Consider the following 56,676-nt stretch of genomic DNA (forward strand, 5'->3'; position numbering starts at 1 on the left):
TGGGCTGGCGCTAAGTCGGGAGCGATGGGGGTGATCCGGTCGGGGCGACAGGGTTTCGGTCGATAGCGGCCAGTGGGGATGGTGCCGTGCGCGTGCGCGGTTAGAGTCGCGATGCGCCGTGCCATGCGGTGAGTGAGCGGGGGAGCGCCCGGTCTGCGTGTGGCCACAGACCCTAAGGAACCCACGCATGAGCCATCCGTATTCGCCCGCCGAACCACCCGCCCAGCCCGTGAACCCGGCGAGTGCGCAGCTCGCATTTGGTTCCGGGCCCGGTGAGCCCACCCGTCCGCCGGCCAAGCCCGGTCGACGCTCGCTGATCATCATCCTGGCCTCGGCCGGGCTCGCGCTGATCCTGGCGGCCGTGGGTGGTGTGTGGGGTGGTCAGGCGCTGGGGGTTGCCGGCGCACAGCGTGCGGATGCGGCCCGGGTTGAACGCGTGGTGGCCGAATTTGATGGCAAGCGGGAATCCCAGTTGTACAGCGTCAACCGCTCCGATGATGAGGTCGGCGAGGCGGTCCTGCGCCGTGCGCTGCGTCAGACCGGCGTATCGGGCGACATTATCGACTACTACTACGAGCGTGGGGCGCTGGTTTCGGCGGAACTGACCCTGGATGCCGGACAGTTGAACGAGGCCGAGTGCCGCACACTCGCCGGGACCGTTTTGTATCTGATGGCCGTGCGGGATCACCCGGTGGGTGCCGTCGAGCTGGTGTCATACGACGGGCGCATTCGCTGCAGCTCACGCACGCCGCTTGATGTGACGTCGATCCCGTAGCCCACCCCACACCGAAAGCACACAGTCATGACCAGTAATGATCCCACTCAGCCTCAGTTCGATCCGCCGTTTGCTCCGCCGGCGCAGCCGACCCCGCCCATGCCGCCCTATGGTGGGGGCTACCCACCCGTTCCGCCGGGGCCGACGGTGCCCGCCACGGCGCAGGGACCGGGGTGGTTTGCTCGGCATCGCAACCTGATCCTGATCATCGCATCGGCGTGCGTGATCCTGCTGGTTGGCGGGGTCAGCCTGCTCGTCGGCAACGTCATTGGAGCCCGCTCTCAGCGTGAGGCGGTGAACCAGCACATCGCGGATCAGATTCAGGTGTTTCGGGATCGGGCGGCGGGAACCCTGCAGGACGAGGACGAGGACGAGGACAACGGATTTGATGACGGCGAGGATGACGATGCGGGCACCGGCGAGGACTCGGCCGCCGGAGACTCTCCCTATCGTGACTCGCCCTACTCGATGTTCCTGAAGGGGGTTGCCCCCGAGGATGACACCCTCACCAAGGTGACCAAGGTGAGTGAAACCGTGCTGAGCTCGGTCTCGACGCTGTGTGGCGGGGAGAGCTGTGTTCAGGATGTGACCGAAACCAGCCCCGGCGTGTTTGCGGTAACCCTCTCTAACCAGATGAACGACTCGGGTGTGAGCACCATTTCGACCCTGTTGAAGAGCATGAACAGGGTCGCGATGAGTTCGCTGCTCGCCACGGGAACGGCCGACATTACCTCGCTGACCTTCGCCACCGCGGACGGGGAACAGAGCGCCACCGCCACGTCCGATTCGACGGCCGGTTAGTTCGTTGGCCTGGATCGCACGTCATCGAACCCTGCTCTCCCTCCTCCTTGTGGTGTTTGTGGTGCTGCTCGCGGGTGGGGTAACCGTGGTGGCGGGGGCGCTCACGGACGCCCGGGCCCGGCCGGGTGGCGTGAGCGCGCCGCGCGACTCACCCGCCGCGGGCGGCACCGACGGCGACCGGGGCTCGGGCGGCACCGACGATGATCGGGACGCGGGTGGTGCCGATGGGACCGATCCCTTCCGACGCCTGATCACCGGGGTCACCCCGCAGGACACTACCGCCGAACGGATCACCAAGATCACCGGCAATCTGCTCGATTTCGACGGCAAACTGTGCGGAGAGGAGGGGTGTGTGCGTGCGGTGGAGGAGTGGGAGACGGGCCACTTTGTGGTGACCCTGGACACGCGTCCCGGAATCCGGGGCACCATCGAACGCCGCGACGCCATGCTCCGGGCCGCCACGATCATTGCCCGGGTTACCTGGAGCTCGGGCGGACGTGATCTGCACAGCCTCACCCTGACCACCGCCGAGGGGGATATGGGGGTCACCTTCGACCTCGCGGAGGATCTGAGCGTCCACAGCTAGCCGCGCGCGACGCGCGGGAGTTCGGCGCACACGCGGATCCTGCTAAGATAACAAGAGCGCCTTCGTATGAGGGCGACTACGCGTGCTCGGATCATGCACAACCCCCATCGGTCACCCTTTGAAAGAAGGGTCTGCGGGGCTGTGCCGGGCACCAGGCCGAACGCCGTCGGTGTTCGGATCAACCGAGAAACTATATAAGGAGTACGACCATGGCCGTCGTTACTATCCGCCAGCTGCTCGACAGCGGCGTGCACTTCGGGCACCAGACCCGCCGTTGGAACCCGAAGATGAAGCGCTTCATTTTCACCGAGCGTTCGGGTATCTACATCATCGACCTGCAGCAGTCGCTGGGTTACATCGACAAGGCTTACGACTTCGTCAAGGAGACCGTCGCTCACGGTGGCACCATCCTCTTCGTGGGTACCAAGAAGCAGGCTCAGGAGTCCATCGCCGAGCAGGCAACCCGCGTGGGCCAGCCCTACGTGAACCAGCGCTGGCTGGGTGGTCTGCTGACCAACTTCAACACCGTGTCGAAGCGCCTCGCTCGCATGAAGGAGCTCGAGGAGCTGGACTTCGAGGACACCTCGAAGTCGGGCTTCACCAAGAAGGAACTCCTCATCAAGAAGCGCGAGCTGGACAAGCTCCACAAGTCGCTCGGTGGTATCCGCAACCTCACCAAGACTCCGTCTGCGCTGTGGGTTGTTGACACCAAGAAGGAGCACCTGGCAATCGACGAGGCCAAGAAGCTGGGTATCCCGGTTATCGGTATCCTCGACACCAACTGTGACCCGGACGAGGTTTCCTACCCGATCCCGGGTAACGACGACGCCATCCGCTCCGTCAGCCTGCTGACCCGCGTGATCGCCGACGCCGCTGCCGAGGGTCTGATCCAGCGTCACCAGAAGCCCGCCGAGGGCGAGACCGCCGCAGAGCCGCTGGCCGAGTGGGAGCAGGAGCTCCTCGCCGGTGCCGAGGCAACCGAGGCTCCGGCCGAGGCTGCTGCTGAGGTCACCGAGGTTGCTGTCGAAGCAGCCGACGCAGAGTCCAAGTAACAACCGAACCACGAGGGGTTAATACCATGGCTAATTTCAGCATCGCAGACCTGAAGGCCCTCCGCGAGGCCCTGGGCACCGGTATGGTCGACACCAAGAAGGCGCTTGAGGAGGCCGGCGGAGACGTCGAGAAGGCCACCGAGATCCTGCGTCTGAAGGGTGCAAAGGGTAACGCGAAGCGTGCCGACCGCTCCACCAGCGAGGGCCTTGTTGCCACCACTGAGAAGGACGGCGTCACCTACCTGCTCGAGCTCGCTTGCGAGACCGACTTCGTTGCCAAGAACGAGCGCTTCGGCAAGCTTGCCGATGACGTACTGGCCGCGGTTGCCGCTGCCGGTGCCGACTCGGTTGAGTCCGCCCTGGCCGCTCCGGCCGGCGAGAAGACCGTTGCCGACCTCATCAGCGATGAGGCCGCCATCATCGGCGAGAAGGTTGAACTGCGTCGCGTCGGTGCCCTGAAGGGTGACGCGTTCGAGGTTTACCTGCACCGCACCAACAAGGACCTGCCGCCCCAGCTGGGCGTGGTTGTGGCCTACACCGGTTCGGACGCCGAGACCGCTCGCTCGATCGCGCAGCACATCTCCTTCGCAAACCCGTCGGTTCTGACTCGTGAGGACGTCCCCGCGGACGCCGTCGAGAAGGAGCGCGAGATTGTGACCGAGATCAGCCGCAGCGAGGGCAAGCCCGAGGCAGCCCTGCCGAAGATCATCGAGGGTCGTCTGACCTCCTACTTCAAGCAGGTTGCCCTGCTCGAGCAGGACTACGCCAAGGACAACAAGATCAACGTTGCCAAGGTGCTCGAGGACGCAGGCCTGACCGTTACCGGATTCCTCCGGTTCAAGGTCGGCGCCTAGTCTCACCCGATAGGAGTCCGGATTGCATTTGCGATCCGGACTCCTTTTCGCTGTCGCCAGCCAGGGGCGAAGCACTAGCCTGGACATTACAAACGAAACACCGAAAGGGAAATACACCATGGCCTCGAGCGAAAAACGACGCGTCCTTCTGAAACTCTCGGGTGAGGCCTTCGGTGGCGGATCCCTCGGTGTGAACCCCGACGTGGTGAGCGCCATCGCCAAGGAGATCGCCGAAGCGGCCAAGACCGTGGAGATCGCCATCGTGGTTGGCGGCGGAAACTTCTTCCGCGGAGCCGAGCTCTCCACCCGCGGCATGGACCGCGGCCGCGCCGACTACATGGGCATGCTGGGCACCGTCATGAACGCCCTCGCCCTGCAGGACTTCCTCGAGCAGGCCGGTGCCACCACGCGTGTGCAGTCCGCCATCGAGATGACCCAGGTTGCCGAGCAGTACATCCCGCGCCGCGCCGAGCGTCACATGGAAAAGGGCCGCGTGGTCATCTTCGGTGCCGGCGCCGGTCTGCCCTACTTCTCCACCGACACCGTGGCCGCCCAGCGCGCCCTGGAAATCGAGGCCGACGTGGTCCTGGTGGCCAAGAACGGTGTGGATGGTGTCTACACCGCCGACCCGCGTATCGACTCCACCGCGACCCGGATCGAGGAGATCACCTACCAGGAGGCGCTGCAGCGTGGCCTCAAGGTTGTGGACTCGACCTCGTTCAGCCTGTGCATGGACAACGGCATGCCGATGCGCGTGTTTGGGATGGAACCCGCAGGAAACGTCACCAAGGCCATTCTGGGTGCCGAAATCGGAACCCTCGTTCGCAACTAGTTCCACCCCAACCTGCTCGGGTATCACGCCGTTCCCGGTAGAATGAACCGAGCCCCTAAGAAAGTTGAAGGAGTCCCCGTGATTGCGGAAGTACTGACCGACACCGGCGAGCGTATGGCCAAGGCCGTCGAAGTTGCCAAGGAAGATTTTGCCGGTGTGCGTACCGGTCGCGCTAACCCTCAGATGTTCCAGAAGGTAATCGTGAGCTACTACGGCACCCCGACCCCGCTCTCGCAGCTGGCCGGACTGCAGAACATCGAGGCTCGCACCATCCTGGTGAGCCCGTATGACAAGGGTGCACTGCGCGACATCGAGAACGCGATCCGCGACATCCCGAACCTGGGTGCTAACCCCTCGAACGACGGATCCGTCATCCGCGTGACCCTGCCCGAGCTCACCGAGGAGCGTCGCAAGGAGTTCGTCAAGCTGGTTCGTACCAAGGGCGAGGACGCCAAGGTTGCCGTGCGCAACATCCGTCGTAAGGCCAAGGAAGAGCTCGACGCCCTCAAGAGCGAGGTCGGCGAGGACGACGTGACCCGTGGCGAGAAGGAGCTTGAGGTTCTCACCAAGTCGCACACCGATGCGATCGACGAGGCCCTGAAGCGTAAAGAAGCCGAGCTGCTCGAGATCTGATCTTGGTCATCATCTCGATCATCGATTCGCTCGGAGGCGCTCGTGGCTAAGGTCACGGGTGCCCCGGGCGATCCCGAGCCCGGCACCACGGGGGAGTCGCACTCCTCTCGTGAGGTGCTGCACGCTCAGTTGAAGGCTACCCGCGCCGATATCGAACGCAAGGTTCAGGAGACGCGCGCGCAGGTTGACCAGGTCAACGAGCGCATCGCCGCCCGCACCGGTCGCAACCTGGTGCTGGCGATCCTGATCGGTCTGGGTCTTGGCGGCGTGCTGCTGGTGAGCCTGATCGTGATCAAGGATCTGTTTGCGATCCTGGCGCTGGCCTTTGTGGTGTTCACCACGCTGGAGCTGGTCAACGCGTTGCGCCTGACGCCGCGCAAGGTAGACCCGATCCCCAATGTTTTGGCCGGTGCCGCCATGGTGGTGGCCTCCTACATTGCCGACCCGGTTCTGATCTGGAGCACCCTGCTCGGTGGAATCGCCGTCGTGGTGGTGTGGCGATTGATCGCCCAGATGATCGAGGCCGATGAACGTACGGCCCCGGAGATCCTGCGGGATGTTTTGGTGGTCTTCCTGGTTCAGGTCTACGTCCCGCTGATGGCCTCCTTCGCGGTGCTGCTCACCCGGCAGGAGCACGGCGAATGGTGGACCCTGGCCTTCCTCATCGTGGTGGTCAGTGTGGATGTGGGTGCGTATGCGAGCGGTTTGAGCTTCGGCAAGCACCCCATGGCCCCGAAGATTAGCCCGAAGAAGACCTGGGAGGGTCTGGCCGGCGCGGCGATTGCCGCGCAGATTGCCGGAATCCTGCTGGCCATTTTCATGCTCGAGGTGCCCTTCTGGGTGGGAATGATTCTGGGAGCACTGCTCACCGTTTCGGCCACCTTCGGCGACCTGGGCGAGTCCCTGATCAAGCGCGACATCGGGATCAAGGACATGTCGTCCTGGCTGCCGGGTCATGGCGGATTCCTGGACCGCATCGACTCGATGTTGCCCTCCGCCCCGCTTGCCTTTGCCCTGTTTATGATCTTTAGTCCGCTCTCTAGCGCGGTTCACTAGGCTCTGCCTACTCACCCCAGGAGGTCCCTCGTGCCTACGACTTTTCCCGAGAACAAGCGCGGTGTGCGCGGGTATCGTCCCGCGGATGTTGACGGTTTCCTCGAGCGCGCCCGTACCGCTTACGATGCCGCACCCGGTGATAAGGATGCGCTGACCAGCGCCCAGATCCGTGAGACCTCCTTCAAGTTGGTAAAGAAGGGGTACTCGACCGGACATGTGGATGCGGCCCTGGAGCGCCTGGAGGACGCGTTTGCCTCGCGCGAGCGTGAGATTGCGCTGGCCCAGTCCGGACAGGATGCCTGGCTGAGCCAGGTGCGCGAGACCGCACAGGTTCTCCTCAACCGTCTGGCCCGCCCCAGTCGCGAGCGTTTCCGTCGCGTGGGCCGCTTTACCCAGGGGTACTCGGTGGAGGATGTGGACACATTCGCCATCGAACTGCGTGGTTATTTCCAGGAGGGGACCCCGCTCTCGGTGGATCGCGTGCGTACGGTGACCTTCGGGGCTGAGCGTGGGGGATACTCCGAGGAGCAGGTGGATCTGGTGCTGGACGAGGTCATCAACGTCATGCTCTCGGTGCGCTAAGTACGTGGCGCTTTTGACATCGTTGGGCTAGGCTAGGGAAATCGTGGGCAAACACCGAGCTAATTCTCAGGCGCAGCAGCGCGTTCCCAATCGACCGTCGCGGAATGCGCGTCCCAGGGGACGGCGGGCGGTGGCGGGGGTCTCCTTTGCCGCGGTGTCCGGCTTCCTGATGGTGAGCATTATCGACCCCTATTCGGGAGCGACCGCATCGCCCTATTATCAGCTCGCCACCGTCGGCGAGGCGCGCACGGTGGATCCGGGTCAAACCCTGGTCAGTACCGCCGACTACGACAACTCCTTCTCTCGTCACGGCTATGAGATCGCGATGATTGAGCGGGCCCCCGAGCCCGATCCGGTCGATGATAAGACCGGCGCTAATGCAGACAAAACTCCTGGTCGAGCCGTAGTTGCCGATCCGGGTGGCGCACGCTCGGTTGCGCTTTCGATGGTGCGTGAGCGTGGTTGGGAAGATGAGCAGTACCTCTGCCTGGAGAAGCTCTGGCAGAAGGAATCCAACTGGCGGGTCAACGCCGCTAACCGCTCCAGCGGAGCCTATGGCATCCCGCAGGCGCTGCCGGGGCGCAAGATGGCCTCGGCCGGCGCGGACTGGGAGTCAAACCCCGCGACTCAGATTAAGTGGGGCCTGGGCTATATCTCGGGCCGCTATGGTTCGCCCTGCGGTGCGTGGTCGCATTCGCAGGCCGTGAACTGGTACTAGCCAGACACCTGAACCAATCTTTTTGCCCCAAACGGGGGGTCGCTGCTGGCCAGATCACGAATCGCCGCGTATGCTTTATCAAATCGTGACAAAACATCTAGCTCCCGCACCCGCCGCACCCGCGCGCCGCATTCGTAATCGGCGCCCGGTGCCCGTACGTCCCTTCTCCCGGGGTCGGGTCTTTCTTGGTTGCATCGCCTTTGCGGCATCCGCAGGCTTTGTGCTGACGACCGTGATTGATCCCTCCGGTGGAGCCGTTGCGTCCCCCTACCGTACTTCGCCCTTTGCGCCGGTCTCCGCAGACGTTCTGACGTCCGCGACCCAGGCGCTGGAGGCATCCGGGGAGTACTCAAACGACTTCTCTCGTGACGGCTTTGACGTCGCACTGATCCCCAAGGCTCCGCCCGTGACTCCGCCCCCCGCGGACGACACCGCGGATACCTCGGGAAAGACCGGCACCACGAAGACCACCAAGACGACCGGAAGCAACGCCCCCGCGGGTAACGCTTCGGCGCCGCCCGCCGGTCCGCCGAACGCGGGCTCCGCTCAGGCGATCGCCTTCGATATCGTGATGGGTCGCGGATGGGGTCAGGATCAGTACGCCTGCCTCGTCGCGCTCTGGAACAAGGAGTCCGGCTGGCGCTACAACGCGGCCAACCCCAGCGGTGCCTACGGCATCCCGCAGGCTCTGCCCGGCAGCAAGATGGCGTCGGCTGGTGCCGACTGGGCCACCAACCCGGCTACCCAGATCAACTGGGGACTGGGCTACATCACCGGCCGCTACGGCTCGCCGTGTGGTGCCTGGGCACACTCCCAGGCGCTGAACTGGTACTAATCGTTCGGCGATGATGAGGGGCCAAACGCCACGTGCGTTTGGCCCCTCGTCGTTTCCCCTTCCCGGTGCTGGCCTCATAGAATGGTCTGTATGCCTCGGAGTAATCGGCCGCGGGGACGTAAACCTCCCGCTCATGACCATGACGGCCTGCAGCACCTGGTTGCCGGCCTCAAACGCTCCGAGACGCGCCGCGGCATCGAGTATGCGGTGCAGCCGGTGTCCCCGCGCAGCGCGGTGAAGCCCTATGTCTGCCCGGGTTGTAATCTGTCCATCGAGATCGGCACCGCCCACGTGGTGGTGTGGCGCACCGATGGCGTGATGGGCGAGCGTGCGGGCCTGGAGGCTCGTCGTCACTGGCACAACCACTGCTGGCTGATCGCCTAGGCGAGCCAGGGAAAGCGAGAATCTGCGTGTCGTTAGTTGAGGTGCGTGCGGGTGTCATGCTGCCCGCCATCCGTGAGGACATCACCCTGCACACCGAGGACGGATTGGATCTGGTGGGGGAGCTTGCGCTGCCCGCCGAGCATCCGCCGGTGGCCACCCTGGTGACCCTGCATCCGCTGCCCACCGCCCAGGGGTTCATGGACTCCCATATCCTGCGGAAGGCCGCTGCACGCTTGCCGGCGCTTGCGGATCTGGCCGTGCTGCGCTTCAACACCCGCGGTACCTCCTCCCCGCGCGGTACCAGTGATGGTCACTTTGAGGAGGGGCTGGGTGAACGCCTGGACGTCGCCGCGGCGATGGCGTTTGTGGCCGAGCGCAACCTGCCCAACCCGTGGCTTGTGGGCTGGTCGTTTGGGACCGAGCTTGCCCTCAAATATGGACGAGAGCATGCGATTCGTGGCGCCATCCTGCTGAGTCCGCCGCTGCACCGGGCAAGCGCCGCCGAGGTGGCCGCGTGGCACGGCGACCCCCGTGAACTGACCGCGCTCATCCCCGAGCACGATGACTACCTCCAGCCGCCCGAGGCCGCCGAGAGCTTCGCCTCGGTGCCGGAGATGCGGGTGTTGCCAATCGAGGGCGCAAAGCACCTCTGGGTGGGGGAGAAGTACGTCAAGATCGTGCTGGATGAGATCGTCCGGGTGACCAACCCCGACGCGCTTCCGCTGCCCACCGAGTGGGACGAAGCCGAGTAGCGACAAATAAGAAGGGAGCGGGGCCGAAATTTCGGCCCCGCTCCCTCTTATTTCCGGTTCTGCCTGGGTATCAGGACCTGTTTGACGATCATCTGGATCGCGGCCGCGGTGGGAATGGCGATCAAGGCGCCCAGCAGCCCCAGCAGGGCCCCGCCACTCAGCGCGGCAATCACGACCACGGCACCGGGCACCGCCACCGCGCGGCTCATGATGCGCGGGGAAATGACATACGCCTCGATCTGCATGTAGATGAGGTAGTAGATGGCCGCGGCCAGGGCGATTCCGGGGGATCCCAACCCGGGGATCAGGCAGATCAGCGAGATGACCACCGCGGCGCTCAGCGTACCCACCAGCGGGATCAGGGAGAAGAAGAACGCGATCGAGGCCAGCACCTGGGGGAAGGGGGCCCCGATGATCGATAGGAAGATAAAGGAGAGGATGCCGTTACAGGAGGCTGTCGCGATCTGACCGATCACATAGCGTCCCACCGAGTCGGTAATCTGCTCGGACAGTTCGGCAAAGCGCACCCGCTTGCTCGCGGGCACCAGCAGGTACATGCCACGCTTCATCGCCGGCATCGAGGCGGTGAAGTAGATGGTCAGGATCGTCACCACGAGCGCACCAAACAGGAACGTTCCAAACCCGAAGGCGATCTGAATGGCCTGGCTACCGATATTCGAAATATTTGCGAGCAGGAAATTGGACACCTGATCCAGCAGCTGCGGAATGTTCAGCGCCGGGAACTGGGTTTCCAGATAGTCCACGATGTCGGTGTTGGTGAGCTGGCGCTGAATGTCGGGTGCCATCGCGATCAACCGGCTGATCTGCTCCACCACGATCGGGACCACCATGCCGGCCAGTCCGGCCAGGACGCCCAGCGCGGCGAGCACCACCGTGAGTACGGCGGTCCAGCGGGGGAAACGTTTCTTTTCCAGCCAGCCCACGATCGGGTCCAGGCCGAGAGCCAGGAAGAGGGCCGCGCCCACGTAGACGAGGATGGTTTGGAGGGAAACCACCGACATCAGGATGAGAATTCCCAGCCCCACCCCGAGCGTTCCCACCAGGCCAAGGCGGAACGCGTTTTTGATCTGCACCGAGTGGCTCCCTTCAGCCATCATTACTGCCCCGAGCTTAGCCCGAACGGGGGACCCGAGGCTGCCAAAATGGCGGCGAGCCAACGCTGGACGCTGAGAATTTCCGGATCAATCTGGGCACCCGTGTGCCAAGTCGGTTATCCTGAAGAGTCTGTGTGTGTGACCGCGTACCGAAAAGATGATGACCTGGTAGCCCGATTTGCGGTGACACAGAAGGAGAAAATCCGTGCGTTTTGTTTTGGCCATTGCCTCACTCGTGCTTGCCGCCGTCCTGATTGTGCTCGGGATCGCCCAGCGAACCGTGTTCCTGGGCCCGGATAAGGTGGAGCTGGAAACCAAGGTTTCCTCCTCCGAGCCCTACACCGTGATTGGTGGATCCGTGCTGACCTCACACGAGGGTACCCAGTCGGTGTCGGTGACCGGCGATGACGGCGAGAAGGTCTTTGTGGCCTACGGTCGCACGAGCAACGTCGAGGCGTGGCTCGGCCAGTCCAAGTACAACCAGCTCGCCCTGAACAAGGACGGCACGCAGCTCGTGGATCGGGTCAAGACCCCCGAGGTGAGCTCCACCATTCCGGCCAGCACCGCGCCCGAGGGCGTGAGCCCGGCAACCTGGGATAACCCCGCCGGATCGGACATGTGGCTGTGGGAGACCTCCGAGGACACCGCGGTGATCGCCCCGATCTCGGTTCCCGAAGACGTTTCGGTCATCATCGCCTCGGACGGTACCAAGCCGGCCCCCAAGAACATCACCGTCAGCTGGCCCCTGGATAACAGCACCCCCTGGGCGGGTCCGCTGATCGTGGCCGGCCTGGCCTTCCTGCTGCTGGGCATCATCCTGTACCTGCTGGGTGTGCGTCACATGCGTAAGTCGCGTGGACCGCGTCGAAAGAGCCTGGCACCGCTGCCCGAGGAGGGATCCAAGGTGAAGCTGCCGCGCGCACGCAAGTATCGTCCCGAGGGTGGGGCCACCGGTCCGCGCTTTGGGAAGCGGAGCCTGGTCGTGGTTCCGCTGGGACTGGCCACCGTGCTGGCCCTCTCCGGCTGTTCGGCCGCCTACTGGCCCGGCGGCGCAACCCAGAGCCCCGAGGGCACCGCGGCCTCGGTCGCCCCGCTGAACCCGACGGACCCCTCGGCCAGCCCGAGCGCCACCTCCGACGCCGATGCGCTGCCCAACCCGGTTGTCACCGAGCCCCAGGCTAAGCGCATCATTCAGCGCATTTCGGTGACCACCCATGAGGCCGATCAGGCGAAGAACCTCGACCTTGCCAAGACCCGTTTTGCCGGTCCGGCGCTGACCGAGCGCGAAATCGGCTACAAGATTCAGGGAGTTAATGCCGAGTTGGCTCCGCTGACCCCGGTCCCCGGATCTCCGCTGCGGCTGACCCTGCCCCAGGCCACCGACGGCTGGCCGCGCACGCTGCTGACCGTGGTCGCCGATAAGGATGACCCCACCCTGGCTCCGACCGCGCTGATGCTTGTCCAGGACAGCCCGCGCGCCAACTACGTGGTGCACTATGCAACCCGCCTTGAGCCCAAGGTCACGATTCCCGATGTGGCCTCGGTCACCGTGGGTGCCGCCTCGGTGCCGGCGGACTCCGCATTCCTGGCCATGGCTCCGGATCAGCTGGCCGCCGCCTACGGTGACATCCTCACCAACGGCGAGCAGAGCGAAAGCTATGGCAAGTTTGCCGCCGATGGCGACTCGCTGCGTACCCAGATTAAGAAGTTCCGTGACGATGTGACCGCGAGCCTGGCCGATAAGGCCGCAACCGCGGAATTCCGCACCGAACCCGGAACCGGTAAGCCGCTGGCGCTGGCTACCAATGACTCCGGTGCGATCGTCTCGGTGAGTCTGCACGATATTGTGAAGGTGTCGCCCACCAGCGCCGACGCCAAGGTGAAGCCCAGTGGTGAGGCCGTGGCGGCCCTGCTGGGGGCCGCGGAAACCACCAAACCGCTGCAGACCACCTACGAAGAGCAGCTACTGTTTTATGTGCCGGCGAAGGATAGCAACCAGAAGATCACCCTTCTGGGCTTCAGCCAGGCCCTGATTAAAGCCGAGGAAGTACAGTGACCGTAAACGAGTCCATCCCCGCAGGACTGCGCGGAGCCGCAGACCTGTCCAGCCTGGGCCGTCCGGCCCCGGCCGCCCCCAGCCAGAGCGCGTTTGGTGTGCCCGGCGAGCAGGCTTCGGCCTCGGTTCCCGCGGGCACCGAGGTGGTCCAGGTGGCCAGCCTGGTTCTGACCGCGACCGACGCGACCGTGAGCGTTGTGGCCGAACTGTCGGCCAAGGTACCCGTCGCCCTGCTGATTTGGTCCCCGCGCAGCCCCGAGAGTGACGCGATGCGCGTCCGTCTGGGCACGCTGGTGGAGGCCTTTGGTGGACGTCTGGTCCTGGCGACCGTGGATGGCGACGCCAACCCGCAGCTGGTGGGCGCCTTCCAGGCGCAGGCCGTGCCCACCGTGGCCGGTCTGATCGGCGGCCGTCCGGTCCCGATGTTTGAGGGCGACCAGCCCGATGCGCAGATCCAGGCGGTTTTTGCCCAGCTGATCGAACTGGCCGGCCAGAACGGCGTCACCGGTATCGCCCAGGCTAGCGGCGAAGCCATCGAGCCCGAGCCCGAACCGCTGACCCCGCAGCAGCAGACAGCCTTTGATGCGATCGAGGCGGGCGACTTCCCCGCGGCGATCGTGGCATACTCGGAGGCACTCGAACTGAACCCGCGCGATGAGCTTTCCCGTGCCGGCCTGTCGCAGGTGCGCCTGCTGGAGCGCCTGAGCCACGGCACCCTGGACGAGATCCGCCGCGCCGCGGCCGAGGGCCCCACCGATGTGACCGCGCAGCTCGCGGTTGCCGACCTGGACCTCTCCGGTGGCCACATCGAGGATGCCTTCGCGCGTCTGCTTGAGCTGTTCCCGGCGGCCTCCGCCGAGGACCGTGGACGCCTGCGCGAGCGCCTGGTGGAATACTTCGACGTGGTGGGGGCCGAGGACCCGCGTGTGCGCACCGCACGTCGCGCACTCTCCGACCTGCTCTTCTAAGCTCCGGGTTCGATGTCGATTTATCTCGATCACGCGGCCACCACCCCGATGCGCCCCGAGGCGCTGGAGGCGCTGGTGGCCGCGCATGCGCGGGTGGGTAATCCCGCCTCGATTCATGGCCCCGGGCAGGCAGCCCGCGCGGTTTTGGAAGAGGCGCGGGAGCGCGTCGCGCGCACCGTGGGGGCCGATCCGATCGAGGTGGTATTCACCTCCGGTGGAACCGAGTCGATCAACCTGGCGCTCAAGGGTCTGTACTGGCAGCGCAATACCGGCGCGGCTCGCCCGGTGATCCTGGTGCCCGACGGGGAACACCACGCGACCATCGACACGGCCGAGTGGTTGGCGACCCATGAGCGCGCCACAATCGTGGCGATTCCCCTGGATGCGACCGGTCGGATCCGCACCGACGCGTTTGCCGCGGCCCTGGCCGAGTACGGTGACGCGGTGGCGTGTGCCACCGCGATCTGGGCGAACAACGAGGTCGGGACGATCCAGCCGGTGGCCGAGCTGTCCCGGCTTGCCGCCGAGGCCGGGGTGCCGCTGCACCTGGATGCGGTTGCGGCCTATGGGCACGCCGACATTGACCTCCATGCGCTTCGCACCGAATCCGGATCCGGTGGAAATGCCGGACCGGTTGCGATCAGCGTCTCGGCACATAAGATCGGCGGTCCGATCGGCATCGGTGCGCTGGTGCTGGCCCGGAGCGCGGCGATCGAACCGCTGCTGCACGGGGGTGGCCAGCAGCGCCAGGTGCGTTCGGGTACCCAGGATGTGCCCGCGGCCGTGGCTTTCGCGGCGGCCGCGACGGTCTCCGAGGCGACCCGTGCCGAGGAACACGCCAGACTGATCACGCTTCGGGACCGGCTGATTTCCGGGATCCTCGCAGCCAATCCCGCCGCCACCCTGTCCGGTCTCGCCGGGGAGGAGCGCCTGGATAACAACGTGCACGTGGCCTTCCCCGGCGCGCAGGGCGACTCGCTGCTCTTCCTGCTGGACATGGCGGGCCTCGCGGTGTCCACCGGGTCTGCCTGCCAGGCGGGCATTCCCGAGCCCTCCCACGTGCTGCTGGCGATGGGCCGAGATGAGGACGCGGCACGCAGCGTGCTGCGTTTCACCCTCGGGCACACCAGCACCGAGGCCGAGGTGGACGCGTGCATCGCCGCGCTTCCGGCCGCCTATGCGTCGGCCGCACGCGCGGGGCTCTCCAGCCGATCCGTCTAACGACGCAGCCCGGACGAACAGGCGTGCACGGCGGGTTTGAGCGATCCCGCCGCGCCGCCGCGGGATGGGTTTCTTGCTCGAATGTGGGGATTTCCCTTCGGCGCGTAGACTTGTGGGATGAAGGTTCTTGCAGCAATGAGCGGTGGAGTGGACTCCGCCGTCGCCGCGGCCCGGGCGGTTGAAGCCGGGCATGAGGTCGTGGGGGTGCACCTGGCGCTCAGCCGGATGCCCGGTACCCTCCGCACGGGCAGCCGAGGCTGCTGCACCATCGAGGATTCGATGGATGCCCAGCGTGCGGCAAACATCATCGGCATTCCCTACTACGTGTGGGACTTCTCCGAACGCTTCAAACTCGACGTGGTGGACGACTTCATCGCCGAGTACTCGGCCGGCCGTACCCCGAACCCGTGCATGCGCTGCAACGAGAAGATCAAGTTCGCCGCGCTGCTGGAAAAGGCCCTGGACCTCGGCTTCGATGCCGTGTGTACGGGCCACTACGCGGGCATCGTCACCGATGCCGAGGGCAACATCGAGCTGCACCGGGCCAGTGCCTGGGCCAAGGACCAGTCCTATGTGCTGGGTGTGCTGACCGCCGAGCAGCTCAAGCACTGCTACTTCCCGCTGGCCGACACCCCGACCAAGGCGCTGGTTCGTGCCGAGGCCGAGGAGCGCGGACTGAGCGTGGCTAATAAGCCCGACAGCCACGACATCTGCTTCATCCCCGACGGTGACACCCGCGGCTGGCTGGCCGACCGCGTGGGCACCCAGACCGGCGAGATCGTCGACCGCGCCGGCAACGTCGTGGGCAGCCACGAGGGTGCCCACGCCTACACCGTGGGCCAGCGTCGCGGCCTGCACCTGGGTACCCCGGCGCCGGATGGCCGCCCGCGGTTCGTGCTCGAGGTGCGCCCGAAGACCAACGAGGTGATCGTCGGTCCGAAGGAGGCCTTGGCCACCGCCGAGATCGCCGGATCCCGCTACACCTGGGCGGGGCTTGCCCCCGAAAACCCCACCGAGACCTTCGACTGTGAGGTGCAGATTCGCGCCCACGCCGATCCGGTGCCGGCGGTTGCCCGCGTGGCGGAGACCGAGGACGGCACCGAGCTGCACATTATCCCCGAGACCCCGCTGGATGGCGTCGCCCCCGGTCAGACCGCGGTGATCTACGTGGGCACCCGGGTGCTCGGTCAGTGCACGATCGATCGCACCGTGTCGGCCGTGCCCGCGGGTGCGCTGGGCTAAATCCCGAAAAACCCAAAAAGGCGGCGACCGGAATTCCGGTCGCCGCCTTTTGTGTGGGAGCGTTAGTCCTTCTTCGCCACGTTCTTGCGAGTGAAGAGGGTCTCCGCCTGCTCGAGGCTCAGTCCATTGGTTTCGGGAATCTTGAACCAGACAAACACCAGCGAGGCGAACGCAAACAGCGCGTACATGCCGTAGGTCAGCGGGAGCGAGGCCGCGGCCATAACCGGGAAGCTCACGGTGATCAGGAAGTTGGCGATCCACTGGGCCATCGCGGCCACACCGAGCGCCTTACCGCGGATACGACCGGGGAAGATCTCGCCCAGCAGCACCCAGACCAGCGGGCCCCAGCTGGCCGCGAAGCAGACCACAAACAGGTTGGCGGCGATCAGCGCGACGGTTCCCCAGGCACCGGGCAGGTGCGGTTCGCCGTTGACCACGGTGGCGTTGGCGAAGGAGATCGCCATCGCGGCCAGGGAGACACCCATGCCGAGCGAACCGGTCAGCAGGATCGGACGACGGCCGATTCGGTCCACCAGGGCGATCGCCACCAGGGTTGCGACCACGTTGATCACCGAGGTGATCACACCGATCAGCAGCGAGTTGCTCTCGTCGAACCCGACGGCCTTCCACAGGGTGGTGGAGTAATAGAAGATCACGTTGATGCCCACGAACTGCTGGAACACCGACAGGATGATACCGATCCAGACGATCGGCAGCAGGCGACGGCCCTCAAACAGCGAGGCCTTCTTGGTTGTCTTATCCTCCTCGATGGCGCGGTTGGCCTCGCCCACGGCGGCCTCAATGTCCTCGGCCTTCCACATGGTGGCGAAGATCTTGCGGGCCTCGGGCTCGCGACCGTGCATCAGCAGGTAGCGCGGAGACTCGGGCAGGCGCAGGGCCAGGATGCCGTAGACAACGGCCGGGACGGCACAGGCGAGGAACATCCAGCGCCAGGCCTCGATACCAAACCAGAACTCCGATTCGGCCGATCCCGCGGCACCGGCGAAGGAGGCGTCGGAGAGCAGTGCGGCAAAGATACCCAGGGTGATCGCCAGCTGCTGCAGCGAGGCCAGACGGCCACGCTCATACTTGGGAGCAACCTCGGCGATATACGCCGGAGCGACCACCGAGGCGATACCGATTCCCAGGCCTCCCACGACGCGCCAGATGATCAGGTCCCAGGGTGCAAACGCGAAGGCCGCACCGAAGGAGGAGACCAGGAAGAGGGCGGAGCCCAGCAGCATGGTGAAGATTCGGCCGCGGCTATCCGCGATCCGACCGGCAAAATAGGCACCGATCGCACAGCCCAGCAGCGCGGAGGCAACCGCGAAGCCGATCAGTGCGTCGGAGAGTGCGAAGTGCTTCTGCATCGCATCGACGGCACCGTTAACAACGGAGGAGTCGAAGCCGAAAAGAAATCCTCCGACTGCTGCGGCCGCGGCAACCCCCACCACGCGCCGATGTAGCTTTTTCTGTTCCGCAGTAGAGTGCGGCCCCCTAGATTCGGACACGAATTCTCTTTTCTCGTTCGGGGAACTTACCCGCGTCCGGTCACTCGTGGCGTCCGGGCTCGGCCTACGGTTGCCCCCGGAGCAGCCGTAGATCGAATTAGTACGTCTCACACCATAAGCACGTTTGTGCAAAACACGGAAACCGAGACCGTTATGTATCCAAAATTCACGGTCAATATACGACAAATGTGTGTTGGCGGGGCGGATAGCCGTTGTCGGGGGTCCCTTCGTACAATGGATCTGTGACTAACAACGCAGGTTCCGACGCTCCCCAGTCCGCTTTGTCCGCGCCCGCAGCGGTGCCGGCGGATCCCGCTGTGCCGGAAGCCGCTGTGCCCGAGGCCGCCGAGCCGGAGCGCCAGGCCGCGGCAGCCGAGGTGGCCGAGCTGACCGAGCGCATCCTCTCCCTGCGTGATGCCTACTATGGGGGCGATGCCGCCCCGGTCACCGACGCGGAATACGATGCGCTCCAGCATCGCCTGGCCGAGCTCGAACGACTCTTCCCCGAATTACAGTCCCAGGACAGCCCCACCCTGACGGTCGGCGCGGCAAAGAACACGCTCTTCTCCGAGGTCACCCATGCCGAGCGCATGCTGAGCCTCGACAACGTGTTTAGCCTGGACGAGCTGCGGGAGTGGGCCGAGAAGGCGCGTGCCCTGGCCGGTCGTGAGGTGAGGTTCCTGACCGAGCTCAAGATCGACGGTCTGGCCATCAACCTGCGCTACCGGGACGGGGTCCTGGTGAGCGCCGCCACCCGTGGCGACGGCGTGGTGGGGGAGGACGTGACCGAGAACGTCGCGCTGATTCCCGGCATCCCGGACCGTCTGCACGGCGATAACCTGCCCACGCTGGTTGAGGTGCGCGGGGAGATCTTCTTCCCGGTGGAGAATTTCGATGAGATCAATCGCACCCAGCAGGAGGTGGGGGAGAAGGTCTTCGCGAACCCGCGCAACGCGGCCAGCGGATCGCTGCGGCAAAAGCCGGACCGGAAGACCTCCGCCCAGCTTGCGGCGATGAAGCTGCGACTGAGCAAGCTGGCGATGTATGTGCACGGCATCGGTGCCTGGGAAAACCCGCCGGTTTCGGCGCAGTCCGAGGTCTACGATCTGCTGGCCGGATGGGGACTGCCCACCTCGCCAAATTCGCAGGTGTACACCTCGATCGATGAGGTGGCCGAGCGGATCGAATTTGTCGGAGCCCACCGCGGGTCCTTTACCCACGAGATTGACGGCATCGTGGTCAAGGTGGACGAGTTGGCCCTGCACGCCGAAATGGGTGCCACCAGCCGTGCGCCGCGCTGGGCGACTGCCTATAAGTATCCGCCCGAGGAGGTGCACACCCGACTGCTCGATATCGTGGTGAGCGTGGGGCGGACCGGTCGGGCAACCCCGTACGCGGTAATGGAAAAGGTGCGTGTGGCCGGCAGCGAGGTTGCCCAGGCCACGCTGCACAACCGCGACGTGGTCAAGGCCAAGGGTGTCCTGATCGGTGACATGGTTGTGCTGCGCAAGGCCGGAGATGTGATCCCCGAGGTGCTGGGGCCGGTTGTGGACCTGCGAGATGGTTCCGAACGCGAGTTTGTCATGCCCGTCGGGTGCCCCGAGTGTGGGACCGAGCTGCGGGCCATGAAGGAGGGTGATATCGACCTCCGCTGCCCCAACGCCCGCTCCTGCCCCGCCCAGGTGCGCGGCCGGGTCGAGCACATCGGTTCGCGTGGGGGCCTCGATATCGAGGCGCTCGGTGAGGTGGCCGCGGCCGCACTGACCCAGCCGGTGTTCCCCGAGGTTCCGCCGCTGGTGACCGAGGCGGGGCTGTTTGCGTTGCGCCTGGAAGACATCTTCCCGATCGTGGTCGAGGTGCGTGACGGCGAAACCGGCGAGCCGCGCATCGATGAAAAGACCGGCGAGCCCAAGCGGCTTAACCCGTTCCGTCGAAAGCGCAGCAAGCGCGATCCCGAGTTTGACCCCGAGGGCGAGTTCTTCGGGGACGCCGACTGGGTGCCCTCCAAGAACGCCGAGGAGCTGCTGCGCAACCTGGAGATCGCCAAGACCAAGCCGCTGTGGCGTCTGCTGGTATCGCTGAACATTCGTCACGTGGGACCGGTTGCCGCGCGGGCCCTGGCCGATTACTTTGGCTCGCTGGATGCGATCCGCTCGGCCACCCGGGAGGAACTGGCCGAGGTTGAGGGTGTGGGCCCCACCATCGCCGACTCGCTGCTGGAGTGGTTCCCGATCGACTGGCACGAGGAGATTCTGACCGCCTGGAGCGCGGCCGGCGTGCAGTGGTCCACCCCGGGCCACCCCGGACCCGGTGCCTCGGCCGCGGCCGACGGTGTGTTGACCGGACTGACGATTGTGGCAACCGGGTCGCTGGAGGGCTTCACCCGGGAGGGTGCCGCCGAGGCGATCATTTCCGCGGGCGGAAAATCCGCCTCGAGTGTGTCCAAGAAGACCGACTATGTGGCCGCCGGGCCCGGTGCCGGTTCAAAGCTGGCCAAGGCCGAGGCGCTGGGTGTGCCGGTGCTGGATGCGGCGCAGTTCGCGCGGCTGGTGGTTGAGGGACCGGGTTTTTTGACCGACTAACGACCGATCGCCCCGAACTGGGGTGAAAGTACCGGACTCCAATTTCCACTGGGCATTCGCATTGAGTCGGAAATCCAATAAAAAGTATGTATGACCGTATTGCGGAGTCCCAACGTTCGTCATGGTGCGCTGATCGCCGCGACCACCCTCGCGGTTGCGGCCGTGATCGTGGTCCCCGATTCCATCCCCGCGGAGGCCGCGGCGGTCCACTCCACCGAGTATCCCGGACGCACCATCGGCAGCGGGGGATACGGCTATATCGGCCAGTTCGGGGTGAATAATCCTCGGAGTACACCCGCGGCCTTCGACTTCTACTTTCCCTACGGCATTTCGATAGCCGGGGACAAGATCTATGTGGCGGACTCGGGGCTTGCCCCGCGTGAGGTCGGCTCGCAGGATGCCGGGCACAGCCTGCAGGGGTTTACGCTGACCGGCAAGCCGGGACATGACGGCATCGCCTACACCACCAACGGTGAGTGGACGGTGAGCACCCATCAGACCGAACCCAACCCACAAAACCTGGTGCGGTCGGATCTGATTCTGGCCGGGGACCCCGAGGTGCGCGGTCACCGGGGTGTGGCGACCGATGCCGACGGAAACGTGTATGTGGTGACCTCCAACTCGTCCCCGTTCATCAAGAAGTACTCACCCGCCGGCGTTGAGCTGGCCCGCTGGGGCGCCCCCGGGGTCTCCTCGGATCCGGCTCGGATGACCTGGCCCGTGGGGATCGCGGTGGATGCCGAGGGAGACATCTATGTGACCGCCGAGGGATATGCGGCCGTCGTGGTCTTCGACTCCTCGGGGAACCTGCGCGGACGCTACCTCGGCGCGGCCACCGCCGATAAGCCGCTCACCGCCCCCGGTCGTCTCAACAGCCCACAGTCGATTGCGATCGATCGCACCGGCGGCGGCATCTACGTGGGCGACATTTATGCGGGTGGACGTCAGGGCAAAATTCATAAGCTCCGGGTGAATAAGGCGGCGGGACTGCCCGCGACCCCGGAAAACCCCAATGGCTGGGAGTGGAGCGTGGACACCTCGTTTGGTGCCGCCGGGGCCGTGAATGCCGGGCCGTTTAGCTCGGTGATGAGCCTGCAGGTGGACCAGGCGAACGGCGACGTCCTGAGTGTCCTGGGCTCTGGAGGCATCGCTCGGCGCGATTCCACCGGTGCCAACATCACCTCGATTGGATCGGTCGGCGGGGGTGTGCACGATGAGGGGCGCACCGGGACCGTCCGCGGTATGGCGGTGGATGCGCGGGGATTTGTGTATGCCACAACCCAACAGAACACGAATGCGTCCAACACCCGCTCGCTCGTGCAGATCTTTGCCCGGACGCCCTCCCCACTCGCGGGGCTCTCGGCGGTGGCCGGCCCCGAATCGGTGACCCTGACCTGGGACGCCTCGGCCGTGGGGCACGGTCAGGCCGACGTCCTGGACTACGTGGTCGAGCGCTCGAGTGACGGTGGCGCTACCTGGGCCACCATCCCGCAGGATGCCCGTTCCACCGCCACCACACGGGTGATCACCGGCCTGACACCGGGAACCGAAACGCAGTTCCGAGTGCGGGCGTTCAGCGAGGCGGGCAGCGGGGATCCGGCGACCGCGGCCGCGGTGCCCGAGGTGGTAATTGAGCCCACGCCGACACCAACTCCGACCGAGCCAACCCCGTCGCCCACGCCGACCGAGCCGAGCCCGACTCCCACTTCGACCCCCACGGATCCCGCACCCACCGCGACCGCGGGTCCAGTCCCGCCCTCGGCCGGTCCGTCCTCCTCGGGTACGCCGAGCATCGCCCCGGGAGGCCACGGCGGCCTACCCGGAACCGGTTCGGCCGGGGTTCCGTTGCTCGCTGGGGTCGCGATGCTGCTCCTGATTGCCGGCGTCTGGATCCGCACGCGACGTCGCGACGCCTAACCCCGCGGGGCACCGGCCACCTTCATCGGGGTGACCGCGCTCTCCTCCGGCACGGCACAACGCCCCTCCGTCCTCCCACAACCGGGAGTGAGGAGGGGCGTTGTGCGCGTGGACGACCTAGGCGGCGTCGAGCTCCTGGATCTTGGCGCGCACCTCGCGGCGCAGCACCTTGCCGATCAGCGAGCGGGGCAGTTCATCCAGCACCACGATCCGGCGCGGAACCTTATAGGGGGTGAGGCGTTCGCGCAGCCAGGTGCGCACCTCCTCCTCGTTGAGGCTCTGTCCTGCTTCAACGATCACGCCGGCCACCACGTCCTCACCCGAGTGGGTCGAGGGCAGACCCACCACCGCGACATCGGCGATGGCGGGGTGGGTTTTCATCGTGGCCTCGACCTCGGACGGGGACACGTTGAAGCCGCCGGTGATGATGAGTTCCTTGATCCGGTCAACGATGCGGGTGAAGCCGTCCTCGTCGATGGTGACGATATCGCCGGTGCGGAACCAGCCGTCCACAAACACCTCGGCGGTTTCCTCGGGCTTGCGGTAGTAGCCCGAGAACACCTGCGGGCCCTTGACCAGCAGCTCGCCGGGCTCACCCAGCGGCAGCTCGACGGTGGGGTTGTCGGGATCCACCACCTTGAGTAGGGTCCCGGGCATCGGCAGACCCACGGTGCCGGCCTTGCGGTTCTCGGCCACCGGATTAGCCATCAGCACGGGGGAGCACTCGCTCAGGCCGAAGCCCTCGACGAGGTAGCCGCGGCTCAGCTTCTCCCAGGGCTCGACCAGCTCGGTGAGCAGGGGCATCGCCCCGGAGATCGCGATCTCGATGCCCTCGAGCGAGATGCCGCGCTCTACGGCGCGCTGCATCAGTCGCTCGGCGATCGGCGGGACCGCGGGGAAGAAGGTCGGCGGGTGCTTCTTCATGACCTTGAGTACCAGGTCGGGATCAAACTTGGGGAACAGCACCAGGCGCGCGCCCATGCTCATCGCGAAGGTCAGACACAGGGTGAGCCCGTAGGCGTGGAACATCGGCAGGACCGCGTAGACCACGCAGCCGCCGCGGGTGATGGTGGGAGTCCAGGCCTGGGCCTGCATCGCGTTGGCCAGCAGGTTGGCGTGACTGAGTACCGCGCCTTTGGGGCTGCCGGTGGTGCCCGAGGTGTACTGGATGACCGCGGTCTCGGCGGTTTCAGGCTCGGGAACCTCGGCCGAAATCCGGTCGTTTTTGAGCAGCTTCTCCCAGCGGATGGTGTTCTCGACCTGGGTGGTCAGCTGCTTGCGGGAGGCGCGAGCCGAGGCGATCGGCAGGTGCAGTGCGGCGCGCATGGCCCGCGGCATCGCGGTGGTCACATTGACCGAGACCAGGGAGCGGACCCCGAGGTCAACCGGGAAGTCCTGCACGGTTTCGGCGACCTTGTCCCAGACGATCGCGGTCTGCGCACGGTGGTCCTCAAACTGGTGACGCAGCTCGCGCGGGGTGTAGAGCGGGTTGTGCTCGATCACGATCGCGCCCAGGCGCAGCACCGCGTAGAACGCCACGATATGCTGCGGGCAGTTGGGCAACACCAGCGCGACCGTGTCGCCGCGGCGCACACCGAGGCGGCGCAGGCCCTCGGCCACACGCTCGATCTGGTCCTGCAGCTGCGCGTAGGTGGTGGTGGCACCAAAGAACTCCAGCGCCACGGCGCTCGGATATTTCTCGGCCGAGCCCTGGACCAGGGCACCCAGGTTGCCCGAGGGGACGGCAATGTCCTCGGGGACGTTTTCTGCGTAGCTGGCCAGCCAGGGACGGGTTTCGGATGCGAAAGACGAGGTATTCACGGGCACCATACTACGCAGGCAGGTCCCGTTTCCGGAGGAAACCCGGGGCGTGGTGCGTGGTTGGCGTGCGGTTTACCCCGCCGTCACCGCACTTTTGCGGTGGCGGGAGGCGAGGGGAGCGCGCCCCACGATAGACTGAGGAGATTCTTCCCGCCCTCTGAGATGGAGCTACATGTCGGAAATTACCCCGGAGCTCGTGACGCACCTCGCGTCGCTCTCCCGGATCGACCTCAGCCCGGACGAAATCGCCAGCCTCACCACCGAGCTGGGTCAGATCGTCGACAGCATCGCGAAGGTTTCGGAGGTGGCCACCGCTGACGTGCCCGCCACGAGCCACCCGATCCCGCTGACCAATGCGCTGCGCGCCGACGTGGTGGGGGAGACCCTCACCCAGGAGCAGGTGCTCCAGAATGCGCCCGAGCAGCAGGATGGCAAGTTTGTGGTCACCGCGATCCTCGGGGAGGAGCAGTAATGAGCGAGTTGATTCGCCTGTCCGCGGCCGAGCTGGCCGCCAAGCTTTCAGCCGGTGAGGTCTCCGCTGTGGAGGCCACCCAGGCCCACCTGGACCGCATCGCCGCCGTTGATGGCGACGTCCACGCGTTCCTGCACGTGTCGGGCTCGGCGCTGGAGACCGCCCGCGGTATCGACGAGCGTCGCGCCGCCGGTGAGCAGCTCCACGAGCTGGCCGGTGTGCCGCTCGCGGTCAAGGACGTCCTGGTCACCACGGACATGCCGTCCACCTCGGGATCGAAGATCCTCGAGGGCTACATGTCCCCGTTCGACGCGACCGTGGTGGAGCGCGCCCGCGCCGCCGGCCTGGTGGCGATCGGTAAGACCAACATGGACGAGTTCGCGATGGGTTCCTCCACCGAGCACTCGGCCTACGGCCCGACCCACAACCCGTGGGACCTCACCCGCATCCCCGGTGGTTCCGGTGGTGGCTCGGCCGCGGCCGTGGCAGCCTTCGAGGCGCCGCTGGCCCTGGGTTCGGACACCGGCGGATCGATCCGCCAGCCCGCCCACGTCACCGGTACCGTCGGTGTCAAGCCCACCTACGGTGGCGTGAGCCGCTACGGTTCGATCGCGCTGGCGTCCTCGCTGGACCAGGTCGGCCCGGTTACCCGGACCGTCCTCGACGCCGCGCTCCTGCACGATGTCATTGGTGGGCACGATGCCCGCGACTCCACCTCGATCCCCGAGTCCTGGGTCTCGATGGCCGCCGCCGCGCGCGAGGGTCAGTCGGGCGAGGTCCTCAAGGGCCTGCGCGTCGGTGTGGTTAAGCAGTTCTCCGGTGAGGGCTTCCAGGCCGGTGTCGAGCAGCGCTTTGCCGAGACCCTGACCCTGCTGCAGGGGGCCGGTGCCGAGATCGTCGAAATCGACGCCCCGCACTTCGAGTACGCCGTTGCCGCGTACTACCTGATCCTGCCCGCCGAGGCCTCCTCCAACCTGGCCCGCTACGACTCCGTGCGCTTCGGTCTGCGCGTGCATCCGCAGGGTGGCGGCACCGTCGAGGACGTCATGGCCGCGACCCGTGAGGCCGGCTTCGGTCCCGAGGTGAAGCGCCGCATCATCCTCGGTACCTACGCCCTGAGCTCGGGCTACTACGACGCCTACTACGGCAGCGCGCAGAAGGTCCGCACGCTGATTCAGCGCGACTTCAACGCCGCGTTCGACCAGGTGGACGTCATCGCCTCGCCGTCGGCCCCGACCACCGCCTTCAAGATCGGTGAGCGCGTCAACGACCCGCTGGCGATGTACCTCAACGACATCACCACCATTCCCGCGAACCTCGCGGGTGTGCCCGGAATCAGCATCCCCATGGGTCTCGCACCCGAGGACGGTCTGCCCACCGGTCTGCAGCTGATGGCCCCGGTTCGCGCCGATGACCGTCTGTACCGCGTCGCCGCCGCCATCGAGGCTCGCCTCGAATCCGGCTGGGGACACACCCTCATTTCGCAGGCACCCGCCCTGGGAGGAAAGTAAACATGGCCAAGGACAAGATCCTCTCCTTCGAGCGCGCACTGGAACTGTTTGAGCCCGTCCTCGGGTTCGAGGTTCACATCGAGCTCGGTACCAAGACGAAGATGTTCTCGTCGGCACCGAACGAGTTCGGTTCCGAGCCCAACACCAACATCACCCCGGTGGACCTCGGCCTGCCGGGCACCCTGCCGGTGGTCAACGAGCAGGCCGTGCGCTACTCGATCAGCCTGGGCCTCGCCCTCGGTTGCGAGATCGCCGAGACCTCAAGCTTTGCCCGGAAGAACTACTTCTACCCGGACATGACCAAGAACTACCAGATCACCCAGTCCGACCAGCCGATCGCATATGACGGTTCGGTCGAGGTTGAGCTGGCCGATGGCACCATCTACCACGTGCCGATCGAGCGTGCGCACATGGAGGAGGACGCCGGAAAGCTCACCCACGTGGGTGGTTCGGCCGGTCGCATCCAGGGTGCCTCGGCCTCGCTGGTGGACTACAACCGTGCCGGTGTGCCGCTGGTGGAGATCGTGACCCGGCCCATCTTTGGCGCCGAGCACAACGCCCCCGAGCTGGCCAAGGCCTACGTGGCCGTGGTTCGTGAGATCGCGATCTCGCTGGGCATCTCCGAGGCCCGGATGGAGCGCGGTAACCTGCGCTGTGACGCCAACGTCTCGCTGCGCCCCCGCGGCCAGGAGAAGCTGGGTACCCGCACCGAGACCAAGAACGTCAACTCGCTGCGCTCGGTTGAGCGCGCGGTGCGCTACGAGATCCAGCGTCAGGCTGCGATCCTCGAGGCCGGTGGCACCATCACCCAGGAGACCCGTCACTGGCACGAGGACACCGGTACCACGAGCGCCGGCCGTCCGAAGTCGGACGCGGATGACTACCGCTACTTCCCCGAGCCCGACCTGCTGCCCGTCGTTCCTGGTCGCGAGCTGATCGAGCAGCTGCGTTCCGAGCTGCCCGAGGCCCCCGCCGCCCGCAACCGTCGCCTCAAGGGCGAGTGGGGCTTCACCGACCTGGAGTTCCAGGACGTCGTGAACGGTGGTCTGCTGGCCGAGATCAGCGCTACCGTCGCCGCCGGGGCTACCGCTCAGGCTGCCCGCAAGTGGTGGACCGGCGAGATCTCGCGTATCGCCAACACCCAGGGTGTGGACGCCGCGTCGCTGATCTCCCCGGAGAACGTCGCCGCGACCGCCAAGCTGGTCGAGGCCGGCACCCTGACCGATAAGCTGGCCCGCCAGGTTATCGAGGGTGTTATCGCCGGTGAGGGTTCGCCGCAGGAGGTTGTGGATGCCCGCGGCCTCGCCGTGGTGAGCGACGACGGCGCGCTGATCGCCGCCATCGACGAGGCGCTCGCCGCGCAGCCCGACATCCTGGAAAAGCTCCGCGAGGGCAAGGTCCAGGCCGCCGGTGCCGTGATCGGTGCCGTCATGAAGGCCATGAAGGGCCAGGCCGACGCCGCCCGCGTGCGCGAACTCCTGCTGGAGCGCGCCGCGCAGGCATAGTTCACGCCCCGCTCCACGGCGGCCCGCACTCCCTTCGGGGAGGGCGGGCCGCCGTTTTTGCTCGCAAAGTGAAGCCAGGGTGCAGCGATGCACGGGCGATTCCGGCTACCCTAGCGAGCATGGAGCCGCACATCATCTCGCTATTGCAATCCGATAAATACGCCCGAAACGCCGCGGCGCTGGAGGCCGAGATGGCACGGATCACCGAGGATCTGGGGTCAACCAGCGCCGAGACCCGCCTGCAGTCGGCACGAGCGCTGAACCGGCTGGCCCGTGCCGAGCTTAGCTGGATGCTTCTCCCCGTGAGAAACCACTTCCGTTCCGCGGATTTCCGAGACATCGTGGATCCGGCCCTGCGCGCCGCCGATGACCGAACCCGTGCGATCCTCCTCAACACCGTGCGAAACGCCTACGAACGCTATATCGTGCACCCCATGTGGGGAGACCTCCGCAGCGAGGATTACGGTTCGTGGTGGGAGGAGTGGCTGCACTCCACGGGCGAGACGTTTGTTGACAACGCGGATCTGCCCACGCGGTGCGAGGCCGCCTATCTGCTGGCACTGACCGGCGATCCGCGCGGGTGGGAGGCCTACCTTGAAATCGTGCCGCGACGCTCTGCCCTGCTGGGACAGTTAGAACTCGCGATCCTGCTGTGCCCCGATTCCCGCACGCCCACCCAGGTTGATTCGATTCTCGCCCTGACCGATGAAACCGAGCGGCGGTACCCCAAGCAGGCATTTACGGCGCAGAGTATCCGTGACGCGCTCGGTGCCGGACACCGGGAAGCGAATCCGGCATAGACTCTGCCCTCGCCGATGTCGGGGCCATTCATTACAAATACTGTCGTTTGCGAAGGGTGAGGTCCCCGCGACGAGAACAGAGAACGCCAATAAATCCGCAAGTGGCACCCAGCAGGACTATCGTTTCCGTGCCAGCATCACAGGCTGCGATGAGTGCAATGCTTGTGGGAACTAAGAGGGCAATGAACACCAGACCCGCAACCACTCCGCGGGCAAAGTGTCGCGGAGCCGTGTTCATGAGCGCATCGAGACACCAGAATGCGAGGGCTGGGACGGCCGGGGCAAAAAAAATGAGACCCCAGATGCCACCAAACGATGCCATCACGACGAGGACCGGCGAAAAAAATCGCCCAGGCGTGAAAGAAGTACCCCTAAAGCACCTGTCACCGCTCCGAGCGCGAGGACGGTCATGACATTGAATTCAAATGCAGCCGACAGGAGGGGGACAAGAGTGAAAAACACGATGACCACTAAAATCCCCGTGAATAGCCCCCGCCAGAGGCTGTGCTTTGGCCGATTCATCATGGCGTCAAGACCCCAGAACACCAAAACGGGGAGCAGGGGGATTGACCAAACCAGCCAGGTAAGTCCACCAAATGTTCCAAAGAGCAGCATCATCGTGACCCCGTAGATCGTGACGGCTCCCACCGGAATTGCCACAAGCGAATGGAGAAGGGCCCCGAGTCGACGCGAGCGCGGGCGGGTTACCTCCGGCGCCGGCGTGGACTGATCAGATCCGGTTTCCGCCTCGGGTACGGCACGGGGCAGCTGTGTCCCTTCGACGAAATTGTTCTGGTCCATCTCTATCCCCCATTTGTCGTAAGTGTTTCACTCTGTCATCCTTGCCGCACGTATTCAAGCTAAAACTCGTTATCCAATGGTGGAGCCTGAGCGAACCCTCATCACGTTAACCTGCGCCGATGTCGGGGGTCGGTGGGACAATGGGGGAGTGAGTAAGCAGGACGGGCGCGAGAGACTGGTGTCGGCGGCAAACGCCGACGACAGTGAGACCCCGATCCTGCACGTGGACATGGACTCGTTTTTTGCGTCGGTGTCGCTGCTGGATCGCCCCGAAGACGCTCATCTGCCGGTGGCCATCGGCCACCGTTCGGGACGCAGCGTGGTGTCCACCGCGAACTATGCGGCACGGCGCTACGGCGTCAACGCGGCGATGCCGATGGCCCGCGCACTCCAGCTGTGTCCCTCGCTGCTGGTGATCGAGCCAGACTTCGCCGCCTACCGGCACTACTCGGGCATCGTGATGAATATCTTCCGTGAGATGACTCCGATGGTGGAGGTGCTGGGTATCGACGAGGCATTCCTCGACGTGTCCGGCGCTCGCCGACTGCTGGGCAGCCCCAGCCAGATCGGGCACGAGATCCGTCGCCGGGTGCGTGAACAGACCGGCCTGGCCTGCACCGTGGGCATCGCCGCCACCAAGTTTGTGGCCAAGATCGCCTCCGGTAAGGGCAAACCCGACGGCCTGCTGGTCATCCCCAAGGCCGAAACCGGCGCGTTTTTGCGTCCGCTGCCAATCCGCGCGCTCTGGGGCGTGGGCGCGAAAACCGCCGAGTCACTCGAACGAATCGCGCTGCGCACGGTGGCCGACGTGGCCGATGCTCCCGAACGACTCCTGGTGCGTGCGGTCGGTCCGGCCACCGCGCTCAAGCTGCAACTGCTCGCCCGCGGCCAGGATGCCCGCCGGGTGGAGCCGGCGGTTGCCGCCGAAAAGAGCATCGGACACGAGGTGACCTTCGAGCACTCGATCTCCGACCCGCGGGCAGTTCGCCGCGAACTGCTAGGCCTGAGTGACCGGGTTGCCGCGCGGCTGCGGGCCGCGGATATGTCGGCCAAGACGGTCGCGATCAAGGTGCGCTTTGACGATTTCACCACGCTGTCTCGCTCGCGCACCCTCGCCGAGCCCACCCACGTGGCCCGGCGAATCTTTGAGGAGGCCGCCGACCTGGTGGACGCGCTGGAGATTGCCGGGCATCCGGTTCGGCTGATCGGCGTCCGCGGGGAACAGCTGCAGACCGGAACCGATCCGCGCGCCGCACTCTGGGACCCCGATGAGGACTGGCGCGAGGCCGAATCCGCGATCGATACGCTGCGTGCACGCTTCGGGGCCGGAGCGATCATGTCCGCCGCGCTGCTGGATCGGGCGGCACCGGCGCCCTCGGTCCCACCACACGGCATCGTCCGAGATCACATCGAGCCCTACGATCACTAAGCCTGGGCACACGGCATCGTCCGAGATCACATCGAGCCGTACGATCATTGAGGCCGTGCGTCTGGTTCCGACAGGCCGAGGAGTGCGGTCGGGAATCAGGACTACACTGCTCGTGTTACGTTCGAGTGTTCCGTGAGAATAACCTCTCCCGTGAGCGCTCCCCATCCCCGCACCGCCCGCTTTTCCGCAAGCCCGCGCGCCCACGTCACCCTGGAGAATCGCCGTGACAGACACCGATCAGACCCCCACCGACACACACGCCGCCACTGCGCACGAGGAGTTTGTGTATGTATCCCCCGAGGACCCGCGTGTAGAACCGCTGATTCGCGAGCTTGCCGCCGAATACGACCACCGGTACGGCGACCTCTTCGGGGAGCCCGCCTCCGCCGAACTGTACCGCTATCCGGCCGAGAACTTCCTGCCTCCGATCGGGGCCTTCGCCCTGCTGATGCGCGACGGCGTCGCGGTGGCCGGCGGCGCATTCAAACGCTTCGATCAGCACACCACCGAGTTCAAACGCATCTGGGTGTCTTCCCAGCAGCGCCGACAGGGTCTCGCCAAGCGCGTGCTGGCCGAGCTGGAAGACGAGTCCCGGCGTCGCGGCTTCACCCGCGCCTACCTGACCACCGGGCCACGTCAGCCCGAGGCCGTTCGCCTGTATCTCGGCACCGGGTGGACGCCGCTGTTTGATCCGCGGGGCACGGCCGAACAGATCGGCATCTATGGGTTTGCGAAGTCCCTGACCAGCGAGGACCTGGACGCTCGTGAGATCCAGGCTCGCTACGACGCCGAGCGCGCCGAGTTCCTCCCCGAGCTGCAGGCGGAGGCAGCCGACCCGGCAGGCGGGGCCGGGTCTGCGGAGGCAGCCGACGTGCCAAACTCAGCCGACGTGACCGCCGCAGCCCAGGCGCACACCGACGCGGCCTAGACGAGGACGGGGCCGCGTGCCGCCCGGAGCGAAAACAGCCTGGGTGCGCCGCGGCCCTGCACCAGATCGGCCAGGTATGTTCCCACCACCGGGGTGAATTTGAACCCGTGCCCGGAGAAGCCCGCACCCACCACGATTGGGCCCACCCGGTCGAGCACAAAGTGTGAATCCTCGGTGGTGGTGTAGGTGCAGCTGATCTCGCCGAAGGAGTCGGGGTCGGCCCCGGGCAGCCAGTCGCTGACATAACGCCGGAGGTCACGCAGCTGGGTCGGTTCGCTGCGGAAGGTGCGGGCATCGGGATCGGTGACCGGGCCCACGCCGTGCCATCCCGCCTTGATCCCCTCACCCAGGGTCTGCATGCCATAAATCGGCGACCGCCAGTACCCGTAGCGTGGATCCCGCGGGTCCGGCGTGTGGTTGAACCCGGGCCAGATCAGTCCCGGTTCGCGTTCGGCAAAGTGAGCGGGCTGTTCCTGCGTGACGGTGAGCCGGGGCAGGGCGATGTCCGGTCCCAGGAGCGCGGTGGTCCACGCCCCCAGGGTCACCACGGCCCGCCGAGCCTCCCAGAATTCGGCATCACCCCGGGCGGATCCGTCCGCGTTCTGGGGCACCACCGTGATCCGGACTCGATTCTCCCCGAGGACCTGTACCCGCGTCACCCGTGCGCCGTGGCGGATGTGCGCCCCGTGCGCCCGCGCCGATTCCTGGAGTGCGGTGACCGCGGCATCGGCGTTGAGTCGGCCGGCCTGCGGGGTGGCCAGCACCCGGGTATCGAACCGGATTCCCGGCCAGCGCCTTCCGGCGACGGCCGGGTCGAGGAACTCGGCCGTGAAACCGAACTCGGGCAGCAGCCGCGCCACCGCGTCAAAGGCCGGGTTTGCGCCGTGATTCACGATGCCCACTTGGTCCAGCAGCGCGGTCCCGGTGTCGGCCTCAAGCTCACGCCAGGCCGGAAGCGCGGCGGCGAGCATGCGCAGGTACACCGGCTCGGCATACGAGAGGTTGAAGTTGCGCGAGGCTCCGTGCGAGGCTCCCCGGGTGTGCCCCGGGGTGAAGCGCTCAAACAGGGCCACATCGATCCCGCGGCGGGCAAGTTCCCGGGCCGCGGCCGAGCCCATGGCACCGCCGCCGATTACGAGGGTGTCCACAGAATTGGTCATCGAGCCTCCGCAAGAAATTCCTGAGCCGTCCGGTCCCTGACGTCGGGTGCGGAGGCCCGAGAATTCGAGACATCGCTTGGCGTGGGAACGGCTGTGTCCGATGCTACCCGGTGCTCGGTGATCTCGGCCAGGCGGATCAGCAGGGCTCGCGCAACCCGATCGTTTTCACGGAAGGAGACGGCGTTGGTCCGGGGCCGGGAAAATGCCCCGACAAACGGGGAATTGGTATACGGGCCGATTGCGAAACTGCGTGGGGCGGGGTCGCCCCCGATGTGCACCACTCGGCGGTCCTCGGGTCGGACCGTGAGCTTCCCGGTGGGGGCGGTGAGTTCGGTTCGCCCCGACGTATGCGGATCCCGGGCGATCTCCTCAACCCCGTCGCCCGTGTCGATCAGGCTGCGCAGCAGCGCACTATCGCTGCGGGCGATGTTTGCGTCGGGCAGGCGGGCATCCACCAGCGCACGGGCAGACACGGTGCGGTCGTGGTTCGCCCCGCGGGCGCGGAACTCGCCGGTTTTTTCGTTGATATCGACTCGAATGTCCCCGCCGAGGAAGTCCACAATGCCCGCGGCCGACAGGGCCAGCAGCTCCTCTAGACGGTGTGCCGGAGGGCCGCTGGCAATGAAACTGAAGTAGCCCTGCCACCAGCCGTTGATATCCGCGACGCGGGAGCGAGCCGTCCACTTGGGGGAGGCCACCAGTTCGGCAAAGGTGAACATCGAGCCGAGGATCGAGAGGAACAGTCCCAGGGTCGCGCTGTGTTCGGGGCGGGTGCGCAGGCGCAGGTCGTCTTCGATATAGGAGCGCACCGCCCGCTGCAGATCCTCAACCCGGTCGAACTGGGTACCGGCGAGCGGACGATCAAGTTCGGGCAGGAACAGGCGATCCAGGGGGTCGGGGACCGAAGCCTCGATCAGCGCGGAGAGGGCCCGGGCGTCGGCCTCCACCGCGGCCCGATCCCGATCGTCGCGAATTCGGGGGAGTGGATACCCCTGGGATCCTGCGGACACGGACGCGTCTGGCCGCGTGGTGGAGGTTGTGTCCGAGCGCGCGGTCACGGAGGGCGCTGAGTCCGCGGGCGTCGTGCCCGGACCCACGGTGACAGGTTCGCCCGCCGCGGTGGCGATCAGCACCGCCCGCGGATCGATCGGCTCGAAGGCCCGGGAAAACGTTCCCCACGTGGCGTTCACCCGCTCGGGGTGGCCGGTGAAGAGTTCCCGATAGTAGCCCCAGAGCATCTCCTTGGCGATCAGCGGCCAGACATCATCGGCAAAATCCAGCGAGTCTCGCTCGGCCTCCAGCCGGGCCGCCACTTCGGCGGTGAAAAATCTCGGAGACGGGGCCTCCCCGGCGAGCGCCGAGCCGATCTTCGAGTGGTAGGGAACGCCGCGCCGGGATCCGACCAAAATCCGGGGTTCCCGTCCCGAGGGCACATAGCGCAGCGGGCCGCCGGGAAGCGGACGCTCAAATCGGCCGCCACGCCCCTCGGTGAGGAGCACGATCAGGTCTACGGCGGCGAGCCCGAATCCACGAACCAGGACGTTTTCGCCGGGCCGGAGCGCCCGGGTATCGGCATCCGCGGTGAAGGCCGGTGGCAGATAAAACAGGCCGTGTGTGGTTGCGAAGCCGTGCAGCCGGGCATGCTCCGGTTCCGGTTTTACCCCGGTGTGCCCCAGGGAATAGAGCACCAGGTCGGCGTCGAGGACCTCACCGTTATCCAGGTGCACCCGTCGCGATCCGTCCGCAGTTTCGCGCACCGACAGGGCGAGGGCTCGATGCTCGATGACCCGCACGCCGGGGCCGAGGACGCGCACCGCCTCGGTATAGAACCAGCGCAGATACAGACTCTGGACGCGCCGGGTGGGGAAGGATGCCGGCCCGAGGCCGCTCAGTTCCTCCCGGAGCGCATTATCCATGTCTCCCTCCTCGCCCGGGAGCACAATCGCGCCCGTGCGGACCCGCTCGGCCCACTCCACCAGCGAGGGACCGGGCCGGATCGGACCCTCGATGACCGAGGTCTCATCGGTGAACATCGTCACATCCGCGGCCATCGAGTTGAGCTTGAGGAGCGGCGACTGGTCATAACGCCAGATTCGGCCGGGACCCGCCGGATGCGGATCCACCAGGTGCACGATGAGGGGCGTACCGGCGGGCCAGAGCTCGGCAGCATTCGCGGCGAGACGCTCAAGCACACCCACCGCACGCGGTCCCGCGCCGAGCACAACGAGGGACGGCGCGGGCGCGGGCTGGGAGGAAAAAGTGGGGACTGACATGCCTGCAGGCTAAGCACTAAAACCCCCGATGAGCGTTGTGTGACACCGAGTGCACACTCATGACGAACTGTGAATCACCACCATTGTCGGGCCCGTTGCCACGGTGTTAGCGTCTCGCCACCGGATAGCGCCAGGCCCTCTCGACGCACCGACTCGACCGATTTGGAAAGGAAACTCCGTGCCCATCGAATTTCTCGGCATCGCCGCTCTCAACGATGGAAGCGAGACCCGTGCACGCAGCGGTTCCAGCTTCGATAAGGAATATACGCTGCGTCTGGCCCGTGCCCACGAGGATAACGGCTGGGACCGCATCCTCTTCGCCTACCACTCGGGTTCCCCGGACCCCGCAACCATCGCCGCGTATGTGGCCTCCAAACTGGACCACCTGAAGCTGCTGCTGGCCCACCGCCCCAACGTCTCGGCCCCGACCTATGCGGCCAAGGTGGTGGCAACCCTGGATCAGATCAGCGACGGACGCCTGAACCTGCACATCATCACCGGTGGTTCCACCGCCGACCAGGCGGCCGAGGGGGACTTCCTCTCCAAGGATGAGCGCTACGCCCGTACCGGCGAGTACATCAGCATCCTCAAGCAGGCGTGGACCAGCCACGAACCCTTCAGCTTCGACGGCGCTCACTACCGAATCGAAAACTTTGTCAGCGACATCTGGGCCGCTCAGCCCGGGGGACCGAAGATTTCGTTTGGTGGATCCTCCGCGGCCGCGTATGAGATCGGTGCCGCGCAGAGCGACATCTACGCGCTGTGGGGCGAGCCACTGGCGAACACCGCCGAGCAGATTAGGACCATTACCGATCTGTCGCTCGCGGCCGGACGCACCGAGCGCCCGCGGATCCAGGTCGCATTTCGGCCGATCCTTGGGGCCACCGAGGAGATCGCCTGGGAGAAGGCCGAGCGCATTCTCGGGCAGATTGAGCGCCGCACCAGCGCGCTCCCGTCCTCGTTTGTGGGCGACCTGCGCAATCCCGAGAATGCCGGGTCCCAGCGGCTGCTCTCGATCGCCGACCAGGGAGACCGCTTCGACCGCGCGCTGTGGACCAAGGTGGCCGCCGCCACCGGTGGCCGCGGTAACTCCAATGCGCTGGTGGGAACCCCCGAGACCGTGGCGGCGGCGCTGCTGGACTATGTGGACCTCGGCGTTGACATCATCTCGGCCCGCGGCTATGACTACGTGGATGACACCATCGACTTCGGTCGGTATGTGATCCCGCTGGTCCGGGATGAGGTGGCACGCCGGGACGCCGCCGCACAGGGTGCGCAGGAGAGATCCCGTGACGCTGCTTGATCACAACCCGACCCCGGATGCCGCCTCCGCAGGCGATGAGATTTTTGTCTATGTGAGCCCCGACGACCCGCGGGTGCTCCCACTGCTGACCGACCTGGAGCGGGAATACGACGCCCGCTACGGCGACGTGTTCGAGGAACCGGCCTCGGTCGAGATCAACCGGTACCCGGCCGCCGAATTCAGTGCACCGCGGGGCGCGTTTGTTCTGCTCCTACGGAACGGTGTCGCGGTTGCCGGGGGCGCCTTCAAGACCCTGGATGAGCACACCACCGAACTCAAACGAATCTGGACCGCCGCCGAGCATCGACGGCGGGGCCTCGCCCGTCGGGTGGTGCTCGAACTCGAGGACGAATCGCGTCGCCGCGGATTCACCCGCTCCTACCTGACCACCGGACCGCGCCAGCCCGAGGCGGTGCGCCTCTATCGCTCGGCCGGCTGGACCCCGCTCTTTGACGAGGATCTGCCACCCGAGCGCATCGGCATTCACGGGTTCGCCAAGTCGCTGACCAGCGAACCGTTAGACATCGCGGACATTCGCGCCCGGCATGAGGCCGAGCACGCTTCCCCCACCCCCTCACCCTCCTCGAATGGAGCCTCCTCATGACCGCACTCGCCCAGCGGCCCACCGACTCACCCCCCTCCGATCCCGCCCCCGCGGGAATCGATGCCCACCGTCTGGCCGAACGTCGAGTGCTCCCGCTGCGGCATCCACTGCGCTGGGTGATCACCGCGCTGGTCCTGGTTCTGCTGCTGAACTTCACCCAGACCCTGTTCACCAACCCGTCCTGGGAATGGGAAAAGGTGGGGAAGTGGTTTTTTAGCCCACCCATCCTGAAGGGTCTCCAGCTCACCATCGTGGCCACCGCGATCAGTGCCGTGGTGAGTTTCTTCGGCGGCATCGTGGTGGCCGTCGCCCGGCTCTCGGGTAACCCGGTGCTCAGCACCCTGAGTTCGTTCTACATCTGGCTGTTCCGCTCGGTGCCGCTGCTGCTGGTGCTCGTCTTCCTCTTCAACCTCGGTAATCTCTATCCCGAGATCGGCGTGGGCATTCCCTTCGGACCCCAGTTCACCGTCAACACGGTCGCGACCCTGACCCCGCTGGCGCTTGGTGTGATCGGACTCAGCCTGTCCGAAATCGCCTACAGCGCCGAGGTGGTGCGCTCGGGACTGCTCGCCGTGGACCAGGGGCAGCATGAGGCCGCCGACGCGCTGGGTATCCCCAAGCGTCGCCAGTTCACCCGGATCGTGCTGCCGCAGGCGCTGCGTTCGATCGTGCCCGCCTACGTCAACCAGATCATCGGGCTGATCAAGGCCAGCTCGCTGCTGTACTACGTCTCGCTGCTGGACCTGTTTGGGATCGCCCAGAACCTCGGCAGCACCTATCCCACCGACGTCATTCCACTGCTCGTGGTGGCCACGATCTGGTATCTGATCCTGACCAGCGTGATCGCCGTGGTGCAGTACTACATCGAGCGCTTCTACGCTCGCGGAACGGTGCGGGTTCTCCCGCCCACGCCGCTGCAGCGGGTGCGCCGGGCCTTTGGTTCGCGCCGAGCGACGGCGGGTGTGGCATGACCCAGGCCATTGCCGTGCACAACGCCACCAAGTCCTACGGGGATAAGACGGTGCTGCGGGGTGTGGACTTCAGTGTCGACGCCGGCACCGTGACCGTGATCCTCGGCCCATCCGGATCCGGTAAGTCCACCCTGCTGCGGGCGATCAACCACCTGGAAAAGCTCGACGAGGGATTTGTGTCCCTCAACGGAGAGTTGATCGGCGTGCGGGTCAAGGGGGAGCGGCTCAAGGAGCTGCGTCCCCGCGAGATCCTGCGTCAGCGCGCCAAGATCGGCTTTGTTTTCCAAAACTTCAACCTGTTTCCCCACCTGACCATCCTGGAAAACGTGAGTGAGGCACCGATCTCGCAGGGGATCAAACCCGCCGAGGCCCGCAAGACCGCCCGTGCGCTGCTGGCCCGGGTGGGCCTCTCCGATAAGGAGGCGAACTACCCCCGTCAGCTCTCCGGCGGGCAGCAACAGCGGGTGGCCATCGCCCGCGCGCTGGCCCTGGATCCCGACGTGATCCTGTTTGACGAACCTACCTCGGCGCTGGATCCCGAGCTGGTGGGCGAGGTGCTTGCGGTCATTCGCACCCTGGCCGGCAGCGGCAAGACCCTGATCGTGGTGACCCACGAGATCGGGTTTGCCCGCGAGGTGGCCGACCGGGTGGTCTTCATGGACGAGGGGGCCATCGTCGAGGAGGGCTCCCCGGAGCAGGTACTGACCGCCCCCGCACACTCCAGAACCCAGGACTTCCTGAGCAAGGTTCTTGCCTAGCCGCCCCGACCGGCACCGCCGGACAGCGCGACCCCAGCCCCGAAACACCCCCTAACCCGAACCCATCACAGAGGAACCATCATGACCATCATCACCTCCAAGCGGCTCCAGACCCTCGGCGCGCTCGCCGCCGCGGCCGCCCTGCTTGCCGGGCTTGCCGCCTGCTCCAGCAGCACCGAAGCCGCCCCCGCCAACACCGGAACCGTGACCGTTGCCGCGTTCTCCAACGGTGCCGGCACCGAGACCAAGATCAAGGTTTCGGCCGTAGAGGAGATCCGGAAGACCCTGCCCAAGAAGGTACTCGACTCGGGCAAGCTCACCATCGGGATCGGCGCACTGCCCTCGGGCTTCCCGCCGCTGGCATTCACCGGCGATGATAACGAAACCCTGACCGGTGCCGAACCCGACCTGGGCCGCCTGGTGGCCGGCGTCTTCGGACTCAAGCCCGAGGTGAAAAACGCCACCTGGGACAACCTGTTTGTGGGCATCGACACCGGTGCCACCGACGTGGGATTCTCCAACATCACCGACACCGAAAAGCGTAAGGAGAAGTACGACTTCGCCTCCTACCGCGGGGACAACCTCGCCTTCCAGGTCAAGGCCTCCAATAAGTGGGAGTTTGATAACAACTTCGAAAACCTCAACGGCCTGAATGTGGCCGTGGGATCCGGCACCAACCAGGAGAAGATTCTGCTGGAGTGGAAGACCAAGCTGGAGGCCGAGGGCAAGACCCTCACGGTCACCTATTTCCCCGATAACAACGCCACCACCCTGGCGCTGAACTCGTGCAAGATCGACGCCTACTTCGGCCCGAACCCGGGCATCGCCTACGGCAATAAGCTCACCGAGGGCAGCGCCAACCCCACCCGTACGGCCGGGATCTTCTCGGGGGCCGGGGAGACCCTGGAGGGCCTGATCGCCGCCACCGTGAAGAAGGACTCGGGACTGGCTCAGCCCATCGCCGACGCGATCAACTACCTGATCGAGAACGGCCAGTACGGCCAGTGGCTGGATGCCTGGGGCCTGAAAAACGAGGCCGTGAAGAAGTCCCTGGTGAACCCGCCGGGACTCCCGCTGGACAACAACTAGCATCCGGATTCGGAACCCCCATACCGTGCAGGTGTGGGGGTTTCGTGTGTCATGAACCCACACAGACCGGCATCGGGGTATCCGTATCCGGCCGAGCACGCTAGCGTGGGGGCATGACGAAAATCGCGTTGGACCTCGCAGACCGTTTTCAGAAGCTGGGCGTGCAAACCTCCTATGGTGACCCGGTCACCGTCGAGGGGGCAACCCTGATCCCGGTTGCGCTCACCGGCTTTGGTTTTGGCGCCGGGGAGGGTGAATTCGCCGAGGGCACCGAGGGGGAACCGGCCGGCAGCGGGGGCGGCGGAGGCGGCCTCTCCGTTCCCGTGGGTGTGTACGTGCGCAGCGGCAACGGCTGGCGCTTTGAACCCAACCTGCTCGCGACCATCGTGGTCTCGGTCCCGCTGGTCTGGGTGGCTGGTCGCATCCTCACCCGGCTGATCAAGGTGCTCAAGAAGTAGCCTGTCCCGAAGTATCGTGTGACGCCCGGTCCCCGCGTGGGGCCGGGCGCGCGCTATACTCGGGGTAACACGGGAGTCCGGGATCCACCGGGCTGAGAGGAAGGTACGTACCTTCGACCGTCAAACCTGATCTGGATCATGCCAGCGCAGGGAGGATAAGTTTCTCTAACCCGTGCCTCCATTTCTCATTAGAAAGGGGCACGTTCACAGTGTCTATTAAAGAAAATGCAGTGGTTCCGCCGCGTCTGAATTTCCGCTGGCGGGTTGTCGACATCGTTGTGGCCAGCGTCCTGGGTGTTGCCGTCGCCCTGATTTTTGTGGCGTTCAACCTCGGCTGGAGCGGGATCAAGGCCCCGTTTGAGGCCGTCCTGCCTGGATTCCAGGGTCTCCTGGAACCCGTCTGGTACATCGGTGGTGTGCTGGGTGCGCTGGTCATTCGTAAGCCCGGCGCGGCCATCTATGTGGAAACCGTCGCCGCACTGGTCTCGGCGCTGGTGGGAAACCAGTGGGGTGGTTTCTCCACGATTGAGGCGGGCCTGGTTCAGGGTCTCGGTGCCGAAATCATCTTCCTGCTCTTCGCCTACCGGGTGTGGAACCTGCCGGTTACGCTGCTGGCCGGGGCCACCGCGGGAATCTTCGGGGCGGTCAACTCGATCATCTTCTGGAGCCCGGGCGCCAGCTGGGGTTTCATCACCGTCTATGTGGGCGCTCAGATCATTGGTGGTGCGCTGATCGCGGGACTGCTGGTGTGGTTTGCGGTCAAGGGCCTCGCGGCCACCGGGGCGCTCAACCGATTTGCGGTGGGGCGCAGCCTGGGGGTTCGGGTTTAGCGTGACCTCGGCAACTTCGGTGGTACCGGCGGCCGTCAGCATCCAGAACTGGGGCTGGCGGCACGCCTCCCGACTCGCGTGGGCGTTGGAGAACGTGACCCTGGATATTGCGCCGGGGGAGCGGGTGCTGATCCTGGGCCCCTCGGGTGCGGGAAAATCGACCCTGCTGCAGGCGCTCGCGGGTGTCCTCGGCGGAGACGATGAGGGTGATACGCAGGGCAGCCTGACCGTGGATGGGCAGGACCCCGCGCATCAGCGTGGCCGCAGCGGCCTGCTGCTGCAGGATCCCGACTCGCAGATGATCCTCGCCCGGGTGGGCGACGATGTGGCCTTTGGCTGCGAAAACCTCGGGGTTCCCCGCGAGGAAATCTGGGTGCGCGTGCGCGAGGCCCTCGACGCGGTGGGGCTGGATGTCCCACTCGATCGCTCAACCCAGGCACTCTCGGGCGGGCAGAAACAGCGCCTGGCTCTCGCCGGGGTGATTGCGATGCGTCCGGGGCTGCTGCTGTTGGATGAGCCCACCGCAAACCTGGATCCGGTGGGCGTCGCCGAGGTGCGCGATGCCGTGGGCCGTGTCCTTGACCAGACCGGTGCCACCTTCGTGGTGATCGAGCACCGGGTGGATACCTGGCTGCCGCTGGTAGATCGCGTGGTGGTGTTGGGCGCCGGGGGCGCGGTGATCGCCGATGGACACCCGGATGTGGTGCTCTCCGAGCGCGGTGCCGAACTCGCGCGCGAGGGCGTCTGGGTTCCCGGCCATCCGCCCCGTGTGTCACTGCCCGCCGCGCAGCCCGCGGGGGTCGATCTCCTGGACGCCCGGAACCTGGTCACCGCCCGGGTGCGCGGGATTCCGGTGGGATCCCCGGTGACCACCACCGTGCGTGCGGGGGAGGTGCTGGCCATCACCGGGGAGAACGGTGCCGGTAAATCCACCCTCGCGCTGACCCTCGCGGGTCTGCTGCGCCCCGAAGGCGGTGAGCTGCGGGCCACCGCGGAGCTGAACCGCGGGCTCGGCGATTCACCCATCGCCTGGAAGTCCACACAGCTCCTCGAACGCATCGGGACCGTGTTTCAGGATCCCGAACACCAGTTTTTGGCCACCACCGTGCGACGGGAGCTCGAGGTCGGGCCGCGCGCTCTGGGGCTCGATCCGGCCGAGGTGGACGCGCGTGTCACCGACGTTCTGGACCGGCTGGGCCTGAGCGCACTGGATCGCGCGCATCCCTTCACCCTGTCCGGAGGCGAGAAGCGCCGGTTGTCCGTGGCGACCGCTCTGGTGTCTCGGCCGAGCATTCTGGTGCTGGATGAGCCCACCTTTGGGCAGGATGCCGGAACGTGGGCGCGGCTGGTCGAGCTGATCGGCGCGCTGCGCGCCGAGGGCTCGGCGATTATCACCGTCAGCCACGATGCCGAGTTTGTGGCGGCCCTGGCCGATCGCACCCTCACCCTGACGGCGGGATCCGCGGAGGTGGCCGCATGAGCGCGCTCGCCGGAACCGCCCCCGCACTCACCGCGCGCAGTACCGCGGTGATCCACCGGACCAATGCGGTGACCCGGCTGATCGTTCCGGTTCCGCTGACCATCGTGCTGCTGTTGACCCTGGACTGGGTCTCGGCGGCCACGGCGCTGGCCGCGCTGGCGATTCTGCTGCCCTTTGCCGGGCTGACGCCGCGGCAGTTTTGGCTGCGCACGCTCCCGGTGTGGATCGCCGCGCCGCTGACCGGCATCACGATGCTGCTTTACGGCCGGCCCGATGGGACCGTGTACTGGGAGTTTGGACTGGCGCAGATCAGCGACGGCTCGATCACGATCGCGATCGCCACCGTGCTGCGGGTGCTGGCCATCGCGCTGCCCGCGGTGGTGCTGTTTGTGACCGTGGACCCCACCGATCTGGCCGACGGGCTCGCGCAGATCCTCAAGCTTCCCGCCCGCTTTGTGCTGGGGGCGCTGGCCGGGATTCGGATGATCGGTCTGTTCCTGGATGACTGGCGTGCGCTGGAACTCGCCCGCCGCGCCCGCGGCGTGGCCGACCGGGGCAAGATCCGTCGCTTTGCCGGCATGGCGTTGGCGATGCTGGTGCTCTCGATCCGTCGCGGCACCAAGCTGGCCACGGCGATGGAGGCCCGCGGGTTTGGTGGCACCACCACCCGCACCTGGGCGCGGGAGTCCCGCCTCGGTCGCACCGACCTCGCGCTGTTTGCGATTGGTATTGTGGTCAGCGTGATCGTGGTGTGGACAAGCGTGGCGACCGGCCACTGGAACTTCCTCTTTGGATAGGGCGGCGGCCGCCTCCCCGCAGGCGATCGATCGGGTTCGCACGCTCCTGGGCGGGTGTGTGAACCCGATTCTGCTGATTGACGGGCCCAGCGGTGCGGGGAAGTCCACCTTCGCCGATGAGCTGATCACGCACTGGCCGGCCGAGGGGACACCCACCCTGATCCGAATGGACTGGATGTATCCCGGCTGGGACGGCCTGGAGCCCGCCGCCGAGGCCCTGGCCCGAGACCTGGTGGCGCCGCTGCGCCGCGGCGAACCCGGGTTCTGGCACGGCTACGACTGGGAACGCGGTGTGGTGACCGCGGCGACCCTGGTCGAGCCCGGGAATCCGCTGGTCATCGAGGGCTGCGGCACGTTGGGGCCCGCCGGGGACCTGGCCGACCTGGGAATCTGGATCGACGCCGAGGACACCTTCCGCAAGGCACGCGCCCTCGCCCGTGACGGGGAGGGATACGTTCCCCACTGGGATGCCTGGCAGGCGGATTTTGACACCTATGTGGCGCGCTGGAATCCGCGCGCCCGAGCCGATCTGCTGCTGAGCGCCGAGCCGGATCGCGTGGTGCCGCCGGCCTCACGCGGCTAACGGTCCTGGCCTCCGGGGCGTCCCCGCTACTTCACGTACTTCGTCCAGAGCGCCTGGATCATCGGCAGCGGGTGGCTCAGTCGCCACAGCACGTCCGGTTCGGTGAGTTCGGTATCCAGCAGCACCGGGATCTTCTGCTCGGCAATGTCCGGGTCGCTTGAGTGCACGGTCGCCGTTCCCACCGGTGTCCCGGCGGCCACGGGTACCGGAATCTTTCCGGGCGAAACATCGAGTTTGGGCGCCGTCTGGGCCCAGTGCGGCCGGGCCGGGGTTTCACCCGAGAGCCCGCGGGCCTTTTGCTCCCACGCGGTGGAGACACTCAGCAGGGGCGTGCCCGTGGCCAGGTCCGGTGCGGCGGTGACCCCGGCATCGGCGCTGGCCAGCAGGGCGAGCGTTTCCGTTTCCAGGGTTTTCCAGGTGGCCGATCGCAGCGAGGCCGACCCGAAGGTGAAGTCCCCGGCATCGGTTTTCATGGTGCGTGCAAACAGCAGGATGATGCCGGTCCGGTCGGTGTATCCGCGATAGAGGACCTGGATGTGTGCATCGGGCAGATAGGCGGATGGTACCGACATGCCGCGCTGAAGGGCCAGCGGATCGGGCACCTCGGTGAGCGCGGCGGTAATCCCCGGATCCGCGGCCGCCAGCGCGGAAATCCGAGCCAGGTCCGAAGCCGAGGCCACGTTGCCGAGGTCGACGCCGCCGGCATCGGTGATGACCAGGCTGGTCAGGCCCTCCTTGGACGCCCAGGCTTTGACGGCCTCCAGAAAGCCCTCCCGCGAGCCGTAGGCCCAGGTGGCTAGGGCGTCGGCGTGGTTGGTGCTGCCGCCCAGGAGCATGGCCTGCAGCATCGAATGCTGGGTCCAGACATCCCCCGGATAGAAGGACACCGTGGAGGCCCCGGCCCCCGCACGCGCCACAAAGTCGTTGTAGTTGTCCTCGCTGATGGTGATGTTCTGCCCCGGACCCTCGGTGAGGGGATACCGCTGGGCAACCACCAGGGCGGTCACCAGGCGCGCGGCACCGGAAATGGGCAGGGCCGAGGCATCGCCGGCATGGGCGAGAACCGTGGTCTGCTGGGCAACCGCGGTGGCACCGGTTTCGGGCAGTACCGGAGGATGCACGGGGGTGGCCGAAGCGGGAGCCGCGGCGACCGTGACATCGGGTTCGGGAAGGGGGCCCAGCAGCACCGCGGGGCCGTACCCGACCACACCGATCAGCACCAGCGTGCCCAGGGTGATACTGATGCCACGTTTGGCCATGACGTTCCCTTCGTCGATCGGGGTCTCTGCCGCGTCCGGGGTGTGCGTACCGCGATGTAGTCAGCGTAATCGAGGCGTTCGGCCCGGGTGGGCGGCGCGGCCGAAAATGCGGCGATTTGACGGCAACGGGGGACTATCCCCAGCCCAGACGGTGCAGTTCCTCGTCGTCGATGCCGTAGTAGTGCCCAATCTCGTGCACCAGGGTGATGCGGACCTGTTCGCGCAGGTCTTCCTCGTCCTCGCAGTAGTTCAGGAGCGGCAGACGGTAGAGACTGATCAGATCGGGCATCTCGCCAAAGCCGTACTGCCCACGTTCGGTGAGGTCCACGCCGTGGTAGAGGCCGAGCAGGTCGAGGCTGCCGTCCTCGGGGAGATCTTCGATTGCGATGGCCACGTTCTCCAGCCCCTCGGTGACCTCCTCGGGCAGCGCCTCAAAGACGTCGTTGACGAGCGTGTCGAAGGTATCCGGATCCATTTCCATCACGAGAAAAATCCTATCGAGAATCTCGGCCGATGTGAGGATCTCGGGCGTGGCGCTGGCCCGGTGTCGGCGTGTCGTTTCGGGGGAGGGGGAGCCAAAATTTGATGCCGCGAGAACGGGTTTTCATCGCCTCGGGCGTGTCGTTCGATGTCCGTTTTCTCCGGTTAAAACAAAAAGAGGAGCATATATATGCTCCTCTTTTCATATTTACTTGGGGTGAGTAACGGGGCTTGAACCCGCGACCTCCTGAACCACAATCAGGCGCTCTACCAGCTGAGCTATACCCACCATGTCACTACTCGATACTAGCGCTTCTTTTCGCTGGCTGCGAATCGAAGTTTTCGTGTCGTGCGGTGCAACATGATTAGTCTATTACATCTCCGGAGCGTATTTTGACACCACGTCCTCGGCGATGGCCTTGGCCTCCTCGGAGGTGGGTCCGGGCTCGGCCACGAAAGCGGCCGCACGGTAGTACGCCAGTTCGCGAATCGACTCGAGGATGTCGGCGAGTGCGCGGTGGCCGCCGTCCTTCTCGGGGGAGCGGAAGTACACCCGCGGGTACCAGCGGTGGGCAAGCTCCTTGATCGAGGACACGTCGATGTTGCGATAGTGCAGGTGGCCATCGAGCTCGGGCATGTACTTGGCAAGGAATGAACGGTCCGTGCCGATCGAGTTTCCGGCCAGCGGGGCCTTCTTGGCCTCGGGTACATACGTGCGCACGTATTCCAAGACCTGATGCTCGGCCTCCTCGAGCGAGAGTCCGCCGTCGAGCTCGGTGATGAGCCCCGAGGTGGTGTGCATGTTGGTGACAAACTCGCCCATCTGCTCCAACGCCCGGGCGCTGGGCTTGATCACGAGGTCGATTCCGGGTGCGACCGGTTTGAGGTCGAAGTCGGTAATCACCACCGCGATCTCTACGAGTTCGTCGACCGCCAGGTCGAGTCCGGTCATTTCACAGTCGATCCAGACCAGTCGGTCCGCCAGATTTGCCATGCCCTCATGTTAGCCCGCCCCGCCGACAGATGGCGGATTCTCGCCTAGAATGAGCGGGTGACCCCGCTTCTGTGCATCCTGCTTCTGATCAACGCCGCCTACAACGTGATTGTCTGGCCGCGCTTCTGGACCCGCGTGAAAAACGATCCCCGCGCTCGCGACGCCGAGGGCAAGGCCACCGCGTTCCTGCGGGTGCACGCGATCCTGATCGCAATCGCCCTGGTGATCGCCGCGGCCTCCGCGGTCGCGGGTGTGCTGGGCTTCTTCCTCTAGCGATCTGCGTGCGGGGCCGATGTGGCTCGTGGTTTCTGACCGCTGCCCTGTCGCATCGCACCCGGAATCCGACGCGCCCGGCGGGTCCGCCGCGGGCGGCGCATTCCCGCGCCTGAATCACCGCACCCGACGTTCGCGCTACACTTGTTTCGTCCGCCTCCGTAGCTCAGAGGATAGAGCAGGAGCCTTCTAATCTCTTGGTCGCAGGTTCGATTCCTGTCGGGGGCACCACCTCACAACGGCCCCGCGCTCACCGTATTTCGGTGCGCGCGGTGCCGTTTTTGTGTTTAGGCCGCCCGGCACTGCGCCGCCAGTCCCGCGACCACCGCGAGCAGGCCGCGGCGGAACAGGCGTTCGGAGGTGCCCATCGGGCCGCCCACGTAGGCGCGCACGCGGGGGAGGTTGTCGCGCTCGGCGGCGGCGAGGATCTTCTGCGCGAGCGGGGTGTCCGCCTCCAGGGTGCGTTCGGGTTCCACCCGGGTGAGGAGGGCTCCGAGGACGTAGTTCCAGAGCGCGCGATAGGTATTGAGGGCGTCCACCGGGGTTGCACCCAGTTCCTCGGCGGCGGCGATGAACTCCTCGGCGAACCACAGCGCGCCGGTGCCGGTGCTGCCGCCGCGACGGAGGATATCGACGATCCAGGGGCGGGTCACCAGAACCGCGTACATCCCGAGTCCGATCGCCAGCATCCGATCCTGCGGGGTGCCGTGGGTCGGAGTGCGCGGAATGTCCTCGGAAAAGCGATCGAGCACCGCGCTCAGCACACCCTCTTTATCACCCAGATGGCGGTATATCGCCGCCAGTGTGGTGCCCGATCCACTCGCCAGCCGGCGCATCGTCAGGCCCTCGATTCCGCCGTTCATCAGCATCAATCCGGCGGTGTCGAGGACCCGGTTGCGGTTGAACTCGACCGGACGACCGGGCCTGCGTGGGGGAGAAGTGTCGGGCATGCTGTCCAATCGGTTAATAACGAGAACGCCGTTGCGAAACTGTGTGCCGCGGACCTAGCGTACCCAGCAGAACACACAATGGAAAGGCACCCATGCAGCCCCAGGTTTCGGACACCCCGTCCACCGCAACCAAGCCTCAGATCCCGCTGGTTCTGAGCGCAGTTTTCCTGGTCTACCTCGGCCAGATGACCCTCAACCCGATCATCGCCCCGCTCTCGCGCGAGGTGGGGCTGGCCGAATGGCAGGTGGGTGTGATGATCAGCCTGGCCGCGGTCTGCGTGGTCCTCAGCAGCCAGTTCTGGGGGCGCGCCTCGCTCTCCCGTGGCCGCAAACCCGTCCTTGTTGCGGCCATGGGCACCGCGGTGGGCGCGATGGCTCTCTTCGCCCTCCTCGCCCAGCTGGGGATGCAGGGGACCCTGCGCGGCACCGCACTGTTTATCCTGCTCCTGATCACCCGCGGGCTGCTGTTTGGGCTGGCCATCGCCGCGGTTCCGCCCACCGCTCAGGCCTATATCGCCGATGTGACCACCACCACCGAATCCCGGGTGCGCGGCATGGCCGGGGTTGGCGCCGTCCAGGGCCTGGCGATGATCGGCGGCGCGGTGGTGGGCGGCGCGCTGGCAGGCTTCGGGCTGATGGTCCCGCTGCTGTGTGTGCCGGTGATGATCGGGATCGGGCTGATCGCGGTGATGCTGTTCCTGCGCCGCGAACAGCGCCACGAGCTGATCGAAAACCCGCCGAAGGTAAGCCCCTGGGATCCGCGCGCCTGGCCGTTCCTGCTGGCCGGATTCGGGCTGTTCACCGGGCTGGGGTTTGTGCAGATCATCACCGGCTTCATCGTCCAGGACCGCTTTGCCCTGAACGCGGGGGCCGCGGCCGGCATTACCGGTGCGGCGCTGCTGGCGGCCGGGGCGGGAATGGTGATCGCCCAGGCGGTCCTGGTGCCCCGGTTGGGATGGCGGCCCGGCACGCTGCTGCGCGTGGGCGCGGCCGTCTCGCTCGCCGGATTCCTGGTCCTGATCCCCAACGCCGGCATTCCGCCGCTGGTGATCGCGCTGTTCCTGATCGGCCTGGGCCTCGGGCTGGCCATGCCCGGCTATACGGCGGGCCCCTCGCTGCTGATGAGAGCCGAGGAACAGGGCGGCATCGCCGGACTGATCGCCGCCAACAACGCCCTCACCTTTGTCCTGACCCCCACCCTGGCGACCCTGTTCTATACGTGGTGGCCGCCGCTCCCGCTGATTGTCAGCGCTCTGGTGTGCAGCGCCGTGCTGGTGTTTGTGCTCACCCATCCACGATTCCGCGCCACGGTCTAGGGTCGGATACTCGGCAACTGCGCGGTTCCGGGTAGCGTGGAGGGGACACACAACGCACGGGGGTAAACGGTGATCAAGATTCGCGCGCAACTCGGGGACATCACGGCCGTCCACGCCGACGCAATCGTCAATCCCACCTCGCCGGCCATGGTTGGTGCCGGCGGGGTGGATGCGGCCATTCATCGTGCGGGTGGCCCATCGTTCCGGGCAAACGTGCGTGAACGATTCCCCGAGGGGATGGGGAGCGAAAACGCGGTCTGGAGCATCGCCGGGAAGCTGCCGGCCCGCTGGGTGATTCACGTGACCGTGCCGCCGTTTGCGACGGCCCAGAAGGACCGCGCCTACCTGGTCGCCGGATATCGCCGCATTTTTGCGGTTGCCGATAGCCTCGGCGTGCGAACGCTGAGCCTGCCGGTGATCGGGGCCGGAGCGTCGGGCTGGCCGCTCACCTGGGCGGTGATCGACGCCATCGACACCATCCTGGCCCTCGATACCGGCGTACAGGAGGCGATCCTGGTGAGCCCCGATTCGCACACCATCGACGGCATCAACGGTGTGCTTGCGCGTCGCACCGGGCTGAGTATTCTCGATGCCGTCCGAGTGGTTCACGCCCGCGGCTATCACCGGGTGCGGGTGTCCTGCGGGATGAACGCTTCGGGCTCAAATTGGCGCGTGACCATCTGGGACGATTCCTCGGGGAGCGGGTATATCCCGGCTAATCCCGATGGATATGTCCTGCGCTACACCGACGGGATGGGACCCAACTTTCTGGACACCCAGGTGCCTCCACTCGCGGATCCCGACGCGCTCGCCGATCGTATTATCGCGGCGCTCCCACACGTTCGGCCGCTGCGGGATGACGCCGAGTATGCCGCCTGGTTCGCGGGCCTGCAAAACCTGTGCCGGCGTGAAATCAGCGTGCCCATCGGCTACGCCGACTACTTTGATGACACCCTGGGGTGGGAGATTGGCTGGGGTTCGGGAGTGCGCTATCCGCTGCCGCCGGATCCCGCGCCCGTGGCGGATGCCACGTTTGGTTCGACCTCCCCGTAGGGACCCGCAGTCGGGGCACGGGCACTCGCGGACCGAATGACTCCGGCCCCGCTAAGCTGAACTGAGCCCCAAGAACCACTGCGACGACGAGGACAGACGGATGCCCAAACGCGATCATGACGAGCCCGTTCGGCGCCGAAACCCGCTCTTTCACCGGCGGGAGGCCGCTGCACCGACTCCATCGGCGGGCGGTGGGTCCACCCTGCGCACCCGGTATGTAATCGACGGGAGCCTGCGTCCCTCGCCGGAAAACGTCTCGGTGGCCGAGTCGCTGGAATTCGCCGATGCGGCCCCGAACCGGATCGCACTGAGCCTGTTCCCCGCCCCCACACCCGAGGATGTGGAGGAACTGGCGGCCGCCTGGGACCTGCATCCGCTGCTGGTCGAGGATTTACAGCACGCCAAGCAGCGTCCCAAGCTGGAGCGCTACGGGAACGTCCTGTTTATGGTGCTGCGCTCGGCCCGCTATGACGATGCCGCCGAGGATGTGGACTTCTCCGAGTTCCACGTGCTGGTGCGTCCGCATGCGATTGCCGTGCTCTGCCAGGATCGCCGCTGGATCGACGGCACCGACGAGGCCACCATCGCCGGGGATCCGGCGGACATTGCCGATCGTGGCGGCCGCACCCTGCTGGATGATGAGCACCTGCTGAACCTCGGGCCCGAAGCCGTGGCCTACCGCCTGCTGGATGCGATCGTGGACGGGTATACGCCGGTGCTGCGCGGCCTGCTGATCGATAAGGAACAGATCGAGCGTCAGGTGTTCAGCGGCGACCCGGCCGTGGCCGAACGCATCTACCGGCTGAGCCAGGAGGTCATCGACCTGCAGCACACCACCTCCTCGATGGCAGACGTGCTGGTCGCACTGCGCCAGGGATTCGATCGCTACGCGGTGCCCGGTCCGCTTCAGGCCTACCTCCAGGATGTGTCCGACCATCTCGCCCATGCCAGCACCCGGGTGTCCGAGCTGCGCGATGCGCTGTCGCAGATCCTCAGCGTCAACTCGACCCTGGTGGCCCAGCGGCAAAACGAGGACATGAAAAAGATCTCCGGCTGGGCGGCGATCCTATTCGCCCCCACGCTGATCGGGGCGATCTACGGGATGAACTTTGACCATATGCCCGAGCTGCACTGGGCGTTTGGATACCCGCTGGCGCTGGGATCGATGGTGGCGTTCGGCTTGGCGCTGTACGGCGTATTCAAGTACAAAAAGTGGATGTAGCGCCGCCCCAGATGACGCACACGCGGCGGTGGCGTGAATCTTTCGTATCGTGACACGCGTGCCAATTGTGGGGGTCCGGGAGGTACGGTGAACTAGGGATGTTCGGCATGTGGCCGAACGCCTATTCACGGAGTCACACACATATGAAAACCTGGCTGCTGCTTCTGGCCGCAATCTTGACCGAGGTCACCGCCTCGGTCAGCCTCAAAGCCGCTCAAACGCATCCGATCTGGTACCCGCTCGTGGTCCTCGGATACGTCGCATCCTTCTACCTTCTCTCCTGCGTGCTGCGCCTGGGCCTGGGCCTCGGTGTGGCCTATGGCATCTGGGGTGCCACCGGCGTCGCGCTGACCGCGCTGGCCTCCGTGCTGTTCTTTGGTGAACCACTGACCCCGCTGATGATCGGCGGGCTGATCCTCATCATCGCCGGAGTCCTGGTGGTGGAGTTGGGATCCCAGCGCGCCCACGGTGCCGCCGAGCGGGCCGCCGCTGCCGCAACGGCCGCAGCCACCGCAACGGCCGCCGCTGCCGTCACAACCTCCGCCGAGGCACCCACCGAGGCCCCCGCATGATTGCCGCGATCCTGCTGGCGCTCGCCGTGGGCAGCGAGGTGGCGGCCACCGCTTCGCTGCGCGCGGCCGTGGACGGGAGTCGTCGCTGGTACATCCTGACCGTCGGCGGATACCTGGCCGCCTTCTCCCTGTTCGCCGGTTCGCTGAGCTCGGGCATGCCCCTCGGCGTCGGGTACGGAATCTGGGCCGCCAGCGGAGTGGCGATCACCGCGGTGCTCGCCAAGTACCTGTTCAAGGAGCCACTGACCGCGCTGATGTCGCTGGGCATTTTGCTGATTATCGGGGGCGTGGTCCTGGTTGAGGTGGGTTCGGCCACCGCCCACGCGGCGCTCGGCTAGTGCGCACTCCCGAGAGTCTCGCACGCGAACTCGGCACCGCCGCCGCACCCCATCGGGTTGCGGTGGCGGTGCCGCCGGGGGTGGCGCTATTTGATCTGGCGATCCCCGACGAGGTGTTTGGCGAGGTACGGGTGGACGGGCGAGCACCCTATGTGGTGACCGCCTACGCGTTTGGTCACGAGGCGGGCGTCGAGGTGGCCGGGGGGCTGTTTCTCCCCGGACGCGGTGATGTTGCGGGCTTTGAAGGCTCGGATACGCTGGTTATCCCCGCCGGTGAAAATCTAGAGGAACCACCTCCGGCGGCCCTGATCGAGGCCATTCGGCGCGCCCATGCTCGCGGCGCGCGGATTGTGGGACTCTGCACCGGGGCGTTCACCCTGGCCGCGGCCGGACTCTTGGACGATCAAATCGCCACCACCCACTGGCGCTACGCCGATGCGTTGAGCCAGCGGTATCCGCGGGTGAGTGTGGACCCGGCGGTGCTCTACACGTCCCATGATCGCGTCTTCACCTCGGCGGGAACGGCCGCCGCAATCGACCTGTGTATCGAAATTGTGCGCCGCGATCACGGCGGCACGGTTGCCAATGAGCTGGCCCGGACGCTGGTGATGAACCCGCATCGGGCCGCCGACCAGGCACAGTTTGTGCCGATCCCGGTCCCCGAATGCAGCGATGAGAGCCTATGGCCGGTGATCGAGTGGGCGCGCACCAACCTGGATCGTCGCATCGGCGTGGGCGACCTTGCCGACCGCGCCCACGTGAGCGTGCGCACCCTGATTCGTCGCTTCGACCGCGAGTACGCGTTGACCCCCAGCCACTGGCTGCGGCTCGAACGTGTGCGTCGCGCCCAGCAGCTGCTCGAGGGGACGGACCTCGGGATCGACGAGGTCGCCCGGCAGAGCGGCTTCGGCACGGCGACCAGCCTGCGTCAGGCCTTTGCCGAGCGCCTGCACACCTCCCCGGCCGCCTACCGAGGCGCGTTTAGGTCTCGCGTTTAAACACGTATGCCTCGCCCAGCGGCGAGGCATACCTGGCGAGCCGGGCACGCCGCGGCTACGTCTGCGTGACGGGCCGGGCGGCCGCGGCTACTTCTTGGGGGAGCGCAGTGAGCGATCCAGGACGGTGAGGACCAGCGCAGAGGCGGTCAACCCGGCCACGATCCACCCGATGGTGTTGAGGCCCGCATCGCTCGGGGCCTGTCCGTAGACGATGCCGATGATGCTTGAGGCGACAATCGCGCCCAACTGAACCGATGTCCGAGACAGCCCGGCGGCCACACCGATTTGTCCCGCGGGTGCCTGGCGGTAGAGCGCCGCCTGGTTGGAAATCGAGGCGAGACCCTGCGGCAGGCCAAACACCGCGAGCACCACCAGGATGTAGATGGTGGGATCACCCGAGGAAATGCTGGAGAGCAGCAGACCACCCACCATCGGTGCGGCGGCGGCAATGATCAGCGGGCCCCGGATGCGCTTGGCGCGGGCGACCAGAACCGAGCAGATGCCCGCAACAATCGCGGTGGGGATCTGATAGAGCCCCGCGGTGGAGGGTGCCAGTCCCACATCCGTCTGCAGCCACTGGCTCATCGCGTACACCACCAGGTAGGAGCCGGTGAACACCAGCATCAGGCGCAGGTAGGTCCGGGCCAGCGGGCCGTTGTGGACCAGCATGCGCACATCGATAAAGGGAACCTGCGCGCGGTACTCCCGCCAGATCAGCGTGCCCAGCGCCACCGCAGCGATCGGCAGGAGCCAGTAGAGTCCCGAGCTGAGGTCCAGCAGGAACATCAGCAGTGCGACCACGGTGATGGCAAACAGCAGCAGTCCCGGCGGGTCAATCGCCTTCCAGGCCGACACCGTGCGGGCACCGCGCACCCGGGTCTTGTCGCCGGGGAGCCACAGCCAGGCCAGCACAAACGCGATCAGCGCGAGCGGAATGTTCACCAGGAAGATCGACTGCCAGCCGAACGCATGGATGAGCACCCCACCCAGCACCGGGCCGATCGAGGAGGTCACCAGGCTGGAAATCGACAGCCCCGAAAGCAGCACCTGCGGGGTGGGTTTTTCGAGCCGGGCCGACTGATCGGAAATTAGCGTCATCGCCGAGGGATACGCGGCCGAGGTGCCCAGCCCGAGCAGCAGCCGTGCCAGCAGCACGCCGCCGAAGGTGGGCAGCAGGGTCGGGATGATGCCCGCGGCGGCGACGATCGCCAGTCCGGTGAGATACACCCGGCGCGGCCCAAACGTGTCGGCCAGCTTGCCCATCGCCGGCTGGCTCACGGCGCTCACCAGGTAGAGGCCGGCAACCAGCCAGATCACCGTGGCTGCCGAGACGTTCACGGCGTGGGCGATCGGGGTCAGCGCGACCGCGATCATCGTGGTGTTGATCGGGTTGAGGGCGGGACCGATCAGAATCGGGATCGCAAATTTGGGGCCAAACCCGATGGATTCGGCCCGAGTGATGACCGCGCTCATTTGCGATCAAGACCAAAGGCGACCCGTTCCATCAGCTCGACGCCGGCGCGCAGGGTTTGACGCTCCTCGGCGCTCAGGTCGGTATCCATGAGCAGGGCCAGATCACGATCGCGCACCCGGTTGACGGTGTCCAGGACACGCTGCCCGGCCTCGGTCAACCGGATCAGGTCGCGGCGGCCGTCGGTGGGATCGGGGGCCTTGTCGACCAGCTCGCGGGTCACCAGGTCGCCCACCACGCTGCCCATTGACTGTGGGCGCATCTGCTCGCGCCGGGCCAGATCCGCGATGCTCAGCGGGCCGTGCCGAAAGAGCAGGCTCAGGACCGCCTCGTGCGTGCGTCCCAGACCCTCGACCGTTTCGATTCGGCGCAGGGTGCGGCGCAGACGGTCGACATTGAGCCGGAATCGCTGGGCGGTTTCCAGGGACTGCGGATCGGGATCGGGGGTGTTCATCGTGGGGGCCATGGTTTCAGCCTAGACTTCGACAGGCAATCTTGCAAGTTTACCTGTCGAGTTATGGGTTGGGGAGGTCCAAAGGAGACCTCATGACCCCACCATTCCTCGGTTCCCTGCTGCGCGGAGTTCGCGCATCCGAATCTCGAAGCATCATTCACGATCCCGCCCTGCACACCCCAACACGTTCACGCTGACCAGTTCCGCGTTCATCGACGGCGTGCGCATTCCCCAGCGCCACGCCGGAACCGGGGTGGGGGATAACGTGTCACCCGCGCTGTCCTGGCACGGCGCGCCCCACGATACGTCCGCTTCCCGGCCACGGCGAACACCGCTACGGATTCCACCTTTTTGCGCTGAATATCGCCGTTGATCCCACCTGCCTTCCCGATTCGCGCCATGCGCTGCTGCGCCAGGTGAGGGGGCATGTGTGTGCCGCCGCGCACCTCTACGGGGTCGCCAGTCACGAGGATTTCACGCCACGAAACATTGATGACCGTGGTGAGCCCAACCGGGGGTAGATTAGAAACATGAGTGAGCTACAGCAACAGATCATCTCCGAACTTGGGGTTCGGCCCACAATCAATGCGGCCGAAGAAATCACCCGCCGGGTGGATTTCCTCGCCAACTACCTGCGCAGCACCGGGGCTCGTGGCCTCGTGCTGGGCATCAGCGGCGGGCAGGATTCCTCCCTCGCCGGTCGCCTGTCCCAGCTGGCCGTAGAAAAACTGCGGGCCGAGGGAGTGGATGCCCACTTCACCGCGATGCGTCTGCCCTACGGCGTGCAGCACGATGAGGATGACGCGCAGCTCGCGCTGGAGTTCATTCGTCCCGACCGTTCGGTGGTCCTGAACATTCGTGGGGGAGTGGACGGGGTCGCCGATGCCTTCCGCGAGGGCACCGAGGAGCCGCTCTCCGACTTCAACAAGGGCAATATCAAGGCCCGCGTGCGCATGATCGCCCAGTACGCCGTGGGCGGGGCCGACGGGTACCTGGTGGTGGGCACCGACCACGCTGCCGAGGCCATCACCGGTTTCTATACCAAGTTTGGTGACGGCGGGGCCGATGTGCTGCCGCTCTCGGGTCTGAGCAAGCGTCAGGGTGCGGCCCTGCTGCGCGAGCTGGACGCCCCGGCTCGCCTCTACGAGAAGGCGCCCACCGCCGATCTCCTGGACGAGGTCCCCGGACAGACCGACGAGTCCAGCCTCGGTGTGCGCTACGCGGAAATCGACGACTACCTGGAGGGGCACG

The 56,676-nt window shown here is 66.1% G+C and carries 55 protein-coding genes, 2 tRNA genes and 1 riboswitch (1 of these 58 only partly in view); of the genes, 44 read left to right on the forward strand and 13 right to left on the reverse strand.

Going from position 1 to position 56,676, the window contains the following annotated elements:
* The first annotated feature begins 187 nt into the window (after positions 1-187).
* The 13 genes from M2390_RS04730 to M2390_RS04790 all read left to right on the forward strand — a co-directional run bounded on the left by M2390_RS04730 (position 188) and on the right by M2390_RS04790 (position 9,860).
* Positions 188-775, forward strand: coding sequence for a hypothetical protein (locus tag M2390_RS04730; protein ID WP_259177393.1), 588 nt, complete (start codon positions 188-190; stop codon positions 773-775).
* A 27-nt stretch (positions 776-802) separates the two neighbouring features.
* Positions 803-1,576 carry a hypothetical protein gene (locus M2390_RS04735; protein WP_259177394.1) on the forward strand — a complete coding sequence of 258 codons (774 nt, stop codon included), beginning with the start codon at positions 803-805 and terminating at the stop codon, positions 1,574-1,576.
* A gap of 4 nt (positions 1,577-1,580) precedes the next feature.
* Entirely contained in the window at positions 1,581-2,162 is a 582-nt protein-coding gene (locus M2390_RS04740; protein ID WP_259177395.1) for a hypothetical protein, read from the forward strand.
* Between the two features lie 209 nt (positions 2,163-2,371).
* On the forward strand, positions 2,372-3,214 hold the full coding sequence (gene rpsB, locus M2390_RS04745) for a 30S ribosomal protein S2 (protein ID WP_259177396.1): 843 nt from the start codon (positions 2,372-2,374) through the stop codon (positions 3,212-3,214).
* Positions 3,215-3,240: 26 nt separating this feature from the next.
* Entirely contained in the window at positions 3,241-4,068 is an 828-nt protein-coding gene (tsf, locus tag M2390_RS04750; RefSeq protein ID WP_259177397.1) for a translation elongation factor Ts, read from the forward strand.
* Positions 4,069-4,186: 118 nt separating this feature from the next.
* Entirely contained in the window at positions 4,187-4,900 is a 714-nt protein-coding gene (gene pyrH / locus M2390_RS04755) for a UMP kinase (RefSeq protein WP_121688946.1), read from the forward strand.
* 78 nt (positions 4,901-4,978) lie between these two features.
* On the forward strand, positions 4,979-5,533 hold the full coding sequence (gene frr / locus M2390_RS04760) for a ribosome recycling factor (RefSeq protein ID WP_259177400.1): 555 nt from the start codon (positions 4,979-4,981) through the stop codon (positions 5,531-5,533).
* A 42-nt stretch (positions 5,534-5,575) separates the two neighbouring features.
* Positions 5,576-6,589, forward strand: coding sequence for a phosphatidate cytidylyltransferase (locus M2390_RS04765; RefSeq protein ID WP_245601270.1), 1,014 nt, complete (start codon positions 5,576-5,578; stop codon positions 6,587-6,589).
* 30 nt (positions 6,590-6,619) lie between these two features.
* Entirely contained in the window at positions 6,620-7,171 is a 552-nt protein-coding gene (locus tag M2390_RS04770; RefSeq protein WP_259177401.1) for a DivIVA domain-containing protein, read from the forward strand.
* A gap of 130 nt (positions 7,172-7,301) precedes the next feature.
* Entirely contained in the window at positions 7,302-7,889 is a 588-nt protein-coding gene (locus M2390_RS16140) for a lytic transglycosylase domain-containing protein (RefSeq protein ID WP_310503966.1), read from the forward strand.
* 85 nt (positions 7,890-7,974) lie between these two features.
* Entirely contained in the window at positions 7,975-8,724 is a 750-nt protein-coding gene (locus tag M2390_RS04780; protein WP_259177402.1) for a transglycosylase SLT domain-containing protein, read from the forward strand.
* Between the two features lie 90 nt (positions 8,725-8,814).
* Positions 8,815-9,108: a hypothetical protein gene (locus tag M2390_RS04785; RefSeq protein WP_121688943.1), complete on the forward strand. Its 294-nt coding sequence runs from the start codon at positions 8,815-8,817 to the stop codon at positions 9,106-9,108.
* Positions 9,109-9,164: 56 nt separating this feature from the next.
* The gene (locus tag M2390_RS04790; RefSeq protein ID WP_259177776.1) at positions 9,165-9,860 is read left to right on the forward strand and encodes an alpha/beta hydrolase; all 696 of its coding nucleotides are present in this window, start codon (positions 9,165-9,167) and stop codon (positions 9,858-9,860) included.
* Positions 9,861-9,907: 47 nt separating this feature from the next.
* Here the strand turns inward: M2390_RS04790 and M2390_RS04795 are convergent, their stop codons facing one another.
* Entirely contained in the window at positions 9,908-10,954 is a 1,047-nt protein-coding gene (locus tag M2390_RS04795) for an AI-2E family transporter (protein ID WP_121688942.1), read from the reverse strand.
* Between the two features lie 226 nt (positions 10,955-11,180).
* Between M2390_RS04795 and M2390_RS04800 the strand changes: the two genes are divergently transcribed.
* The 4 genes from M2390_RS04800 (at position 11,181) to mnmA (ending at position 16,462) form a co-directional block, all read left to right on the forward strand.
* Positions 11,181-13,031, forward strand: coding sequence for a hypothetical protein (locus M2390_RS04800; protein ID WP_259177404.1), 1,851 nt, complete (start codon positions 11,181-11,183; stop codon positions 13,029-13,031).
* On the forward strand, positions 13,028-13,999 hold the full coding sequence (locus M2390_RS04805) for a tetratricopeptide repeat protein (RefSeq protein WP_259177406.1): 972 nt from the start codon (positions 13,028-13,030) through the stop codon (positions 13,997-13,999). Before M2390_RS04800 ends, M2390_RS04805 begins: the two co-directional genes overlap by 4 nt.
* A 12-nt stretch (positions 14,000-14,011) precedes the next feature.
* Complete coding sequence (locus tag M2390_RS04810; RefSeq protein ID WP_259177407.1) at positions 14,012-15,220, forward strand: cysteine desulfurase family protein; 1,209 nt, start codon at positions 14,012-14,014, stop codon at positions 15,218-15,220.
* Between the two features lie 117 nt (positions 15,221-15,337).
* The gene (gene mnmA, locus M2390_RS04815; RefSeq protein ID WP_259177411.1) at positions 15,338-16,462 is read left to right on the forward strand and encodes a tRNA 2-thiouridine(34) synthase MnmA; all 1,125 of its coding nucleotides are present in this window, start codon (positions 15,338-15,340) and stop codon (positions 16,460-16,462) included.
* A gap of 62 nt (positions 16,463-16,524) precedes the next feature.
* On the opposite strand, the gene M2390_RS04820 is transcribed toward mnmA, so the two are convergent.
* Complete coding sequence (locus M2390_RS04820; protein ID WP_043321503.1) at positions 16,525-17,916, reverse strand: sugar porter family MFS transporter; 1,392 nt, start codon at positions 17,914-17,916, stop codon at positions 16,525-16,527.
* A gap of 374 nt (positions 17,917-18,290) precedes the next feature.
* Between M2390_RS04820 and ligA the strand changes: the two genes are divergently transcribed.
* A complete protein-coding gene (gene ligA, locus M2390_RS04825) occupies positions 18,291-20,555 on the forward strand; it encodes an NAD-dependent DNA ligase LigA (RefSeq protein ID WP_396822687.1) in 2,265 nt (754 codons plus the stop codon).
* Positions 20,556-20,645: 90 nt separating this feature from the next.
* Positions 20,646-22,472, forward strand: a complete 1,827-nt coding sequence (locus M2390_RS04830) for a fibronectin type III domain-containing protein (RefSeq protein ID WP_259177412.1) — start codon at positions 20,646-20,648, stop codon at positions 22,470-22,472.
* Positions 22,473-22,589: 117 nt separating this feature from the next.
* On the opposite strand, the gene M2390_RS04835 is transcribed toward M2390_RS04830, so the two are convergent.
* A complete protein-coding gene (locus M2390_RS04835; RefSeq protein WP_396822555.1) occupies positions 22,590-24,302 on the reverse strand; it encodes a long-chain-fatty-acid--CoA ligase in 1,713 nt (570 codons plus the stop codon).
* A 163-nt stretch (positions 24,303-24,465) separates the two neighbouring features.
* Here M2390_RS04835 and gatC point away from each other — a divergent pair, with 163 nt between their 5' ends.
* From gatC to M2390_RS04855, 4 genes are all read left to right on the forward strand, one after another.
* Positions 24,466-24,765: an Asp-tRNA(Asn)/Glu-tRNA(Gln) amidotransferase subunit GatC gene (gene gatC, locus M2390_RS04840; protein ID WP_121649015.1), complete on the forward strand. Its 300-nt coding sequence runs from the start codon at positions 24,466-24,468 to the stop codon at positions 24,763-24,765.
* Positions 24,765-26,276 carry an Asp-tRNA(Asn)/Glu-tRNA(Gln) amidotransferase subunit GatA gene (gatA, locus tag M2390_RS04845; protein WP_259177418.1) on the forward strand — a complete coding sequence of 504 codons (1,512 nt, stop codon included), beginning with the start codon at positions 24,765-24,767 and terminating at the stop codon, positions 26,274-26,276. Before gatC ends, gatA begins: the two co-directional genes overlap by 1 nt.
* A 2-nt stretch (positions 26,277-26,278) precedes the next feature.
* Positions 26,279-27,781 (forward strand): Asp-tRNA(Asn)/Glu-tRNA(Gln) amidotransferase subunit GatB, encoded by a 1,503-nt coding sequence (gene gatB / locus M2390_RS04850; RefSeq protein WP_030148761.1) that lies wholly within the window; start codon positions 26,279-26,281, stop codon positions 27,779-27,781.
* Between the two features lie 119 nt (positions 27,782-27,900).
* Positions 27,901-28,581, forward strand: a complete 681-nt coding sequence (locus tag M2390_RS04855) for a hypothetical protein (protein ID WP_259177419.1) — start codon at positions 27,901-27,903, stop codon at positions 28,579-28,581.
* Positions 28,582-28,902: 321 nt separating this feature from the next.
* Here M2390_RS04855 and M2390_RS04860 read toward each other — a convergent pair whose 3' ends face one another.
* Entirely contained in the window at positions 28,903-29,382 is a 480-nt protein-coding gene (locus tag M2390_RS04860; protein ID WP_259177421.1) for a hypothetical protein, read from the reverse strand.
* Between the two features lie 148 nt (positions 29,383-29,530).
* Between M2390_RS04860 and dinB the strand changes: the two genes are divergently transcribed.
* Both dinB and M2390_RS04870 read left to right on the forward strand, forming a co-directional pair.
* Positions 29,531-30,811, forward strand: a complete 1,281-nt coding sequence (gene dinB / locus M2390_RS04865; RefSeq protein WP_259177422.1) for a DNA polymerase IV — start codon at positions 29,531-29,533, stop codon at positions 30,809-30,811.
* A gap of 223 nt (positions 30,812-31,034) precedes the next feature.
* On the forward strand, positions 31,035-31,739 hold the full coding sequence (locus M2390_RS04870; protein WP_259177423.1) for a GNAT family N-acetyltransferase: 705 nt from the start codon (positions 31,035-31,037) through the stop codon (positions 31,737-31,739).
* On the opposite strand, the gene M2390_RS04875 is transcribed toward M2390_RS04870, so the two are convergent.
* Together M2390_RS04875 and M2390_RS04880 are read right to left on the reverse strand one after the other, a co-directional pair.
* Entirely contained in the window at positions 31,736-32,899 is a 1,164-nt protein-coding gene (locus tag M2390_RS04875) for an FAD-dependent oxidoreductase (protein ID WP_259177424.1), read from the reverse strand. The genes M2390_RS04870 and M2390_RS04875 overlap by 4 nt on opposite strands.
* Positions 32,896-35,172 carry an FAD/NAD(P)-binding domain-containing protein gene (locus M2390_RS04880; RefSeq protein ID WP_259177425.1) on the reverse strand — a complete coding sequence of 759 codons (2,277 nt, stop codon included), beginning with the start codon at positions 35,170-35,172 and terminating at the stop codon, positions 32,896-32,898. Before M2390_RS04880 ends, M2390_RS04875 begins: the two co-directional genes overlap by 4 nt.
* Positions 35,173-35,350: 178 nt before the next feature.
* On the opposite strand from M2390_RS04880, the gene M2390_RS04885 reads away from it, so the two are divergent.
* The 10 genes from M2390_RS04885 to M2390_RS04930 all read left to right on the forward strand — a co-directional run bounded on the left by M2390_RS04885 (position 35,351) and on the right by M2390_RS04930 (position 44,045).
* The gene (locus M2390_RS04885) at positions 35,351-36,475 is read left to right on the forward strand and encodes an LLM class flavin-dependent oxidoreductase (RefSeq protein WP_259177426.1); all 1,125 of its coding nucleotides are present in this window, start codon (positions 35,351-35,353) and stop codon (positions 36,473-36,475) included.
* Positions 36,462-37,079, forward strand: a complete 618-nt coding sequence (locus M2390_RS04890; protein ID WP_259177427.1) for a GNAT family N-acetyltransferase — start codon at positions 36,462-36,464, stop codon at positions 37,077-37,079. The genes M2390_RS04885 and M2390_RS04890 overlap by 14 nt, the downstream gene beginning before the upstream one ends.
* Positions 37,076-38,050: an amino acid ABC transporter permease gene (locus tag M2390_RS04895; protein ID WP_121688925.1), complete on the forward strand. Its 975-nt coding sequence runs from the start codon at positions 37,076-37,078 to the stop codon at positions 38,048-38,050. The genes M2390_RS04890 and M2390_RS04895 overlap by 4 nt, the downstream gene beginning before the upstream one ends.
* Positions 38,047-38,808, forward strand: coding sequence for an amino acid ABC transporter ATP-binding protein (locus M2390_RS04900; protein ID WP_259177428.1), 762 nt, complete (start codon positions 38,047-38,049; stop codon positions 38,806-38,808). The genes M2390_RS04895 and M2390_RS04900 overlap by 4 nt, the downstream gene beginning before the upstream one ends.
* 81 nt (positions 38,809-38,889) lie before the next feature.
* Positions 38,890-39,897, forward strand: coding sequence for a transporter substrate-binding domain-containing protein (locus M2390_RS04905; RefSeq protein WP_259177430.1), 1,008 nt, complete (start codon positions 38,890-38,892; stop codon positions 39,895-39,897).
* Between the two features lie 113 nt (positions 39,898-40,010).
* On the forward strand, positions 40,011-40,355 hold the full coding sequence (locus M2390_RS04910; RefSeq protein ID WP_259177433.1) for a spore germination protein GerW family protein: 345 nt from the start codon (positions 40,011-40,013) through the stop codon (positions 40,353-40,355).
* 59 nt (positions 40,356-40,414) lie between these two features.
* A riboswitch (TPP riboswitch) is annotated at positions 40,415-40,526 on the forward strand.
* Positions 40,527-40,564: 38 nt separating this feature from the next.
* Positions 40,565-41,185 (forward strand): ECF transporter S component, encoded by a 621-nt coding sequence (locus M2390_RS04915; protein WP_259177434.1) that lies wholly within the window; start codon positions 40,565-40,567, stop codon positions 41,183-41,185.
* Between the two features lies 1 nt (position 41,186).
* Complete coding sequence (locus tag M2390_RS04920; protein WP_259177437.1) at positions 41,187-42,665, forward strand: ABC transporter ATP-binding protein; 1,479 nt, start codon at positions 41,187-41,189, stop codon at positions 42,663-42,665.
* Complete coding sequence (locus tag M2390_RS04925) at positions 42,662-43,462, forward strand: energy-coupling factor transporter transmembrane protein EcfT (RefSeq protein WP_259177439.1); 801 nt, start codon at positions 42,662-42,664, stop codon at positions 43,460-43,462. Before M2390_RS04920 ends, M2390_RS04925 begins: the two co-directional genes overlap by 4 nt.
* 58 nt (positions 43,463-43,520) lie before the next feature.
* Positions 43,521-44,045: an ATP-binding protein gene (locus M2390_RS04930; protein ID WP_259177441.1), complete on the forward strand. Its 525-nt coding sequence runs from the start codon at positions 43,521-43,523 to the stop codon at positions 44,043-44,045.
* Positions 44,046-44,071: 26 nt separating this feature from the next.
* Here M2390_RS04930 and M2390_RS04935 read toward each other — a convergent pair whose 3' ends face one another.
* The 4 genes from M2390_RS04935 to orn form a co-directional block, all read right to left on the reverse strand.
* Positions 44,072-45,304, reverse strand: coding sequence for a hypothetical protein (locus tag M2390_RS04935; protein ID WP_259177443.1), 1,233 nt, complete (start codon positions 45,302-45,304; stop codon positions 44,072-44,074).
* Positions 45,305-45,437: 133 nt separating this feature from the next.
* The gene (locus M2390_RS04940; RefSeq protein ID WP_259177778.1) at positions 45,438-45,785 is read right to left on the reverse strand and encodes a metallopeptidase family protein; all 348 of its coding nucleotides are present in this window, start codon (positions 45,783-45,785) and stop codon (positions 45,438-45,440) included.
* A 212-nt stretch (positions 45,786-45,997) separates the two neighbouring features.
* Positions 45,998-46,073: transfer RNA gene (locus M2390_RS04945), tRNA-His, on the reverse strand.
* A gap of 84 nt (positions 46,074-46,157) precedes the next feature.
* Entirely contained in the window at positions 46,158-46,778 is a 621-nt protein-coding gene (gene orn / locus M2390_RS04950) for an oligoribonuclease (protein ID WP_259177444.1), read from the reverse strand.
* 57 nt (positions 46,779-46,835) lie between these two features.
* On the opposite strand from orn, the gene M2390_RS04955 reads away from it, so the two are divergent.
* Together M2390_RS04955 and M2390_RS04960 are read left to right on the forward strand one after the other, a co-directional pair.
* Entirely contained in the window at positions 46,836-47,051 is a 216-nt protein-coding gene (locus M2390_RS04955) for an SCO4848 family membrane protein (RefSeq protein WP_030148782.1), read from the forward strand.
* Between the two features lie 155 nt (positions 47,052-47,206).
* A tRNA-Arg gene (locus tag M2390_RS04960) sits at positions 47,207-47,282 on the forward strand.
* A 56-nt stretch (positions 47,283-47,338) separates the two neighbouring features.
* On the opposite strand, the gene M2390_RS04965 is transcribed toward M2390_RS04960, so the two are convergent.
* Entirely contained in the window at positions 47,339-48,001 is a 663-nt protein-coding gene (locus M2390_RS04965; protein ID WP_259177446.1) for a TetR/AcrR family transcriptional regulator C-terminal domain-containing protein, read from the reverse strand.
* Positions 48,002-48,093: 92 nt separating this feature from the next.
* On the opposite strand from M2390_RS04965, the gene M2390_RS04970 reads away from it, so the two are divergent.
* From M2390_RS04970 to M2390_RS04995, 6 genes are all read left to right on the forward strand, one after another.
* Positions 48,094-49,317, forward strand: a complete 1,224-nt coding sequence (locus M2390_RS04970; protein WP_259177448.1) for an MFS transporter — start codon at positions 48,094-48,096, stop codon at positions 49,315-49,317.
* A gap of 69 nt (positions 49,318-49,386) precedes the next feature.
* Entirely contained in the window at positions 49,387-50,370 is a 984-nt protein-coding gene (locus M2390_RS04975; RefSeq protein ID WP_259177449.1) for a macro domain-containing protein, read from the forward strand.
* Positions 50,371-50,470: 100 nt separating this feature from the next.
* Positions 50,471-51,592, forward strand: a complete 1,122-nt coding sequence (locus M2390_RS04980) for a magnesium and cobalt transport protein CorA (RefSeq protein WP_259177450.1) — start codon at positions 50,471-50,473, stop codon at positions 51,590-51,592.
* A gap of 143 nt (positions 51,593-51,735) precedes the next feature.
* The gene (locus M2390_RS04985) at positions 51,736-52,164 is read left to right on the forward strand and encodes a multidrug efflux SMR transporter (RefSeq protein ID WP_259177451.1); all 429 of its coding nucleotides are present in this window, start codon (positions 51,736-51,738) and stop codon (positions 52,162-52,164) included.
* Positions 52,161-52,502, forward strand: a complete 342-nt coding sequence (locus M2390_RS04990; RefSeq protein WP_030148788.1) for a multidrug efflux SMR transporter — start codon at positions 52,161-52,163, stop codon at positions 52,500-52,502. The genes M2390_RS04985 and M2390_RS04990 overlap by 4 nt, the downstream gene beginning before the upstream one ends.
* Positions 52,502-53,500, forward strand: a complete 999-nt coding sequence (locus M2390_RS04995) for a GlxA family transcriptional regulator (RefSeq protein ID WP_259177452.1) — start codon at positions 52,502-52,504, stop codon at positions 53,498-53,500. The genes M2390_RS04990 and M2390_RS04995 overlap by 1 nt, the downstream gene beginning before the upstream one ends.
* An 87-nt stretch (positions 53,501-53,587) precedes the next feature.
* On the opposite strand, the gene M2390_RS05000 is transcribed toward M2390_RS04995, so the two are convergent.
* Together M2390_RS05000 and M2390_RS05005 are read right to left on the reverse strand one after the other, a co-directional pair.
* Complete coding sequence (locus M2390_RS05000) at positions 53,588-54,973, reverse strand: MFS transporter (protein WP_259177453.1); 1,386 nt, start codon at positions 54,971-54,973, stop codon at positions 53,588-53,590.
* A complete protein-coding gene (locus M2390_RS05005) occupies positions 54,970-55,437 on the reverse strand; it encodes a MarR family winged helix-turn-helix transcriptional regulator (RefSeq protein WP_121688910.1) in 468 nt (155 codons plus the stop codon). Before M2390_RS05005 ends, M2390_RS05000 begins: the two co-directional genes overlap by 4 nt.
* A 518-nt stretch (positions 55,438-55,955) precedes the next feature.
* Between M2390_RS05005 and nadE the strand changes: the two genes are divergently transcribed.
* Positions 55,956-56,676, forward strand: the 5' portion of a protein-coding gene (gene nadE / locus M2390_RS05010) for an ammonia-dependent NAD(+) synthetase (RefSeq protein WP_259177454.1). It continues 107 nt past the right edge of the window; the window shows 721 of its 828 coding nt (coding positions 1-721); the start codon lies at positions 55,956-55,958; the stop codon falls past the right edge of the window.

The sequence above is a fragment of the Mycetocola sp. BIGb0189 genome, from assembly GCF_024810155.1.
Classification (GTDB): Bacteria; Actinomycetota; Actinomycetes; order Actinomycetales; family Microbacteriaceae; genus Mycetocola; species Mycetocola lacteus.

What these genes read in the sequence shown, in the direction of transcription:
- M2390_RS04790 (WP_259177776.1), top strand. Translation starts at nt 9,165, where the DNA reads ATGCTGCCCGCCATCCGTGAGGACATCACCCTGCACACCGAGGACGGA.
- tsf (WP_259177397.1), top strand. Translation starts at nt 3,241, where the DNA reads ATGGCTAATTTCAGCATCGCAGACCTGAAGGCCCTCCGCGAGGCCCTG.
- M2390_RS04785 (WP_121688943.1), top strand. Translation starts at nt 8,815, where the DNA reads ATGCCTCGGAGTAATCGGCCGCGGGGACGTAAACCTCCCGCTCATGAC.
- M2390_RS04990 (WP_030148788.1), top strand. Translation starts at nt 52,161, where the DNA reads ATGATTGCCGCGATCCTGCTGGCGCTCGCCGTGGGCAGCGAGGTGGCG.
- M2390_RS05005 (WP_121688910.1), bottom strand. Translation starts at nt 55,437, where the DNA reads ATGGCCCCCACGATGAACACCCCCGATCCCGATCCGCAGTCCCTGGAA.
- M2390_RS04905 (WP_259177430.1), top strand. Translation starts at nt 38,890, where the DNA reads ATGACCATCATCACCTCCAAGCGGCTCCAGACCCTCGGCGCGCTCGCC.
- M2390_RS04980 (WP_259177450.1), top strand. Translation starts at nt 50,471, where the DNA reads ATGCCCAAACGCGATCATGACGAGCCCGTTCGGCGCCGAAACCCGCTC.
- gatB (WP_030148761.1), top strand. Translation starts at nt 26,279, where the DNA reads ATGGCCAAGGACAAGATCCTCTCCTTCGAGCGCGCACTGGAACTGTTT.
- rpsB (WP_259177396.1), top strand. Translation starts at nt 2,372, where the DNA reads ATGGCCGTCGTTACTATCCGCCAGCTGCTCGACAGCGGCGTGCACTTC.
- M2390_RS04935 (WP_259177443.1), bottom strand. Translation starts at nt 45,304, where the DNA reads ATGGCCAAACGTGGCATCAGTATCACCCTGGGCACGCTGGTGCTGATC.
- M2390_RS04855 (WP_259177419.1), top strand. Translation starts at nt 27,901, where the DNA reads ATGGAGCCGCACATCATCTCGCTATTGCAATCCGATAAATACGCCCGA.
- M2390_RS04835 (WP_396822555.1), bottom strand. Translation starts at nt 24,302, where the DNA reads ATGGTGCCCGTGAATACCTCGTCTTTCGCATCCGAAACCCGTCCCTGG.
- pyrH (WP_121688946.1), top strand. Translation starts at nt 4,187, where the DNA reads ATGGCCTCGAGCGAAAAACGACGCGTCCTTCTGAAACTCTCGGGTGAG.
- M2390_RS04810 (WP_259177407.1), top strand. Translation starts at nt 14,012, where the DNA reads ATGTCGATTTATCTCGATCACGCGGCCACCACCCCGATGCGCCCCGAG.
- M2390_RS05000 (WP_259177453.1), bottom strand. Translation starts at nt 54,973, where the DNA reads ATGAGCGCGGTCATCACTCGGGCCGAATCCATCGGGTTTGGCCCCAAA.
- gatC (WP_121649015.1), top strand. Translation starts at nt 24,466, where the DNA reads ATGTCGGAAATTACCCCGGAGCTCGTGACGCACCTCGCGTCGCTCTCC.
- M2390_RS04860 (WP_259177421.1), bottom strand. Translation starts at nt 29,382, where the DNA reads ATGGACCAGAACAATTTCGTCGAAGGGACACAGCTGCCCCGTGCCGTA.
- gatA (WP_259177418.1), top strand. Translation starts at nt 24,765, where the DNA reads ATGAGCGAGTTGATTCGCCTGTCCGCGGCCGAGCTGGCCGCCAAGCTT.
- M2390_RS04970 (WP_259177448.1), top strand. Translation starts at nt 48,094, where the DNA reads ATGCAGCCCCAGGTTTCGGACACCCCGTCCACCGCAACCAAGCCTCAG.
- M2390_RS04880 (WP_259177425.1), bottom strand. Translation starts at nt 35,172, where the DNA reads ATGTCAGTCCCCACTTTTTCCTCCCAGCCCGCGCCCGCGCCGTCCCTC.
- M2390_RS04940 (WP_259177778.1), bottom strand. Translation starts at nt 45,785, where the DNA reads ATGGAAATGGATCCGGATACCTTCGACACGCTCGTCAACGACGTCTTT.
- M2390_RS04875 (WP_259177424.1), bottom strand. Translation starts at nt 32,899, where the DNA reads ATGACCAATTCTGTGGACACCCTCGTAATCGGCGGCGGTGCCATGGGC.
- M2390_RS04735 (WP_259177394.1), top strand. Translation starts at nt 803, where the DNA reads ATGACCAGTAATGATCCCACTCAGCCTCAGTTCGATCCGCCGTTTGCT.
- M2390_RS04925 (WP_259177439.1), top strand. Translation starts at nt 42,662, where the DNA reads ATGAGCGCGCTCGCCGGAACCGCCCCCGCACTCACCGCGCGCAGTACC.
- orn (WP_259177444.1), bottom strand. Translation starts at nt 46,778, where the DNA reads ATGGCAAATCTGGCGGACCGACTGGTCTGGATCGACTGTGAAATGACC.
- M2390_RS04965 (WP_259177446.1), bottom strand. Translation starts at nt 48,001, where the DNA reads ATGCCCGACACTTCTCCCCCACGCAGGCCCGGTCGTCCGGTCGAGTTC.
- M2390_RS04910 (WP_259177433.1), top strand. Translation starts at nt 40,011, where the DNA reads ATGACGAAAATCGCGTTGGACCTCGCAGACCGTTTTCAGAAGCTGGGC.
- mnmA (WP_259177411.1), top strand. Translation starts at nt 15,338, where the DNA reads ATGAAGGTTCTTGCAGCAATGAGCGGTGGAGTGGACTCCGCCGTCGCC.
- M2390_RS04830 (WP_259177412.1), top strand. Translation starts at nt 20,646, where the DNA reads ATGACCGTATTGCGGAGTCCCAACGTTCGTCATGGTGCGCTGATCGCC.
- M2390_RS04895 (WP_121688925.1), top strand. Translation starts at nt 37,076, where the DNA reads ATGACCGCACTCGCCCAGCGGCCCACCGACTCACCCCCCTCCGATCCC.
- M2390_RS04985 (WP_259177451.1), top strand. Translation starts at nt 51,736, where the DNA reads ATGAAAACCTGGCTGCTGCTTCTGGCCGCAATCTTGACCGAGGTCACC.
- M2390_RS04730 (WP_259177393.1), top strand. Translation starts at nt 188, where the DNA reads ATGAGCCATCCGTATTCGCCCGCCGAACCACCCGCCCAGCCCGTGAAC.
- M2390_RS04900 (WP_259177428.1), top strand. Translation starts at nt 38,047, where the DNA reads ATGACCCAGGCCATTGCCGTGCACAACGCCACCAAGTCCTACGGGGAT.